The organism is Winogradskyella pulchriflava (assembly GCF_042434315.1).
GTDB lineage: Bacteria > Bacteroidota > Bacteroidia > Flavobacteriales > Flavobacteriaceae > Winogradskyella > Winogradskyella pulchriflava.
Genome location: NZ_JBHLTQ010000001.1, coordinates 979653 through 1037323, shown reverse-complemented (window position 1 = coordinate 1037323; position 57671 = coordinate 979653). Strand labels below are relative to the sequence as shown.

The 57671-nt window shown below is 34.4% G+C and carries 39 protein-coding genes and 1 tRNA gene (2 of these 40 cut by a window edge); 26 read left to right on the top strand and 14 right to left on the bottom strand.

The window, feature by feature from the left end; genetic code table 11:
- The 3 genes from infB to rimP all read right to left on the bottom strand — a co-directional run.
- On the bottom strand, positions 1–2584 hold the 5' portion of the coding sequence (gene infB / locus ACFFGA_RS04520) for a translation initiation factor IF-2 (protein WP_386060275.1). 158 nt of this gene lie to the left of the window's left edge; only the first 2584 of its 2742 coding nucleotides appear in the window; the start codon lies at positions 2582–2584; its stop codon lies off the left edge, out of view.
- 70 nt (positions 2585–2654) lie between these two features.
- Complete coding sequence (gene nusA, locus ACFFGA_RS04515; protein WP_386060273.1) at positions 2655–3887, bottom strand: transcription termination factor NusA; 1233 nt, start codon at positions 3885–3887, stop codon at positions 2655–2657.
- A 12-nt stretch (positions 3888–3899) separates the two neighbouring features.
- Positions 3900–4364: a ribosome assembly cofactor RimP gene (gene rimP / locus ACFFGA_RS04510; RefSeq protein WP_386060270.1), complete on the bottom strand. Its 465-nt coding sequence runs from the start codon at positions 4362–4364 to the stop codon at positions 3900–3902.
- A 155-nt stretch (positions 4365–4519) separates the two neighbouring features.
- Here rimP and ACFFGA_RS04505 point away from each other — a divergent pair, with 155 nt between their 5' ends.
- Positions 4520–5344, top strand: coding sequence for a universal stress protein (locus tag ACFFGA_RS04505; protein WP_386060267.1), 825 nt, complete (start codon positions 4520–4522; stop codon positions 5342–5344).
- A 173-nt stretch (positions 5345–5517) separates the two neighbouring features.
- Here ACFFGA_RS04505 and ACFFGA_RS04500 read toward each other — a convergent pair.
- A tRNA-Gln gene (locus ACFFGA_RS04500) sits at positions 5518–5590 on the bottom strand.
- A gap of 154 nt (positions 5591–5744) precedes the next feature.
- Here ACFFGA_RS04500 and ACFFGA_RS04495 point away from each other — a divergent pair.
- On the top strand, positions 5745–9152 hold the full coding sequence (locus ACFFGA_RS04495) for a glycosyltransferase family 117 protein (RefSeq protein ID WP_386060264.1): 3408 nt from the start codon (positions 5745–5747) through the stop codon (positions 9150–9152).
- 6 nt (positions 9153–9158) lie between these two features.
- The gene (locus tag ACFFGA_RS04490) at positions 9159–9794 is read left to right on the top strand and encodes a polysaccharide deacetylase family protein (protein WP_386060261.1); all 636 of its coding nucleotides are present in this window, start codon (positions 9159–9161) and stop codon (positions 9792–9794) included.
- 1 nt (position 9795) lies between these two features.
- Here the strand turns inward: ACFFGA_RS04490 and ACFFGA_RS04485 are convergent, their stop codons facing one another.
- The 5 genes from ACFFGA_RS04485 to ACFFGA_RS04465 all read right to left on the bottom strand — a co-directional run bounded on the left by ACFFGA_RS04485 (position 9796) and on the right by ACFFGA_RS04465 (position 17136).
- Positions 9796–10092: a thioredoxin family protein gene (locus ACFFGA_RS04485; RefSeq protein WP_386060258.1), complete on the bottom strand. Its 297-nt coding sequence runs from the start codon at positions 10090–10092 to the stop codon at positions 9796–9798.
- A 106-nt stretch (positions 10093–10198) separates the two neighbouring features.
- On the bottom strand, positions 10199–11488 hold the full coding sequence (locus ACFFGA_RS04480) for a metallophosphoesterase (RefSeq protein WP_386060255.1): 1290 nt from the start codon (positions 11486–11488) through the stop codon (positions 10199–10201).
- A 41-nt stretch (positions 11489–11529) separates the two neighbouring features.
- Entirely contained in the window at positions 11530–14010 is a 2481-nt protein-coding gene (locus tag ACFFGA_RS04475) for a beta-mannosidase (RefSeq protein ID WP_386060252.1), read from the bottom strand.
- Positions 14011–14054: 44 nt separating this feature from the next.
- A complete protein-coding gene (locus tag ACFFGA_RS04470) occupies positions 14055–14747 on the bottom strand; it encodes a copper homeostasis protein CutC (protein WP_386060636.1) in 693 nt (230 codons plus the stop codon).
- Between the two features lie 121 nt (positions 14748–14868).
- Entirely contained in the window at positions 14869–17136 is a 2268-nt protein-coding gene (locus ACFFGA_RS04465) for a beta-N-acetylhexosaminidase (protein ID WP_386060250.1), read from the bottom strand.
- A gap of 35 nt (positions 17137–17171) precedes the next feature.
- Between ACFFGA_RS04465 and ACFFGA_RS04460 the strand changes: the two genes are divergently transcribed.
- The 7 genes from ACFFGA_RS04460 to ACFFGA_RS04430 all read left to right on the top strand — a co-directional run bounded on the left by ACFFGA_RS04460 (position 17172) and on the right by ACFFGA_RS04430 (position 28995).
- Positions 17172–20105 carry a GH92 family glycosyl hydrolase gene (locus tag ACFFGA_RS04460; protein WP_386060247.1) on the top strand — a complete coding sequence of 978 codons (2934 nt, stop codon included), beginning with the start codon at positions 17172–17174 and terminating at the stop codon, positions 20103–20105.
- A 1-nt stretch (position 20106) separates the two neighbouring features.
- Positions 20107–20472 carry a VOC family protein gene (locus ACFFGA_RS04455; protein WP_386060244.1) on the top strand — a complete coding sequence of 122 codons (366 nt, stop codon included), beginning with the start codon at positions 20107–20109 and terminating at the stop codon, positions 20470–20472.
- Positions 20473–20485: 13 nt separating this feature from the next.
- On the top strand, positions 20486–22156 hold the full coding sequence (locus ACFFGA_RS04450; protein WP_386060241.1) for an MFS transporter: 1671 nt from the start codon (positions 20486–20488) through the stop codon (positions 22154–22156).
- 19 nt (positions 22157–22175) lie between these two features.
- Positions 22176–23195 (top strand): isoaspartyl peptidase/L-asparaginase family protein, encoded by a 1020-nt coding sequence (locus ACFFGA_RS04445; protein WP_386060238.1) that lies wholly within the window; start codon positions 22176–22178, stop codon positions 23193–23195.
- A gap of 33 nt (positions 23196–23228) precedes the next feature.
- The gene (locus tag ACFFGA_RS04440) at positions 23229–25181 is read left to right on the top strand and encodes a tetratricopeptide repeat-containing sensor histidine kinase (protein ID WP_386060235.1); all 1953 of its coding nucleotides are present in this window, start codon (positions 23229–23231) and stop codon (positions 25179–25181) included.
- Between the two features lie 98 nt (positions 25182–25279).
- Positions 25280–25969, top strand: a complete 690-nt coding sequence (locus ACFFGA_RS04435) for a LytR/AlgR family response regulator transcription factor (protein WP_386060232.1) — start codon at positions 25280–25282, stop codon at positions 25967–25969.
- Positions 25970–26148: 179 nt separating this feature from the next.
- Positions 26149–28995, top strand: a complete 2847-nt coding sequence (locus ACFFGA_RS04430; protein ID WP_386060229.1) for a tail fiber domain-containing protein — start codon at positions 26149–26151, stop codon at positions 28993–28995.
- A gap of 258 nt (positions 28996–29253) precedes the next feature.
- Here ACFFGA_RS04430 and ACFFGA_RS04425 read toward each other — a convergent pair whose 3' ends face one another.
- A complete protein-coding gene (locus ACFFGA_RS04425; RefSeq protein ID WP_386060226.1) occupies positions 29254–30666 on the bottom strand; it encodes an aldehyde dehydrogenase family protein in 1413 nt (470 codons plus the stop codon).
- Positions 30667–30943: 277 nt separating this feature from the next.
- Here ACFFGA_RS04425 and ACFFGA_RS04420 point away from each other — a divergent pair, with 277 nt between their 5' ends.
- Positions 30944–31204, top strand: coding sequence for a hypothetical protein (locus ACFFGA_RS04420; RefSeq protein ID WP_386060223.1), 261 nt, complete (start codon positions 30944–30946; stop codon positions 31202–31204).
- A 67-nt stretch (positions 31205–31271) separates the two neighbouring features.
- On the opposite strand, the gene cphA is transcribed toward ACFFGA_RS04420, so the two are convergent.
- Positions 31272–33914, bottom strand: coding sequence for a cyanophycin synthetase (cphA, locus tag ACFFGA_RS04415; protein WP_386060220.1), 2643 nt, complete (start codon positions 33912–33914; stop codon positions 31272–31274).
- A 99-nt stretch (positions 33915–34013) separates the two neighbouring features.
- Here cphA and ACFFGA_RS04410 point away from each other — a divergent pair, with 99 nt between their 5' ends.
- Positions 34014–34874 (top strand): cyanophycinase, encoded by an 861-nt coding sequence (locus ACFFGA_RS04410; RefSeq protein WP_386060217.1) that lies wholly within the window; start codon positions 34014–34016, stop codon positions 34872–34874.
- An 11-nt stretch (positions 34875–34885) separates the two neighbouring features.
- On the opposite strand, the gene ACFFGA_RS04405 is transcribed toward ACFFGA_RS04410, so the two are convergent.
- Together ACFFGA_RS04405 and ACFFGA_RS04400 are read right to left on the bottom strand one after the other, a co-directional pair.
- Entirely contained in the window at positions 34886–35713 is an 828-nt protein-coding gene (locus ACFFGA_RS04405) for a GNAT family N-acetyltransferase (protein WP_386060214.1), read from the bottom strand.
- Positions 35713–36642: an isoaspartyl peptidase/L-asparaginase family protein gene (locus ACFFGA_RS04400; protein WP_386060211.1), complete on the bottom strand. Its 930-nt coding sequence runs from the start codon at positions 36640–36642 to the stop codon at positions 35713–35715. Before ACFFGA_RS04400 ends, ACFFGA_RS04405 begins: the two co-directional genes overlap by 1 nt.
- Positions 36643–36747: 105 nt before the next feature.
- Between ACFFGA_RS04400 and ACFFGA_RS04395 the strand changes: the two genes are divergently transcribed.
- The 10 genes from ACFFGA_RS04395 to tsf all read left to right on the top strand — a co-directional run bounded on the left by ACFFGA_RS04395 (position 36748) and on the right by tsf (position 52852).
- Positions 36748–40737 carry an ATP-binding protein gene (locus ACFFGA_RS04395; RefSeq protein ID WP_386060208.1) on the top strand — a complete coding sequence of 1330 codons (3990 nt, stop codon included), beginning with the start codon at positions 36748–36750 and terminating at the stop codon, positions 40735–40737.
- A 156-nt stretch (positions 40738–40893) separates the two neighbouring features.
- Positions 40894–41091, top strand: a complete 198-nt coding sequence (locus ACFFGA_RS04390) for a hypothetical protein (protein WP_386060205.1) — start codon at positions 40894–40896, stop codon at positions 41089–41091.
- Positions 41092–41119: 28 nt separating this feature from the next.
- Positions 41120–45064, top strand: coding sequence for a beta strand repeat-containing protein (locus ACFFGA_RS04385; RefSeq protein WP_386060202.1), 3945 nt, complete (start codon positions 41120–41122; stop codon positions 45062–45064).
- A 62-nt stretch (positions 45065–45126) separates the two neighbouring features.
- Complete coding sequence (locus ACFFGA_RS04380; RefSeq protein WP_386060199.1) at positions 45127–45666, top strand: cupin domain-containing protein; 540 nt, start codon at positions 45127–45129, stop codon at positions 45664–45666.
- 303 nt (positions 45667–45969) lie between these two features.
- Positions 45970–48813: a DNA polymerase I gene (polA, locus tag ACFFGA_RS04375; protein ID WP_386060196.1), complete on the top strand. Its 2844-nt coding sequence runs from the start codon at positions 45970–45972 to the stop codon at positions 48811–48813.
- 43 nt (positions 48814–48856) lie between these two features.
- On the top strand, positions 48857–49813 hold the full coding sequence (locus tag ACFFGA_RS04370) for an L-threonylcarbamoyladenylate synthase (protein ID WP_386060193.1): 957 nt from the start codon (positions 48857–48859) through the stop codon (positions 49811–49813).
- Between the two features lie 159 nt (positions 49814–49972).
- On the top strand, positions 49973–50428 hold the full coding sequence (rplM, locus tag ACFFGA_RS04365; protein ID WP_386060190.1) for a 50S ribosomal protein L13: 456 nt from the start codon (positions 49973–49975) through the stop codon (positions 50426–50428).
- The gene (gene rpsI, locus ACFFGA_RS04360; RefSeq protein WP_386060187.1) at positions 50428–50814 is read left to right on the top strand and encodes a 30S ribosomal protein S9; all 387 of its coding nucleotides are present in this window, start codon (positions 50428–50430) and stop codon (positions 50812–50814) included. Before rplM ends, rpsI begins: the two co-directional genes overlap by 1 nt.
- Before the next feature lie 214 nt (positions 50815–51028).
- Complete coding sequence (gene rpsB / locus ACFFGA_RS04355) at positions 51029–51796, top strand: 30S ribosomal protein S2 (protein WP_386060181.1); 768 nt, start codon at positions 51029–51031, stop codon at positions 51794–51796.
- An 81-nt stretch (positions 51797–51877) separates the two neighbouring features.
- Positions 51878–52852: a translation elongation factor Ts gene (tsf, locus tag ACFFGA_RS04350; RefSeq protein WP_386060171.1), complete on the top strand. Its 975-nt coding sequence runs from the start codon at positions 51878–51880 to the stop codon at positions 52850–52852.
- Between the two features lie 80 nt (positions 52853–52932).
- Here the strand turns inward: tsf and ACFFGA_RS04345 are convergent, their stop codons facing one another.
- The gene (locus ACFFGA_RS04345) at positions 52933–53841 is read right to left on the bottom strand and encodes a DUF2135 domain-containing protein (RefSeq protein WP_386060168.1); all 909 of its coding nucleotides are present in this window, start codon (positions 53839–53841) and stop codon (positions 52933–52935) included.
- 151 nt (positions 53842–53992) lie between these two features.
- On the opposite strand from ACFFGA_RS04345, the gene pyrH reads away from it, so the two are divergent.
- The 4 genes from pyrH to ACFFGA_RS04325 all read left to right on the top strand — a co-directional run.
- A complete protein-coding gene (pyrH, locus tag ACFFGA_RS04340) occupies positions 53993–54700 on the top strand; it encodes a UMP kinase (RefSeq protein ID WP_386060165.1) in 708 nt (235 codons plus the stop codon).
- A gap of 45 nt (positions 54701–54745) precedes the next feature.
- Positions 54746–55300 (top strand): ribosome recycling factor, encoded by a 555-nt coding sequence (gene frr, locus ACFFGA_RS04335; protein ID WP_386060162.1) that lies wholly within the window; start codon positions 54746–54748, stop codon positions 55298–55300.
- A 152-nt stretch (positions 55301–55452) separates the two neighbouring features.
- Positions 55453–56733, top strand: coding sequence for a DUF5686 family C-terminal domain-containing protein (locus tag ACFFGA_RS04330; protein ID WP_386060159.1), 1281 nt, complete (start codon positions 55453–55455; stop codon positions 56731–56733).
- 135 nt (positions 56734–56868) lie between these two features.
- A protein-coding gene (locus ACFFGA_RS04325; protein WP_386060156.1) for an efflux RND transporter permease subunit crosses the window boundary here: on the top strand, positions 56869–57671 show its beginning. The gene runs 1618 nt beyond the window's last position; the window shows 803 of its 2421 coding nt (coding positions 1–803); the start codon lies at positions 56869–56871; its stop codon lies beyond the right edge, outside the window.

Sequence of the window (57671 nt, the reverse complement as noted above, 5' to 3'; positions counted from 1 at the left end):
TATGTACTACAACACCATCTCTAATTAATCTAATACCAGAGTTTCTATAGATTTTACCGTTAGTAACCATACAACCGGCAATACTTCCGATTTTAGAAACTTTAAATATTTCTCTAATCTCAGCAGTACCTGTAACTTCTTCCTTAACCTCAGGAGATAACATACCTTCCATCGCATCTTTAAGGTCATTGATAGCAGCATAGATAATTGAATATGTTCTGATATCTATTTCTTCCTTATCTGCAATTGACCTAGCATTTCCTACTGGACGCACATTAAATCCAACAATAATAGCATCTGATGCTGTTGCCAATAACACATCACTTTCTGTAATGGCACCTACACCTTTGTGTATGATGTTTACCTGAATTTCTTCAGTTGAAAGTTTTTGGAAAGAATCCGTAAGTGCTTCAACAGAACCATCCACATCACCTTTAAGGATAATATTTAATTCTTGGAAATCACCAAGTGCAATACGTCTTCCGATTTCATCAAGTGTAATATGTCGTTGTGTTCTAACCGATTGCTCACGTTGTAATTGTGTACGCTTAGCTGCAATTTGCTTTGCTTCACGCTCATCTTCAAAAACATTGAACTTATCACCTGCTTGTGGCGCACCATCTAATCCTAAGATAGATACTGGTGTTGATGGACCAGCTTCAGAAACATCGTTTCCACGTTCATCGTGCATTGCTTTTACTTTACCACTATTTTTTCCTGCTAAAACATAGTCTCCTACTTTTAAGGTACCAGCCTGAACTAAAATAGTAGAAACATAACCTCTACCTTTATCTAAATAAGCTTCTACAACTGTACCTTGAGCCGGTTTATTAGGATTTGCTTTTAACTCTAATAGTTCAGCTTCTAGCAATACTTTTTCAAGTAATTCTTTAACACCAGTTCCTACTTTTGCAGAAATGTCGTGCGATTGAATTTTTCCTCCCCAATCTTCTACTAAAAGATTCATGTTTGCTAAACCTTCTTTTACTTTATCCGGATTAGCATCTGGCTTATCAATTTTATTAATTGCAAAAACAATAGGTACTCCAGCTGCTTGCGCATGCGAAATAGCTTCTTTTGTTTGTGGCATGATTGAATCATCTGCAGCTACAACAATAATTGCAATATCTGTAACTTGAGCACCTCGAGCACGCATTGCAGTAAAGGCCTCGTGACCTGGTGTATCTAAGAATGCAATTTTTTGACCACCTTCTAACTGAACACCATAAGCACCAATGTGCTGGGTAATTCCACCAGACTCACCTGCAATTACGTTTTCTTCACGGATATAATCTAATAACGATGTTTTACCATGATCTACGTGACCCATAACCGTAACGATTGGAGCACGAGGTTTTAAATCTTTAGGATCATCTTCAGCGACATCGATTGATTCTTCGATATCTGCAGTTACAAATTCTACATCGTAACCAAACTCTTCTGCTACAATAGTAAGTGTTTCAGCATCTAATCGCTGATTCATCGTTACCATCATTCCTAAAGACATACATGCTGAAATAACCTCAGTTACACCAACATTCATCATTGTAGCAACTTCACTAACGGTTACAAATTCCGTAACTTTTAGTGTTTTACTTTCTGCTGCTGCAATTTCTTGATCTATTTCTGTCTGCTGACGATGTTGATCTCTTTTTTCTCTACGGTATTTTGCTCCTTTTCCTTTATTAGACTTTCCTTGAAGTTTCTCTAAAGTTTCACGGATTTGCTTTTGAACATCCTCTTCGCTAGGCTCCTCCTTAACCACTTTTGGTCTGGAATTACCTCTTCCTTTTTGTCCGCCTCTTCGGTTGTCAAAGTTAGGCTTATCACCTCCATCATTTCCACCTTTACTGATTCGGCGCCTTTTACGTTTATTTGTATCTCCAGATGATGCTGGCTTTTCTTCTTTTTTCTTTTTTGGCTTGTTAAATTGCGAAAGATCAATTTTCTTTCCTGTAGTCGTTGGGCCAGAAAGCTTTTGGTATTGTGTTTTTAATTTTTCGTCTTTTCTTTCTTCAACAACGCCTGAAGTTTTCTCTTTCTTAGCTTCTACCTTCTCTACCTTCTCTATTTTCTCAACCTTTTCTTCTTTCTTAACTTTTTCCTGCTTTTTAGGACTTTCAGTTTTATCAACAACTTCTTTAGGCTTTTCTTCCTTTTCTTTTGGTTTTTCGGCTTTAGCTACTGGTTTTTCCTTAGGCTTTTCTTCTTCTTTCTTCTCAACTTTAGCTTTTGGCTTGTCTAAATCTATTTTACCTATTTGCTTAGGACCACTTAGATCTGCCTTAGCTTTAACTACAGTTTCTTTTGTGGCTACTTTCTTTTCTTTTTCTTCAATTTCGCGTTCGCGTTTTTCACGAAGTTCCTCTTTCTCCTTGAGTTTTGCTTCACTAACTTCTTGGGCTTTTTCACGCTTTGTTGCATCTGTCTGAAATTCATCAGATAGCGTATCATAAACCTCTTGCGAAATTTTGGTATTAGGGCTTTTCTCAATCTCGATACCTTTGGACTCTAAATAGTCCACAGCACGATCTAATGAGATGTTTAATTCCCTTAATACTTTATTAATTCTAATTTGAGCCATAAATTGCTGTAATATACTTAAATCTGTTTTATATCAATCTAACTTCTAAAATTTTAAAGTTAAACTGCTATTAGTCTTCAAATTCCTCTTTCAGAATTCTAATAACTTCCAATATTGTTTCTTCTTCTAAATCCGTACGTTTCACTAAATCGTCAACGTCTTGCTCTAGAATACTTTTTGCCGTGTCTAAGCCTGCTTTGCTAAACTCGTCGATAATCCATCCATCAATTTCATCAGAGAATTCTTTTAATTCTACATCTTCTTCTGCTCCTTCTCTAAATACATCTATTTCATAACCTGTTAGCTGACCTGCCAAACGAATGTTGTGACCACCTCTACCAATAGCTTTTGATACTTCTTCTGGTTTTAACAACACTTCTGCTCTCATGTTTTCTTCGTCAAGCTTTAATGATGTTACACGTGCTGGACTCAAAGCTCTGGTTACAAAAAGTTGAATGTTATTGGTATAGTTGATAACATCAATGTTTTCGTTTCCTAGTTCACGTACAATACCATGAATTCTAGAACCTTTCATACCAACACAAGCTCCTACTGGGTCAATTCTATCATCATAAGAATCTACTGCCACTTTTGCTTTTTCACCAGGAATACGCACTACTTTTTTAACAGTGATTAAACCGTCAAAAACTTCTGGTATTTCCTGCTCAAATAATTTTTCTAAGAACAGTGGTGACGTTCTAGACATTATAATTGCCGGCTTGCTTCCTTTTAGTTCTACACTTTCAATGATTCCTCTTACATTTTCACCTTTTCTAAAGAAGTCAGAAGGGATTTGTCTATCCTTTGGAAGTATAATCTCATTACCTTCGTCATCTAAAAGAATAATTGCTCTGTGACGAATATGATGTACTTCAGCAGTATAAATTTCGCCTTCTAATTCTTTAAATTGCTTATAGATGTTTGTATTATCGTGCTCGTGAATCTTAGAAATTAAGTTTTGTCTTAATGCTAAGATTGATCGTCTTCCAAGGTCAATTAACTTTACTTCTTCAGCAACATCTTCACCAACTTCAAAATCTGGTTCAATTTTTTGCGCTTCGGATAATGCTATTTCTTGGTTAGGCTCTTCAACTTCACCATCTGCAACAACAATACGATTTCTCCATATTTCTAAATCTCCTTTATCAGGATTTATAATTATATCAAAATTATCATCATCACCATATTTTTTCTTCAATGCATTACGCAATACATCCTCGAGAATCGCCATCAGCGTAACTCTGTCTATTAACTTGTCGTCCTTAAATTCTGAAAATGATTCAATTAACGCTACATTTTCCATAATTGATGTGAATTAAAATTTTATTTTAACTTTTGCTTCTTTAATATTATTAAAAGCAACATTAGCTTCTTTAGTTACTGTTACTTTTCCTTTTCCTACGGGTTTAGGCTCTCTAGATTTCCATTTAATGACAATTCCTTCTTCATTAGTATCAGTGAGCTCTCCTTCAAGATTTTTACCATCTTCAGTTTTTATTTCTAAATTTCTGCCTACATGCTTTTTATACTGTCTTGGCAAAACCAAAGGTGTCGTAGCACCAGATGATAAAACTTCTAAAGAAAAGTCGTTCTCATCTCTATCAATGTTATGTTCTATGGCTCTGCTGATAAACATACAATCTTCTACCAACACACCATTATCACCATCTATTACAACTTTAATTGCATTATCGTTAGACATCTTGAAATCTATTAAAAATAGATCTTGTCTTTCGTTTAGTGCATTTTGCAATAAGTCTTCTACTATTTTCTTGAACATTTAATAATATAAAAAGAGAGGACTTTTCGTCCTCTCGTATATCCATTTCTTTAATAACGATGCAAATATACAATATTTATATTGATTTTTCAAAGCTTCGTAATATGGAATTATTTTCTTAAATTGTATGGTACTAACACAAATCAAAAATTATAATGAACAAAATACTAGTCCCTACGGATTTTTCAGAGCAAGCAGATAACGCATTGCAAGTAGCAGCTATGCTGGCCAGAAAGTATAATGCAGAGATTTATTTGTTACATATGATGGAAATTCCTATGCAGCACATAGATCCTGGAGCTGTAAAAAGTGATATCCCTGAAGCTTTGTTTTTTATGAAACTAGCACATAAAAAGTTTGAAGATCTCATGGAAAGTGATTTTTTAGAAGGCATAACGGTTCATGAAACTGTTAAAGCAGATATTACTTTTAACGAAATAAAAGAAGCTTGTAAGGAGTTTGATATAGATTTGATTGTAATGGGTTCTCATGGCGCGTCTGGACTTAAAGAAATGTTTATTGGGTCTAATGCCGAAAAGGTTGTACGCTCCTCTGACGTACCTGTTTTGGTGATTAAAAATCATCATGCCAGTTTTACAATCAGAGATTTTGTATTTGCTTCAGATTTTAAAAACGATAATAAAAAAACCTATGAACAAGCTGTGAAATTTGCAAAATTGTTTGATGCTAAAATACACTTGTTGATGGTGAATACAGCCAATAATTTTATTACCACTTATGATTCTAGAACGAGAATTAACGATTTTATTTCTGGTCAAACTTTTGAAAACTACACTATTAATGTACATAACGACACAAGTGTAGAAGAAGGAATTTTAAATTTTTCTCAAGAAATAGATGCAGATCTTATTGGTATTAGCACACATGGAAGACAAGGTATTGCTCATTTCTTTAATAGTAGCATTAGTGAAGATTTAGTTAACCATGCCAAACGACCTGTAATAACTTTTAAAATATAATTCTCTGAAAAAATTCCCTTTCACAAAAAATCCTAATCATAATTGATTAGGATTTTTATTTGTTGGTCTACTAGGCTCACTTCGACAAGCTCAGCATAATCTTCTAGCCCTTTAGACATATTTCACAAAACAAAAAACCCTCATTCAAAACAGAATAAGGGTTTAAACTTAAGTTGGCCTACTAGGGCTCGAACCTAGACTCTTCTGGACCAAAACCAGACGTGTTGCCAGTTACACCATAGGCCAATCTCTCAAAATGAGGGTGCAAATTTAAAACAAAGTTTTTCTTAGGCAAAAAAAAATGATGAAAAATAATCGAAAATACTTAACGTTAACTTAAAAATGTAGGCATTACTATAATAATTAGTAAATTCGCCTGCATTAATAAGCAAGGTTTTTCATGACAGATTTTAACTTTAAAAAGTGGAACAACATATTAGCATGGTTTGTATTTGCTGTAGCATTTACAGTATATGCACTAACTATAGAACCTACAGTAAGTTTTTGGGATGCAGGTGAATATATTTTAACCTCGTCTAAGTTACAAGTTGGACATCCGCCAGGAGCGCCTTTATTTCAGATGATGGGAGCTTTTTTCTCAATGTTTGCATTAGAGCCTTCGCAAATTGGAATGATTATGAACATGATGAGTGGTGTAGCAAGTGCTTTTACTATTCTATTTATGTTCTGGACGATTAGTATGTTATTAGTTAAGCTCGTTAAATACGATAAGGAATCTTCTAGTCCTAGCAAAGGCATCGCTATTTTGGGCAGTGCCTTGGTTGGTAGTTTGGCTTTTACATTTACAGATTCATTTTGGTTTAATGCCGTAGAAACTGAAGTATATGCCATGGCAACTCTAATTATGGCAATTATGTTTTATCTCGCCTTGCGATGGGAACAAGATATGGATAAACCTAGAGGCAATCGTTGGCTAGTTTTAATAGCTTTTGTTATTGGGTTATCGTTTGGTGTTCATTTTATGGGCTTATTGACAATTCCTGCCATTGGTCTTATTTATTATTTTAAAAATTACAAAACCATAACAGTTAAGAATTTTATCATTGCTAATGTGGCTTCTGCAGCAATTTTATTATTTATATTTAAGTTACTTCTACCTTCTACACTAAAACTTTTTGGATACTTAGAGGTTTTCTTTGTTAATTCAATTGGACTACCTTTTAATTCAGGTACTATTATTACTGGATTAATGGTTATTGCTTTATTTTATTTTGGGTTGAATTACACCAGAAAAAAAGGCATGATGCATGCCAATACTTTGGTATTATGCCTTATGTTTATTTTTATTGGATTCTCATCTTGGATGATGCTACCAATCAGAGCGAATGCCAATGTTATTATTAACGAAAATGATCCTTCTGATGCTAGGGAACTTTTAGCATATTACAACTTAGAGCAATATCCTGAAACCCATTTGTTTTATGGCCCTCAGTTTACTGAAATTTATTCTGGTGCAGATGAAAATGAGCCTTTTGTAGATGGTAAAAAGAACTATGAACGTGATGAAAAACTCGGAAAATATGTTGTAATTAATGATTGGGAAAAAAGCAAGCAAAATTACAACCATAAGCACGCTTCTGTTTTACCACGAATGTGGAGTAGCGAACATGCCGAAAACTACATGATGTTTACTGGGTTAATAGAGTTTAAATTAGATCCTAGTTTACAAACACGTGCTTATAACGAAGCTCTAAGCTATGGGCTTTCTGAGGAAGAAGCTGGTATGTATTCTGTACAAGAAAAAAAGCGTTTTGAAAGCGTGATAAACGATTTTAGAATGCGAATAAAAAATCATGAAATTGATTACGAGGATTACGATCAATTCTTAAGAAGTTATGGACAGCAATATCTCATCGTTGAAAAACCATCATTTATAGACAACCTCGTTTATATGTTTCAATACCAGTTTGGATATATGTATTGGCGTTATTTTATGTGGAATTTCACAGGAAGACAAAATGATATACAGGGCAAATATGATGATTTTAATGGCAATTGGATTTCTGGTATTAAATTTATTGATGAAATACATCTTGGTGTATCTCAGGATAATTTACCAACCGAAGTTCTTGAAAATAAAGCTAGAAACACTTATTACTTTTTACCGCTTTTACTTGGTTTGGTAGGCTTCTTCTTTTTGTTATATTCAGATGCCAAACGTTTTTGGGTACTATTAGTATTCTTTTTACTCACTGGTATTGCTATTCAGTTTTATACCAATGTAAGACCTTTTGAGCCTCGTGAACGCGACTACTCTGTTGTTGGTTCATTTTATGTGTTTGCCATTTGGATTGGATTTGGAGTTTACGCAATTTACGACCTGTTAAAGTCTAATATTAAATCAAAATTACTAGCACCTGCAATAACTTTAGCATGTATAGTTATTGTACCAGGAGTTTTAGCTGCAAACAATTGGGATGACCATGATCGTTCAGGTAAATATACTGCCAATGCCATGGCGCGTAAATATCTAGAATCTTGTGCTCCTAATGCCATACTGTTTACAATTGGAGATAATGACTCTTTTCCACTATGGTATCTTCAAGAAATTGAAGGAGTCCGCACAGATGTTAGAGTTGTCAACACCAGTTTATTTCAAACAGATTGGTACATAGACCAAATGAAACGCAAGGCTTACGAAAGTGATCCTATTCCATCTCAATTAACCCATAACCAATACCGTGGTGAAAATAGAGATGTCATTGTTTACAGAGAAATTAGCAAGGAAATTGCCAATGATACTTTAGATATTAAGCGATTTATGGATTTTGTTTCTAGTGAAGAACCTAGTACAAAATTAAAATATATTGTAGAAAGACGAGATGAAGACCCAAGACAATATCCTAAGCATCTATTAAATTCTAATTATTTCCCGACGAAACATATTAGTATACCAGTTAATAAGGATATGGTACTTAAAAACGGTATTGTACAACCCAAAGACGCTGACAAAATTGAAGATAGTCTATATACCACAATTGATGGTAGCTACATCTACAAAAACAGATTATTGATGTTAGATATTTTGGCCAATAATAATTGGGAACGACCTATTTATTTTACAGGTGGTGCTTTTGGAGCAGATGACTATATATGGCTAAAAGACTATTTACAACTAGATGGTATGTGTTATAAATTAGTCCCTATCAAAACTCCAGTCGATAGAGCTAATCCTTATGACATGGGACGCGTAGATCCTGATTTAATGTACGAGATGGTTAAGAAATGGAATTGGGGAGGAAGTGGTGAAGATATTTACCATGATATTGAAACCAGAAGAAATGGTATTACTTATAGAGGTAATTTAGCACGTTTAATAGAAACACTCATTAACGAAAACAAACTGGATAAGGCTGAAGAAATTGCTGATTTGGCTATGGAAAAAATGCCAGTCGATAAGTTTGGTTTTTATTCCTTATTGGAGCCTTACATTAGCGCTTATTATGAAATAGGAAATATTGAAAAGGGTCGTGCACTATATAAAGATGTAGCTAAAAAATACCAAGAAAACCTCTTGTATTACAGTGGCATGGATATAGATGACCAAGAACGACTCATTGAAGATATTTTTACAGACGTGCAACGTTATAGAGCTCTTGTAGATGTTCTGGTAATATATAATGACAAAGAATTTGCGTTAGAAGAAACGAAAAAATTCAACAGTTATTTAAGTTTGTTAGATAAGTTGATGGGACCAGAAGACACCTCTGATGAACCTCTAGAGGACTTAGATATTAATGCTATTTTAAACGATAGCATTAAAGATTCCATTACACCAGAAGAGTAAATATAGATGCAAATTATTCCAGCCAAAACTCCTGGATTTGTGAAGACATTATTTCCAAATTTTGTCTGGAATATCGATACCGCTAATAAACAGCTCTATCTTACTTTTGATGATGGTCCAACACCAGAGGTTACGGATTGGGTGCTTCAATCTTTAGCTACATATAATGCCAAAGCTACTTTCTTTTGTATTGGTAATAATATTGAAAAACATCCTCATATATTTCAAAATATAATTTCCGAAGGTCATACTATTGGCAATCACACTTTCAATCATTTAAAAGGCTGGAAGCACAAAACCAAGCACTACGTAGAAGATGTTATTAAAACTGATGAACTCATAAAATCTCAAACTCAAAATTTCACCAACCTATTTCGTCCTCCATACGGGAAATTTAAAAACAACCAAAGCAAAAAATTATTGGAATTAGGCTATCGAATTATATTATGGGATGTACTGTCTTATGATTGGGATAAATCTGTTAGTGAGGAAACTTGTTTTAAAAATGTAACATCAGCAGCAAAAGAAGGCAGTATTATTGTTTTTCATGATAGTATAAAGGCATCACGAAATTTAAAATACACATTACCTAAAGTGTTGGAATACTACTCGACCAAGGGTTATACATTTAAAACTTTGTAAACTAAACGTATTCTTGAATAATTTCAATTAAAGTGTTGGCATCTTGCTCACCACTATGGCGCCATTTCATCTCTCCATTTTTATAGATAATTAACGTCGGCAAGCCTTTAACCCTAAGTGCTTCGGCTAACTCCTTATTTTTATCTACATCTATTTTAATGACTTTAGCTTTATTGCCAAGAGCAGCTGCTACATCTCTTAGTACAGGATGCATAGCAACAGATTGGTCATTCCATTCTGTATAGAAGTCTAATAGTACCGGAATATCGACATCTATTAATTCCCCAAATTTTGACATACATTATAGTTTTAGTCAAACGTGTTTTACAAACCTACATAAAATTTTTATAGTAACCTTTAGTAGGTTCAGTACTAGTTATATAAAAATAAGCATTTCTAAACAATTATGTGGCTTTTGCACCCTTTTTAAGCTCTATTACTGTAATTTCTGGCCAGATTCCTACTCTGCCAGGGAAAGCAAGATACCCAAAACCTCTATTAACGTTTAAATATTTACCTTTCTCTTTGTACATTCCTGCCCATTTTGGATAACGGTATTTTACAGGACTCCATTTTATACCTAAAAACGGTAATTCAATACCAAATTGCATACCATGTGTATGTCCTGCAAGGGTTAATTGAATCTCTTTTTCAAAATTAATGACATTAGTTTCATCTATAACTATGTCGTGGTTATTAATATCATCAGTGTTGAGTTCCATCTCTTTGTAATCAAAGTGCGAAGGATCATGACTCAGTAGAATATTAAATTCATCAGTACCAATATTTTTAGTAGCGTCAATTAAACTTCCTCGCTTTGGAAAATGGCGAGAGGCTCCCCAATTTTCTACACCCACGATGTTAATATGTTGACCATTTTTTTCAATGCGTCGGCTTTCATTCAACAATAAATCAAAACCTATTCGCTCATGAACCGCTTCCATTTCCATCTGGTTGCTCTTATTCAATTCAATATCTCCACCATAAGCGTAATACCCATAATCATGATTTCCTAACACAGAAAACTTACCATCTTTAGCTTTAAACTTATCAAAAACTGAAAGCCAGCCAATCATCTCCTCTGCTTTGCTATTCACAATATCACCTGTAAATAAAATAAGATCACTTTCTTGTTTATTTACCAACTCAACACCTTCTGCAATAGCTTCTTTACTTTCCAAACTTCCAGAGTGAATATCACTGATATGCGTAATTTTATAACCATCAAAAGCCTCAGGTAAATCTTCAAAAAACAACTGATGATTTATAACTTGGAAGTTATATTTTCCTCTAGTAATTCCATACAAAAACGATGCAAACGGAATGGCAGCAATACCTAAAGCAAGTTTAGAAACAAACTCTCTTCTTCCATTAAAATGAGCCGAATCCTTAGTTAATTTCTGAATTAAGTACGAAATGGATCGCACCAAATCTTCACCAAACATAAATAATACTAAAAATAGTTTTGGAAGAAACAGCGTAAATAAAAATGCTACTGCATAACCATGACCATGTGTAAAGCTTTCTCCTCTTACAAAATTGTAATAGTAGTAAGTGAAATTCACAATCACCACTACAGAAAGCATCCAATAAATCAGATAAACCCAAAAGCTTTTGGTTAAGGTTCTTACCACCTGAAAGGCATAGAAATCAAGTAAAAAGATTAGGATAATTAATACAATCCAACGCAGCATAAATAATTTTTATTTACAAATTTAGAGAACGAAACTTCAAACTATCTTATAAAATTGTTAATGCATTTAATATTAAAGTTAACTGATTCCTTGTTTTGGGTAAGAAATTCAATGGTTTTTGGTTCATTTGGCAATAAATCGAAGAAATTATCAGAAAAATGTCCTTTTGCTTTTGCAAACAAAAACACATCTTTTTGAAGGGTTTTACTTGATAATTCAATAGAAAAACCATTTTCAGTTTTTAATGTTTTTTGCTGAATTTCTGCTTGTCTCAACTTTAAATCCTTTGGTTTTACAAAGAAGAAGTAGGATTTTTCATTGTTAAATTTTGAAACCAAAACAGTTTCATTTTTTTTAAATTGTATCCTGTTTAAATCTAATGAATGCTTAATACCACTAGAATTAGAATCCACTTTTATTGCTTTTGAATTTTCCCAAATTATGTTTCCATCGAAATCTATCAACTGCAAAATCAAAGTTCCTTTGCGTGAAACCAAATCATCATTAACAATCCAAGTTTCCAAAATACCATTTTCAACTTTTGAAGAGATTAATAAGTTCTCAAAACTTCGTTTCGCTTTATAATGTAAGGCTTTCCAATTTCCAAAATAGTCGATACTGCTCCAAGACACAGCAGGCCAACAATCATTGAGTTGCCAATATAAAGTTCCCATATTATAGGGCTTTGCTCGTCGTTGCGCTTCGATGCCTTTTGTGATTCCATAAGCTTGTAAAACCTGACTCATATACACATAGTCCTCTGGACTTTCTGGCACAGGAAAATCACGCTTCATATAATCTTCAATAATTTGAAACCCTCTGGAATGTTTTTGATGATTTTTAAAGCCTTCGGAAGTTATTTCTAAACTATCATTCTGATTAATAAACCGAATCGTTTCATAACTCGGAAAGGATTGAAATCCGAACTCACTCATAAAACGTGGTACGTTTTCTTCTAAATGTTCAAACTGATAGCCGTCGTGCCAAATCCACCAATCATGTGCATCTCCTTCGGTTTTGTATTTGGGATTTCCTCTGCCGTATTTTGGAGAGCTTTCCCAATAATCTATGTCAGTTAATTGCTCAACTGTATTTGGTAAAATAGAATCAAATACTTTTAAATAGCTGTTCCAAATTTCTTCTTTTTCTTCTTCACTTCTACCATCTTGCCAACCCCAACGATGCCAGCCTTCTGAATTTTCATTGTTACCGCACCACAACGCAATTGAAGCGTGATTCCTAAGACGTTTTACATTGTCGATAGCTTCTAGTTTTACATTCTCCAAAAAATTTGTATCGCCAGGATACATAGCACAAGCAAACATAAAATCTTGCCATACCAAAATGCCTTTTTCATCACATAAGTCATAGAAAATATCATTTTCATAAATACCTCCTCCCCAAACTCTAAGCATATTCATATTGGCATCGACCACATCATTTAAGAGTTTTTCATAATGGGTATCTGTGACGTTATTCTGAAAGCTGTTTTGCGGAATGTAATTCGCTCCTTTGGCGTAAACTGGCACGTCATTGACTTTAAAATAAAAGGACTCGCCAATACTATCTTTTTCAGTGACTAACTCTATAGTTCTTAATCCTTTTTTAATTGAAATACTGTCTAGAATTTTATTTTCTTCTTTTACAACCACCTTTATATCATACAAATAAGGTTCTCCCAAATTGTGTGGCCACCAGCGTTTCGGATTTTTTAATTGAAAACGAGTAGCCCAAGTATAACCTTTTAAAACTTCACTGGAAGTCTTCATTAGCTTATCATTAATGTAGATTTTATAAGTTAAATTTTTATCTAGTTCTACATTCGAAAGTTTTTTAACATCAAGTAAAATATCCGCGATAGAATCATTTAATTTAATTTGTTTTATGTCTATTTCTCTTATTTTATAATCATTCCAAGCCACCAACTTAATCGGCCGCCAAATCCCACTAGTATTTAACTTCGGTCCCCAATCCCAACCATATTGAAATTGCGCTTTTCTTGTAAAAATGCGTTCACCTTCTGGTAAATTATATTTAAGCTTAATAATTTCATCTAGTTCGTATTTAGATGTTCTATCAAAAATAATATGCAAGTTGTTTTCTTTTTTTAATAGAGGTTTAACATCAACTTTAAATTCCCTAAAAGCATTATTTGTTTTCAGAATTAAACTGTCATTCAAATAAACCGAAGCATAGGTGTCTAAACCTTCAAAATTGAGTTCTATATTTTTCTTTTGTAGTGTTTCTTCAACTAAAGAAAATGTAGTTTTATATTCCCAATCGGTTTCAGAAACCCATTGTACGTCTTCTTCATTATTGCCAATAAATGGATCTTCTATTAAGCCCAGTTCTAACAAATCGGAATGTACATTACCAGGAACTGTTGTAGGTTTCCATTCTAAGTGATGTGTATTTTTAAATTGCCAGTTTTCATCTAATTCAATAATTACAGGCACATCATGTTTTGGTTGACAGCTAAAACAAATCAAACATAAAGTGAAGAAAAAAAATAGGTGTTTCATATAAGGCCTTTTGAGACTTTTCTGGTGTTAAAAACCTGAAAGGTCTAATTTATTACATTTAAAATGGCTTTAATTTTTTGAGGATCCGAAGCTGTTAATGGCACCGAGAATAATGAGTCTTTTTCCTCTAGTTGTGATGACGCTGATGCGTGGATTTCCTTTAATCCAATTTCTTTAAATTTTGATGCATTTTCTGAGTTAATGCCTCCTCCAGCTAAAATCATGATTCTTCCTTTTGATAATTCATGAAGTTCTTTCAGTAAATCTATGCCTAATTCAGCTGATTGTTTTTGACCAGACGTCAATACACGTTCAACTCCCAAATTAATTAATTGTTCCAAAGCTTCTTTCGGATTTACGACTTCATCGAACGCACGATGGAATGTGAATTTCAATGGTCTTGATAAATCTACTAGTTCTTTTGTTCGTCTTAAATCTATAGTTTTATCAGCATTTAAAACTCCCGAAACAATCCCTTGACAACCCAATTCTTTGCAGAGTTGAATATCGTGTTTCATAATTTCAAATTCATCTTCTGAATACACAAAATTGCCTCCTCTTGGTCTGATTAATACAAACACAGAAATCCTTAAATTGTCAATTACTTGTTTTAATAAGCCATAGGATGGTGTAACGCCACCAACAGATAGTTCTTGACATAATTCTATGCGATGCGCGCCTGCATCGCAGGCATTTTTTGCAGATTGATATGAGTTGGCGCAGATTTCTAAAAGCATAATTCTAACTGTCATTGCGAGACCTTTTGGTCGTGGCAATCTGTTTGTTTTTTTATTCTTATCTCGATATGGTGAGATTCCCAAGTCCTTCGTCCTCGGAATGACGTTTTTATTTATATTATTAATTCACAATTATCTCATCAATAAACGTCCAAGCTTTATTACCAGCACCTTGTTTTCCTTCTGGGATTGTTCCGAAATTTGGAACTTTTAATTTTATAATTCTAGCCTTTTTCCCTTCTGTTTCAAATTTGAAGTTCATGAGAAAATCATCAAAATTAAAAACAGAAATATGGCTAAAATTATCATTATCAAATGCAAGCTCAACTACTTTTGGCGCATAAATCCACTGCCCATTCCCATTATAAAACCTTGTTTCAATGGTATTGATTTCCTTTTCCTCACCCAAATCAATAGTTATCTCAATATCCTCTCCCAAAAATCCTAACCATTCTTTATCTCCATATCTTGAATCGCTTCCACTAATACCATTTATAAGACCTTCAGCTCCACTTCCTGAATACGATTTATGTGGTTTTTTATCAATGGTGATTTTTGCTCCAACAGCTTTATGAAAATTAATTTCTTGGGTAAAGGTTTTACCGAGTTGTTTTTCAGAATTAAAAACAGCAGCATTTAGTTTTGTGCTTTTTGTAATTGGGATTCTTGCCGCATAAATTTCTGATTCTAAATTTGGCTCCGTTCCGTCTAAAGTATATCGAATGGTTTTGCCTTCCGTTAGAGTTTTAAACTCAAAAAAAGCTTTTCCATCTTCTGAAACTAAGTCTCCTTCAATTTCATATAAATGATTAGCATAATTCATACCTAAAGCATCCAAACGCTTATGAAAATGCTCTAATCTTGCTACAAAATCTTTATAATTTTTGTTTTCAGGGTTGGACCAAACCACTTCACTCATGGCCAACATTCTCGGAAAAGCCATATACTCAAGATGATCTTCTGTTTGTATGTATTCTGTCCAGATATTGCCTTGCGCACCTAGTACATATTTTGATTCTTCTTTGGTTAACTCGTCAGGAATTGGATTAAAACCATACACTTTTTCTAAAGGTAAAAAGCCACCAATAGCCAATGGTTCGTCTTCGCCATCGGACTGATAATAGTCAAAATAGCAATGCGATGTAGGTGTCATTACTACATTATGCCCAGATTTTGCTGCTTCAACTGCTCCACTCGTTCCTCTCCATGACATTACGGTTGCATTTGGTGCTAAACCACCTTCTAAAATTTCGTCACAACCAATAATTTGTCTGCCTTTTGAATTGAGATACTTTTCCATCTTTGTGATAAAATAGCTCTGTAATTCGTGCTCATCTTTTAACCCTTCGCTTTTAATTAAAGCTTGGCAGTGCGCACAATTTTTCCATCGTGTTTTTGGAGCTTCATCACCTCCTATATGAATAAAATCGCTTGGAAATAACTCTAATACCTCATCCAAAACATCTTCTAAAAACGCAAATGTCTTTTGGTTTGGACAAAAAATATCTTCAAAAACTCCCCATTTTTGAGCAACCTTAACTTGCTCTCCTGTGCAACCCAATTCTGGATAAGCTGCAATGGCAGCTTGTGCATGTCCAGGCATTTCAATTTCAGGAATCACAGTCACAAAACGTTCTTTAGCATAAGCAACAAGCTCCTTCACCTCTTCTTGCGTGTAATAACCACCATATCTTTTACCATCGAACTGATGTGGTTGGTCGCTGTAGTGCCCAACTAAAGTTTCATCTCTATATGCAGAAACCTCTTGTAATTTTGGATATTTTTTAATCTCTATTCGCCAACCTTGATCGTCGGTTAAATGCCAATGAAAAGTGTTCATCTTAAGCATGGCAAGTGCATCAATATATTTTTTGATGAACTCTACAGAAAACATATGTCGTGATACATCTAAGTGCATACCTCTATAAGTAAATTGAGGAGCATCTTCAATAACTAAAGCAGGAATATTGACTTGATTTCCTTCAAAGCTTCCACTTTCAAATTCAACTGGTAATAATTGTCTTAATGTTTGTACTGCATAAAATGCGCCTTGGTCTGTACTGGCTTTTATTTCAATAATATCTTCTGAAATATTAAGACTGTAAGCTTCTTTACCAAGATTTTTATCTACAATAAAAGTTATATCATTTCCAGAGTTGACTTTAATACCTCCACTTTCTAAATAGCTCTTTAAAAAATCGGAACTAATTTTAAAAGTATCTTCAGAATTAATACTTATTGTACGATTTAAAACAAAAGCCGACTTAGAAATGTCTATTGAATTAGGCTGTGGAATTATAGCAACTTCTTGTGCTTCAATAGGCTTATGTTGGCAACTTAAAACCGTTAACAACAAAATGATAAAACCAAACGATGTCTTGAAATGCATTTTAGTATATTAGATGCATTAAAATTAACATTCTTTTGAAGAATCCTAAACTTATTTCTGCTTTCATTGCGCTTATTGTACTTTTTGGGTGCGAGAAAAAGACTGACATTCAACCTGCTAAAAAAGATCAGCCACTCATTAACTACGTTAACACCTTTATTGGAACTGGTGGTCATGGCCATACCTATCCTGGCGCAACTCTGCCTTATGGTATGATGCAATTGAGTCCAGATACACGATTAGAAGGTTGGGATGGTTGCTCTGGCTATCATTATTCCGACAGTTATATTTATGGATTTTCGCATACACATCTCAGCGGAACAGGCATAAGCGATTATGGAGATGTGCTTTTAATGCCAACCAATGAGCATAATTTTCATAATGGAGCTGATGGTAAAAAAGGCTATAGAGCTCATTTTTCTCATGATAATGAAGTTGCCGAACCAGGTTACTATAAAGTACATTTAGACTCAACGAATATTGTTGTGGAATTGACAGTTTCGAAACGAAGTGGAATCCATAAATATCAATTTCCTTCTAGTGAAAATCAATTTGTGATTTTAGATTTAGTACATCGCGATAAAGTTTTAGATGCAAAAATTGATAAGATTTCTAATACAGAAATTGTTGGGTATCGTCATTCTGAAGCTTGGGCAAAAGATCAACGTTTATTCTTTGCCATTAAAACATCGCATCCTTTTAATGATATGTTACAATCGCCTCCAGAAACTGGAATGCCAGGCGCAAGACGTTCCTCACTAACATTTATTAATCCAAATAATGAACCAATTATAATAAAGATCGGAATTTCTGCCGTTGATATTGAAGGTGCGCGTAAAAATTTAGAAGCCGAAATCGGAAACAAAGATTTTGAAACGGTAAAAAAAGAAGCTCAAGATTATTGGGAAAAACAGCTAGAAAAAATCGTCATTGAGAGTGATGATTTGAATAAAAAAACAAACTTCTATTCAGCACTTTACCATACCATGATTGCACCAAACCGCTATCAAGATGTGGATGGTCGTTATAGAGGTATGGATTTAGAAATTCATAATGCCGATTTTGATTATTACACCGTGTTTTCACTTTGGGATACGTACAGAGCTGCGCATCCATTATACACTATTATCGAGCAAGAAAAAACCAATGATTTTATCAATACTTTTTTAGCGAAGTATGATGAAGGTGGCATTATGCCAATGTGGGATTTAGCAGGCAATTACACCGATTGTATGATTGGTTACCACGCAGTACCAGTAATTGCAGATGCCTATTTAAAAGGCATTAGAGGTTATGATACTGAAAAGGCTTTTGAAGCTATGAAGCATTCGGCAACCCGAGATAAATTTGGCTTAGAAGCATATAAAAAATATGGCTTTATTCCTGTGGATGAGGAAAGCGAATCAGTTTCTAAAACCTTAGAATATGCTTATGATGATTGGACGATTGCGCAAATGGCAAAGGACATGGGTAAGACTGAAGATTACAAAACCTACATTCAACGTGCACAGTTTTATAAAAATGTGTTTGATCCTGAAACTAAATTTATGCGTGGTCGTTTTAGAAATACGTGGTTTGCACCTTTCGATCCGTATGAAGTGAATTTTAATTACACCGAAGCCAATTCTTGGCAATACAGTTTTTATGTGCCTCAGGATATTTCAGGGTTTATAAATCTGCTTGGAGGAAAAGATAAACTAGAAGCACAACTCGATGAATTATTTAGCGCAAAGACGGAAACATCAGGTAGAGAACAATCTGATATTACTGGGTTGATTGGACAATATGCGCATGGTAACGAACCGAGTCATCACATGGCTTACCTCTATAATTTCGTCAATAAGCCTCATAAAACGCAAGAAAAAGTGCATCAGATTTTAACTGAGCTTTACAAGAATGAGCCTGATGGAGTTTCTGGAAACGAAGATTGCGGACAAATGAGTGCTTGGTATGTGTTGAGTTCTATGGGATTTTATTCGGTAACGCCAGGAAGTAATGAATACATTATAGGAACACCACTTTTTGATAAGGCAACTATCAATCTTGAAAATGGGAAGCAATTTAAAATGATGGCTAATAATTTAAGTGATACCAACATTTATATTGAGAGCGTAAAACTGAATGGTAAATCCTTAGAACATACTTTTATTAAACATTCTGATATCATTGTAGAGGGTACTCTTGAATTTAACATGACGAATCAACCTTCAACTTGGGGAACAAAAGAAGGAACAGAACCAAAAACTGAAATTACAGATCATCGTATTTTACCTTCGCCGTTTATTGCCAAAGGAGACATTACATTCAGAGATTCTACTGAAGTTGTTTTAGGAACTTCTGAAAAAGAGGCTAAAATCTATTATGCTATAGATTCTGATGACTTTAAATTATATGAAGCACCGTTTACCATCTCAAAAGATTGTAAAGTGAAGTTGTATTCCGAAAAAGGAGACTTAAAAAGTCCTGTTTTAACGACACCCTTTTTCAAAATAGATCCTAATCTTAGTATTACTTTAGAAAGTGAATTTGCTAATCAATATTCCGCAGGAGGAAACGATGCCCTTATCGATGGTATAAGAAGTACTAAAAATTACAGAACAGGAAGTTGGCAAGGGTATCATGACCAAGATTTGGTTGCTATTGTGGATTTAGGACAACAAAAACCTATCAACACTATTTCTATCAATTTTTTACAAGACCAAGGCGCTTGGATATTTTATCCTACCGAAGTGCAGTGTTTGGTTTCAAAAGACAATAAAAATTTTAAAGCCTTACCATCTCAAAAAATTGATGCATCCAATAGAAATAGTGAGCTTGAAATAAAAACCGTAGAATTTAAAATTCCAAAAACTGAATACAAATACGTAAAAATCATCGCCAAGAAAATGGGAGAACTTCCAGAGTGGCATTTAGGCTACCCATTGGATGGGAGAAGCTGGATTTTTGTGGATGAAATTTCGATAAAATAATATGGCATTTAACGCATTAATACCAACACTAGAAGTTGAAAACATGGATGAAACCATTGCGTTTTATGAAACTAATTTAGACTTCGTTTGTGTTAATAGAGATGATAATCATTGGGCTTTGATGACTAAAGACGATGTTGACATTATGTTATCATCACGTTTTAATAAAGATGAATTTCCTAAAACAACTTTTACAGGGAGTTTGTATATTCACACGGATGATGTCGATGTACTTTGGCAAATTCTAAAAGATAAAGTTGCAATTTGCTATCCTTTAGAAAACTTCGATTACGGCATGAGAGAATTTGCCATTTACGATAATAATGGCTACAGAATACAATTTGGACAAGAACTTGAAACTAACTAACAACTAATAAAAAATGAGCAACCAAAACAACAAATCTGCATTAGCTACGCTATGTACAGTCTTCTTTTTCTGGGGATTTATAGCAGCTTCAAATAGTGTATTTATACCCTTTTGTAAAACCTATTTTAACATCGATCAATTTCAGTCGCAATTGGTTGATTTTGCTTTTTATGGCGCTTATTACATCGGAGCATTAGCTCTTTTCGTTTTATCGAGTATTATAAAACGAGACATCCTTAATAATTGGGGTTACAAAAACGGTATTGTTTATGGTTTGTTATTATCTGCAATAGGAGCTTTTATCATGTACCCTGTAACCGCTGGAGCAGAACAAGGCCAGACAGGAGTATTCTATTTGGTACTCATCGCCTTTTTTATTGTAGCTCTTGGTTTTTCGTTACAACAAACGGCAGCCAACCCATTTACTGTGGCACTCGGTGATCCAAAAACAGGATCGCATCGTTTGAATTTAACAGGTGGAATTAATTCCTTCGGAACAACTATAGGTCCTGTTGTAGTAAGCCTAGTTATTTTTGGTTCGGCATCATGGAGTACAGATGAATTAGCTCAAATGATTACCAATAATGAAATCACCTTAATCACAGTTCAAAAATTATATTTAGGAGTTGGAGTTTTATTCTTAATTGCTGCTGCACTCTTTCATTTTTCAAAAAAATTACCAGCACTTAAATCTGAAACTGCTTTTGAACCAGCCAATAAGGCACGAAACTTATTAATCGTTTTAACCTTAGTTATTGTTGGTTGCTTCGGTTATATTTTTAGCACTTATGCTGGTAACGAAACTGCTACAGAGGAGATAGAAAACATTAGACTCATTTTGCTTTTTGTGGCTCTTGTTGCTGTTGTTGCTTCTGTATTTTATGCTAATACAAGCGCTAGTAAGAATGCTAGTGGTTGGGGAGCGATGAAATATCCACAGCTCGTTTTGGGCATGTTGGCAATCTTTACTTATGTTGGTGTAGAAGTTACTATTGGTAGTAATCTTGGCGAACTCTTAAAACAACCTTTTGAAGGCACATATCTAAATGCACTTGGACTACCTGTACTTAATGACTCTCAATTAGGGTCCTATATTTCTTTGTATTGGGGAGGATTAATGATTGGACGTTGGGTTGGTGCTGTAACTGTTTTTAATCCGAGTAAAGGCCTTAAAAAAGCGTTGCTAATTATTGTTCCTTATGTAGCATTTGGAGTTATTATTTTGGCAAACTCTATTAAATATAGTTTCACTACAGACGAAATATTATTCTTTGCTATTTGTATTGCAGTACAAATTGGAGGTTTCTTTTTAGCTAAAGATAATCCTGTGCAAACTCTGAAAATATTCAGTCTTTTAGGAATTTTAGGAATGCTAATTGGTCTTTTCTCTTCAGGAAATGTTGCTTTATTCGCGTTCTTATCTGGTGGTTTATTTTGCTCAATTATGTGGCCTTGTATTTTTACGTTGAGTATCGCTGGTTTAGGGAAATATACTTCACAAGGGTCGGCATTTTTAATAATGATGATTTTAGGTGGTGCTATTATTCCACCTGTTCAAGGGAAATTAGCTGATGTGTTCTCAATTCAAGGTTCGTATTGGATGGCAGTCGCCTGTTTTGCATATTTATTGTTTTATGCGTTTAGAACTAAGACGGTTTTAGACAAACAAGGTGTGACGTATTAATGGTTAAAAATTTAAACAGATGAAAAGACGCCATTTTATAAAAAACGCTTCCTTAACTGGAGTTGGTTTAGCTGTTGGAGCAAATCTCACCTCTTGTGATGACAAAAATTCAAAAGACAAAATCAAAGATAACAAAGCCGCTATCGCTGATTTGCAAGGTTTACCATTAGTCATCGCAACTTGGCATGTTATTGATGCTACTGCAAAAGCTATGGAAGTTCTCGAAGCTGGCGGAAATGCTCTTGATGCTGTTGAGCAAGGATGCCGAGTTGAAGAAGCCAATGAAAAAGGCCAATCCGTTGGAAAAGGTGGATTACCAGATAGAGATGGCAATGTAACACTCGATGCGTGTATAATGGACAAGCATGGAAATTGTGGTGCTGTAGTTTATCTTCAAGATATCACTCATGCGGTTTCTGTGGCCAGAAAAGTTATGGAAGACACACCTCACGTAATGTTAGCTGGTGAAGGAGCCAAACAATTCGCTATTTCAAAAGGTTTTGAACCTGAAGATTTATTAACCGAAGCTTCAAAAGAGGCATGGAATAAATGGAAAGTTGAAGCCAAATACAAACCCATTATAAACATTGAAAATCACGATACCATTGGCATGTTAGCCATTGATAAAAATGGTGATATTTCTGGCGCTTGTACTACAAGTGGCTTGGCCTATAAAATGAGTGGACGTGTTGGTGATTCACCAATCATAGGTTCTGGATTGTTTGTAGATAACGAAATTGGAGGCTGCGTTGCCACAGGTTTAGGTGAAGAAGTTGTAAAAACTGTTGGGAGTTTTTTAGTTGTAGAATTAATGCGACAAGGCAAATCACCACAAGAGGCATGTGAGGAAGCTATAAGCAGAATTGTGAACAAGCCTAACAGTGATTATAAAAATTTTCAAGTTGGGTATATTGCTGTAAACAAACGTGGAGAAATAGGGAGTTACTCAATCCATCAATGGTTTAGCATGACTAAATTCCAAAATGGAATTAATGAACAAATTCAGTCAGACTATTTTAATAAGGAAGAAAATTCTTAACTTGGAGGTTATTAACCCTTAACCACCAACACCTTGAAATATTATTACTTTGTTATTTTACTTTGTTTTTCCTGTGCTATAACTTCACAAAATAACGTAGATAAAAGCCAAAAGTTAATTGATTCATTACTCAATTCAGTTGATACGGTTGAGGATTATTACGAAAAAATTAAAGTGTTGACAAGCAATGCTGGTCGTATGCGCTACACGCCAATTACTAGACCTCTAATTGATAAGGCTGTTCAAATTTCCCAATTACAAAACAATGATAAACTGCTTGCCAATTCTTACTATTCATTAGGTAATTATTTCTTTTTTAATTCTAAAATTGATTCTGCTGAAATCTATATTGATAAATCTTTAAGCTATGTAAATGATGAGACGATGCCATTTCTTAGAGCAACAAATCTTATGACCAAAAGTGGTATTACAAGAAAAAAAGGAAATATTCCTCAAGCTTTAGCCATTATGCTCCGCGCAAAAGAAGCTATGGATAAAATAGATACCCTAACATTAGAAGCAGAGCAAATACGAAAGTATAAGGGTGAAAGTTTGGTTCTTAACAATGCTCTCGCCAATTATTATAATCAAATGGAAGAGGTAGATAAGGCCATAGAATATTACGATGGCGCCTATAAATCTGCTTTAAGCTTGGACTCAAAAGTTAATGCAGGTATTATTTTATCCAACAAAGGTGAGCTACTACTAGATCAAGGAAAAAATACAGAAGCGTTAGAATTATTTAAAGAAGGTAAAAAACTTAAGGAAGAAGGTAAAGCGCCTTCTCGTTTCATTATGAGTTCTTATTTAAATATTGGTAATGCACAGACCAAACTACAGCAATATGATGCAGCTGCCATTAACCTAAACAAAGCGCATCAACATTATATTGAAAATGGTCCTGAAGAAAATATTATTATTTCAAAAAACTACTTAGGTAGTTTGTTTATCGCTACAGAACAATTTAATGATGCCGTAACCGAATGTGAAGCTGCCAAAACTCTGGCACTAAAAAGCGGTAACCTTGAGCTTATTGCAGATGCCAGCAATTGCTTATCTGAAGCCTACAAAGCGGTTGGCAAATATGACAAAGCTCTTGAAAATTACAAGCTTCTGACCAAAACCAACGATTCTATTTTTAATGAAAACAACATCAAGAAGCAGACCCAACAAGAAATGCAATATGAGTTCAACAAAACGCAAGAACTTAACGCTTTAGAACTCGAAGCAAAGGAAAAGCAAAGCAAGTTATACTCTTATTTAGCAGGTTTAGGATTACTTTTAGCTATGGTTTTGGGCTTTTTCTTTTACAGAAACAGAAAACAAAACATAAAGTTAGCTAAGCAACAAAAATTGCTCAAAGCCACCATAGATGAAAAAAATGTGCTGCTAAAAGAAACACATCATCGTGTTAAAAACAGTTTTCAAATTGTATCTAGTTTATTGTATTTACAATCTGAAAGTGTTGTCGATAAAGAAGCGAAAATTGCCATAAAAGAAGCCGAAAACAGAGTGCGTTCTATGGTATTGATTCACCAAAAATTGTACAATAAAGATGAATTGGTGGGTATAAATGCCAAGGAATATTTTAGTGATTTGGTACGAGATATTTTTGAAAGTCATCAATTTAAATCCGAACCAATCCCTTATTCAATTGAGGCTGAATCGCTTGTATTAGATATTGAAACCATTACGCCTGTTGGCCTTATTCTTAACGAACTTATTGTAAACACTTTAAAACATGCTTTTGATAAAGTCACCTCAAAAAGTAAAATTGATATAAAATTCAATAAAGTAGGCGAAAACCTAGAACTCAAAGTGATTGACAATGGAAAAGGGTTTGAAGGCGAGATTAAAAGCACGTCTTTTGGCATTACTTTGATGAAAGCTTTATCTAAAAAACTCAATGCTTCTTTAAATTACACATCAGAACTTCATGAAGGAACTGAAGCTAAATTGGTAATGCGTAAATTTAACGTATTGTAATTAAGGTCGTCATTCACTAAATAAAACAGGGCATTCACTAAAAAAAGATAATTGTAACTTAGTGTTTAATTAGTTTAATGTTCTAAATTAAAAAAATCTTGAAATCCCTAAACATCTACATTGTTGAAGATGAGCCGCTTATAGTTTCTACTATAGAGGTAGCCTTACGTAAACAAGGTTTTTATGCTATTGGTGATGCTGAAGATTACGATACCGCTCTACGAGATATAGAACTGTTGAAACCAGATTTAACTTTAGTTGATATTCAATTGAGTGGTGATAAAGATGGTGTGGATTTAGCGGAAGCATTAGACAAGAAAAGATTACCCTATTTATTTTTATCTTCTCAAACCGACCCAAATACAATTGAACGTGTAAAACACACCAATCCTTTAGGTTACATAGTTAAACCATTTACCGAAACAGGTCTAAGAACCAATATTGAATTGGCTTGGCATAATTATCAGGATTCTAAACAGCATTTTTTAACTATTAAACATGAAGGAAGGTTACATCGCATAAACCAGAATACCATAAGTTATCTCAAGGCCTATGATAACTATTGTTATATTGTTACCAACGCCGAAACTTACTTAGTGCCACATACCTTAAAACATATTTCAGAACAATTAGAAGGTAACGATTTCATTAAGGCTCACCGCTCTTATGTGGTAAATCTTAAGCATATTTCTAGCATAGATAAAAACACCATTTTCCTAGGAGATGACAGCATTCCTGTAAGTGCTTCGCAGAAGAGTTTGGTAGTAAGTAAGTTAAAAAGCATATAATTTATGCTTAATTGTATTCACTAAATAAAAAAAGGCATTCGCTAAAAAGAAAATTTTAAAGCACTGGTTTTGAGCTAGCTTTATATAGCTATTAATCTGTTATTTCGCCTTTATACGACTTCTCTACAAAGATTTCCCTCAAGTTGTATAAGGGTTAAAGAACTCAAAAACATGTTATTATGAAGACAAAACTACTAGGCTTCGCGTTAACGACTTTACTATTTATTTTTACAACAAACGCACAAGTTGGAGTGGGCACAACCAACCCACAAGCGGCATTAGACATTGAAGCAAGCAACTCTTCAAGTCCTGCAATCGATGATGGTCTTTTAATTCCTCGTATGAGTGCATTTCCCGCAGCACCTGGAGCAACGAGAGATGGAATGCTTATCTTTTATACTGGCACAGGAGCATCTGGCAAAGGATTTTATTATTGGAATCAAGGTACCGGTTGGGTATTTTTAGCTGGTGCAAAAGAATTAAACGATCTTTCGGATGCAATTACCCATGGTGCTTCTAGCAGTCTATATATTGGAGATTTTTCTGGCACTAATGACGATGGCACAAATAACATTAATATAGGTATTGGAAGAAGAGCATTAAATTCCTTAGTGGATAACGATTTCAACTTAGCTATTGGTTCTACTTCTATGGAAGATTATCTAGGAAATTCCGTGCCTGGTAATAATGTATCCATAGGCCATAATGTTATGAAGAATATGACCACTGGTGCTTTAAATACTGCTATAGGCCAAGGTGCGATGGAGAATATTAACTTCAATTCCAATAGCAACGTTGCCGTGGGTACGTATGCACTTAGAAACCTTGGAGGAGGTGGAAACAATACTGTATTAGGCTATAGTGCCGGAAATAGCTCAGACGGATCAAACAATGTACTTTTGGGATTTAGTTCTGGAAACAACGTTGATGGGTCTGGCAATGTTTTTATAGGATATAATTCTGCATCTACATTATCCTCTGGAAGCAACTTGCTTTATATTGAAAATTCTTCATCTCTGTCACCATTAATTTATGGTGAATTTAATAATGATATTTTGAGAATCAATGGTACGTTCCAAGTTAATAATCCGAATAGCAATGGATATGCACTACCAACTACAGATGGAAGTGCTAATCAAATTCTACGAACCAACGGATCAGGTTACCTAAGTTTTGTGGATGTGACCACTTTGTTTACTGATACAGATGACCAGAACTTATCTTTTTCCGGTACCACATTAAGCATCCAAGATGGTAATAGTATAAATTTATCCTCATTGCAAGACGGAACAGGAACCGATGACCAAAACCTTACAGCCGCCTCACTAACTGGTACTACACTCAACTTAGGCATTGAAAACGGGACAGGAACTTCCATAAATTTAGCAGCATTACAAGACGGAACAGGTACTGATGACCAAAATATTCAAAATTTAGCGTTTAATTCTTCTACAAACATACTAACTGTGGGTATAGAAAACGGAACAGCACAAAATGTCAACTTATCGGCTCTAGATAGTGGAGGAGATATCAACCAAGTTAATGCAGGTAATGGACTTATTGGCGGAGGTGCAAGTGGTAGTGTTACAGTACATGCTGTAGGTACAAATGGCATAACTACTAATGCTAACGATTTTAGACTTGGAGGCAACTTAATACAAAACACAACCATTACTAATGGCACTAATGATTTCATTGTTAATGTAAATAGCTCAGGAACTTATAAAGTCCAAGATGGCGGTATTGACAAATTTGAGATGAACACTTTTGGTGATGCTGTATTCGGTGGCGACCTATATTGGAGGCAAGATAATACAAATGCGGCCTCAACGATTTTAGGTAGATTTATTAACGAGGCTGATGATGGAAGATTACAGATTTATGAAAATGGTACGGTTTCAATAGATTTAGATGCTAATACGGCATCTGTTTTCAACCAACAAGGTTTAGATAGAGACTTTAGAGTAGAGTCTGCATCAAATCAAAATATGCTTCTAGTTGATGCAGGAAGCAATAGAGTTTCTGTTGGTTCTGCTAATAATGCCGGCACATTTAACGTTACTGGAAATTCTTTTTTTTCAGACGATATATACCTAAGAGAAGGTGCTGTAAATAGCGGTGATATTTTAGCGAGATTATATGACAGTGGTGATGATGGTGTTCTAGAATTATATCAAAATAATAGTATGAACCATAGAATACACGGTAATGGTTTTACCATATTCAATTCTCAAAATTTAGATATCGATTTTAGAATAGAATCCGATAATTCTACTTATGCTTTTATGGTAGATGCTGGAGATGATTTGGTTAGAATTGGGAATGGTTCTGGCGGATTAGCACAACAAGGTTCTGTACGAACGGTTACATCAACAACAGGAACTGTAAATGTGACTGTAGATTATATAGCAAACATGCAAGGTGGCACTGGATCTACGGTTGGTTTAGGAACTGCTGAATTTGTAACAGATGGCGGTAATCAAGTGCTAATGATGGATGCAAATTTTATTCCATTTAATGACGACGATGACGGATTAGGGTTTTCTAACTTCCGCTGGACTGCGCTTTGGGCAACAGACGGTACAATAAACACTAGTGACCTTACATTAAAAAAAGACATAAAACCTCTAAATTACGGATTAGAGCAAATAATGAACGTTGAAACTATTACTTATAAATGGAAAAATGGAAAAACAGATGATACAAAAATTGGGTTTTCAGCTCAAAACTTGCAACAAATTCTTCCAGAAGTCGTAAGAGATTATGACCTTGTAAAACCAGATGAAAAAGGATCTAAGCCTGTAAAAGTTCCCTCTAGTGTTTTGGGAGTTTATTATTCAGATATCATTCCTGTAACGGTAAAAGCCATTCAAGAACTAAACACTAAAATTGAAAAACTTGAAGCAGAAAACTTAACCCTAAAACAACAATTAAGTAAACTACAACAACTAGAAGAACGCTTACTTGCATTAGAAAACAGAAGCACTAACAACTCAACTGAAACAGCTAGTGCTATTGAAGATTAAATAATTAATATAAATAGTAATTGTTTGAAGAAACGATTATGTTTTTGAGGAAAAAGTCGCAGTAGGGAGCGACTTTTTCAATTTTCAATAGTTAATATAGAACCCTAAAATCATTTACTAAAGAAATGTCGTCATTCACTAAAAAAATCTTGAATAAAGCCTCATTTGATTTAAATTTACTAAGCTATTAATCTAGTTACTTATAGATTAAAACTTTAGAGATAAAAGTCGCTGTAGGGAGCGGCTTTTTTCCTTTTATTAAAACCATTTTATGGTAAGTCTAGCCAATTTTTCTTTCAAATTTGTATAAGGCGGAAATAACAACTCAGTAATTCCAAAAGTATGTTGTTTAACTACAGCACGCTTATTACTAAAAGCTTCAAACCCATAAAACCCATGGCTTTTACCGATACCACTATTATTGGTGCCACCAAATGGTAAATTATGATTGGCGTAGTGTATAATATTATTATTTATACAAGTACCTCCCGCTCTTGTATTTTGTATCACCTTTTTAATGTTAGTTTTACTTTTACTGTAAACATATAATGCTAGTGGTCGCTCTTTAGAATTGATATAGCTTATAGCTTCATCTAAAGTATTATAGGTGACTATAGGTAAAATGGGTCCAAATATTTCTTCGTGCAGTAGTGTTGCTTCTTCTTTTATGTTAGAAATAATAGTTGGATCTATATATTTGGTATCTGCTTCAGTCTTACCACCTACCTCTACAGTTGCTCCCAAAGTTTTGGCGTTTTCAATATGAGAATTTAAACGTTCAAAATGCTTATCGGTTACAATTCTAGCATAAGATTCAGAATTTTGAGGTTGCTCTGTGTAGTAATGGATTAGCCATTTTTTACAGTATTTTAAAAACTTTTCTTTTAGGCTTTCGTCTATTAGCACGTAATCTGGCGACACACATATTTGACCAGCATTCATATATTTTCCCCAGATAATTTTCTTTGCAGCCGTATCTAAATTTGCTGTTTTGTCTAATACTGTAGGTGACTTTCCGCCAAGCTCTAAAGTAACCGATGCTAAATGTTTTGCTGCAGCCGTCATAACTATCTTACCAACGTTAGGAGAGCCTGTAAAAAAGATATGGTTAAATGGTAGTTTTAATAATTGAGTAGAGACCTCAACCTTGCCTTCAAGCAAAGCAACTTCATCTTCTGGAAATATATCTGCCACAATTTTAGCCATTAAGCCTGAAGAATTAGGCGTCATCTCTGACGGTTTAATTATAGCTGTATTACCTGCAGCAATTGCTGAGACTAATGGCCCAAACGTAAGATTGAAAGGAAAATTCCAAGGAGAAATTATTAGGCATACACCTTTGGGTTCGTATACATAATATGAACCAGAACCCAACATAGATAGTGGTGTCTCAACACTTTGCTTTCGCATCCATTGTCTTAGATGCTTTTTTGCATATTTAATCTCACCAATTATTTGATAGATTTCAGTGAGCTCTGCTTCTACTTTAGGTTTATTTAAATCCTTATGTAGTGCTTCTATAATTTGCTTTCTATAGGTAAATTCTATCGCTCGTTGAAGTGCATTTAGTTTTTTAACTCTCTGATTATAAGTGCTTTTACCTACTTTAAATTGATTATCCTTTTGTTTTGAAAACAACTGGTAATATGGATTTTCTTTAATATCATTCATTTTTCACTTCAATATTTACTTTTATTTACGCCATTTTTAAGTATTTCATCGATATTTTACACTTACCATTACAGATAATCTATAACTTTTATTAATTCACCTATAAAATCATTGATTTTAAAGGGCTAAAAGCTCATTTTATGCATTTCATCGATGTTTTTTACTAACAGATGTCAGTTATCTAATTATCGCCTTGTTTTATCTAAAATTTTCACCAAGATGATAAATGTGATGTTTCTTTGACTCGAAGTTAAAACAAATATAGCTTCTTACAATTATGAAAAAAGTTTTAGTCATATTATTATTCTTAACAATGTCTCTAGCAGGATTTGCACAGCAAGATATTGTAAGTAATGTTGAGACTAAACTTATTGAAACCATTGAAGCTGAAAAGCCTGAAGCAACAAAAGCAAGTATATCAGCTAAAACAAAAGCAAAGGTTTTAAAAATGAATCATAAAAAGAGTAACGAAATTATAAGTATAAAAGCTTACAGAAAGAGTCTTCAAATTAAGATTAAGACTGTAAAGCTTTGCTAAGAGCAAAATAAATAGTTAAAAAAAGCCGAAACTTATGTTTCGGCTTTTTTATTTTATATAACTCTACTTAATCTGCATAATTCAACTCTCCGTTAGCTTCTTTTTCTTTGAACTCTTTTACAAGATCGAGAGCATCTGGAATAACATCACTACACAATATAATTAAAGAACCTTTTACGGCATTTTTAACCGCAAATTTTATAGCTTCTTTTTCAGAAGGAATAATGGTCGTTTTCTTATTTGGGTCTTTCATTTTAATACCATCATCTAGCATTTTAATGAGCTCTTCTTCTGTTTTTCCACGTAAGCGCTTGTCTTGTCTAATTATAATTTCATCAAACATTTCAGCTGCAATGCTTCCCATTTCATTGTTATCCTCTACACGTCTATCACCTATACCTGCAATAATTCCGACCTTAACCGTAGCTTCTAACTCATCTGTAAACTTTTGTAACGCTCGCATTCCTGCTGGATTATGAGCATAATCTAAAAGTATTGTAAAGTCATTAAACTTAAAAAGATTTAAACGTCCTGGAGTCTGAGATGCTGATGGAATAAAAGTCTCTAAGGCAGCCTTCATATCTTCAATACTAATGCCTTGAACATGTGCTGCAAGAATAGCACCAAGTACATTCTGAATCATAAATTTCGCCTTTCCACCATAAGTTAACGGAATATCTTCAGCTTTCATAATTCTCATTTTCCATTCGCCTCTGCAAATTGTTACATATCCGTTTTCATAAACAGCTGTAATACCATGAAGACGTTGTAAAGCTTTTATTCTAGGATTATTTTCGTCCATAGAGAATAAGGCTACATTACAATTAACATTACGTCTCATATCGTAGACTAAATCATCATCAGCATTTAAAATGGCATATCCATCTGGTAACACAGTCTCTGGAATAACAGCTTTTACTTTTGCTAATTGCTCAATGGTATGTATCCCTTTTAAGCCCAAATGATCTGCAGCCACATTAGTGACCACTGCAACATCGCATTGTTTAAATCCAAGACCTGCTCTCAACAAACCTCCTCTTGCACATTCTAAAACAGCAAAATTCACTGTTGGATCTTTTAGCACAAACTCTGCACTTGCAGGACCTGTACAATCTCCTGTCATAAGTAATCTGTTTTGAATATAAACACCATCACTTGTGGTATAACCAACACGATGACCTTTCATTTTTGCAATATGAGCTATTAATCTTGTGGTTGTGGTTTTTCCGTTTGTACCAGATGTAGCTATAATAGGAATGCGACCTGTATCTCCTTTTATTGGAAATAGTTTATCAATTACTGGTGCCGCAACATTACGAGGCAAGCCAGATGTTGGAGCCAAATGCATTCTGAAACCAGGTCCAGCATTGACTTCTAGTACAGCACCACCAGTTTCGGATAAGGGTTTAGATATATCTGTAGTCATAATATCAATACCACAGATATCAAGGTCTATTATTTTAGATATTCGTTCAGCCATACTTACATTAGCTGGGTGAATTATATCTGTAATATCTTCCGCAGTACCTCCTGTACTTAAATTCGCCGTATCTTTTAAAATGAGACGTTCACCTTCATCAATTACAGATTCTAAAGTGTAGCCTGCATCCTTAATAATGGTTTTAGTTAACTCATTCACTGTAATTTGTGTCAATACATTCTCATGTCCAAAACCACGACGTGGATCGCTGTTAACTTTATCAATTAATTCTTGAATTGTAGATTTCCCATCTCCTACCACATGCGCTGGAGTTCTTAAAGCTCCTGCCACCAACTTGTTATTTATGACTAACAACCTATAGTCCTCACCTACAATAAACTTTTCTACTATAATAGCACCACTCTTGGAACTTTCTTTTGCATGCCTAAAGGCTACCAAAGCATCATCATAGTTTTTTATATCTACAGTAATTCCACGGCCATGATTACCATCTATTGGTTTAATTACCAAAGGGTAACCAACATAACGGCATGCCTCCTCCAAGCTTCGTTCTCGACGAATAATATCACCTCTCGGCACCTCAACCTCAGCTTGTTCTAACAGGTATTTTGTGTCTTCTTTATCACAAGCCAACTCTACTCCTATACTGCTAGTTTCGCTAGTTACCGTAGCCTGAATACGTTTCTGATTAGCACCGTAACCCAATTGACAAAGCGAATATTTATTCAATCTTATCCAAGGAATCCCTCTAGATTCCGCCTCTTCTACAATAGAACCAGTACTAGGGCCTAGACGATCTGCTTCTCTTAATTCTCGCATTTCCTGAATGTCTTCAGACAAATCATAATCTTCACCAGCAATTAAGGCTTCACAGATTCGTACTGCGGCTTTTGCAGCATAACGTCCTACAGACTCTTCCATATACGAAAAGACGACACTATAAACACCATGTTCGCCATATCCACGTGTTCTTCCAAATCCAGTATCCATACCAGCTAAGGTTTGAATTTCTAGAGCAATGTGCTCTATAATATGACCCATCCAAGTACCTTCATCGACACGCATAAAAAACCCACCTTCGCAACCTTCTGAACAGCGATGAGAATACATACTTGGGAACATTGTTTTTAAACGTTCTGGAAAACCTTCAATTTTATTAGATGGCAATTCCTCCATTTCCTCAAGATCTAGAACCATAACAATTAATTTATGGCGTCTAATAGACCAATAGTTAGGCCCTCTCATGGCATTTATTTCGCGTATCTTCATATAGGTTGGTTTTAAATTTTAGTAGTGAAAGATTATAAATATAGACATTTTCAATAAAAAAATTACCTTATTTTTGGGCAATATTTTTAGACTATAATTATGCAGAAGATAAAGGGAACATTAATACCAATTGGCGGAAATGAAGATAAAGGTATTGAGGCTGATGAAATGTACACTCTAGAATTTATTGATGAAGGTATTCTATATCATGTTGTAAAAGAAGCTGGAGGAACCGATGCAAATATTGTGGTAATACCAACGGCTTCAAGTATTCCTGTTGAAGTAGGCGAAAATTATTTAACTGCATTTAACACCTTAGGTTGTAAAAATGTTGAAGTACTTGATATTAGATCTATAGAAGATTCTGAAACTGATCGTGCCAAAACGCTTATAAAGAATGCCAATTGCGTCATGTTTTCTGGAGGTGACCAATCTAAAATAGCTGATAAAATTGGAGGTACAACTATTCATAAAATCTTACTAAAACGCTACAAAAATGAGTCTGGCTTTGTTATAGCTGGCACAAGTGCTGGTGCTATGGCAATGGCAAAACAAATGATAGCTGGTGGAAGTGCGTCTGAATCTTTTATTAAAGGTGCTGTAAAAATGTATAAAGGTTTGAGCCTGATTCCTGAACTAATTATTGATACACATTTTGTAAAACGAGGACGTTTTGGTAGAATTTCTGAAGCTATTGCACAATACCCTAAACTTATTGGGTTAGGATTGGCTGAGGACACTGGTTTAATTATTAAAGACAATTGTTTTGAAGTTATTGGCTCTGGAATGGTGATTGTTTTTGATGGCAGAAAAATAAAACATAACAACCATAGTGTTTTGAAAGTTGGTACACCAATGTCGTTAACGAATATGAAAACTCATATTTTATCTAATGGAGATCGCTTTAATATAAAAAACAAAAACATTGAAGTGCTTCCTATTGAAGCTCCTTTTATATAGCTTCTGCAAACTTAGTCCCCAAAAAATAATTCCATCTCAAATTGATCAACGGTATTTTCTAATCCAATAGTTTCAACCGCTTTAATTTTTTGAGTTAGTCTGTCATCAATATTATTGATTCTGATCTCTTGATTAACAGACCGTATTGCCGAAAACAGATTTTGCCATTGTGAAAGGGAATCCTCTAAAACTTCAAACTGAGCTACGTAACCACTATCAGGATTCATCACGAAATAAGATTGAATTTTATCATCTACAAATACTTGATAATATTCGTAATTTCCTTTAGCTAAACTTTCTTTTTGGTTATCCCAAGAATAAAACGCTTGGTTTGGCAATGTGTTCCAATCTACTAGCTGATATGATACCTTTTTTAAATCAAAATTGTTTTGCTTTTTCACTGTAAGTCGTCCTTTAAAACATTTATAATGCTTACAAATTTTAAAACCTATACCTTCATAAGACTTTATGGCTTTATCATTTGCTGTGATAACTTCGAGTTGGCATTTAGTAATTCCATTTTTAAGCAGTTCAGGTATTGCATAATCATAGATAGATTTTACAATTCGCTTGCCTCGATACTCCGGAATAACACCTGTTCCAGAATTATATGCTGTTAATTCACCTTGACGATTATCTATGGCATTAATAATAAAACCAACTAACTTACCGTCATCAAACATTCCATAAGATAAGTCGAATCGAACACCAGCTGCTTTCCAACGTTGTTTGTAAAAATCATTATCCGTCGGCATTTTTACATAGTAATTTTCAAATGCCGAATGGAAACATGCCATTATAACTTCAAAATCTGTATTACCAAGATGCTGAACTTTCATTATTTGTAGATTGATACTTCTTCTTTTCCGATTGAAGATTTAGAGGCTCTATACATACCTTCGGTATTAAACGGCATTGCAATATTCCCTTTAGTATCTACAGCAATAAGTCCTCCATCTCCATTAATTTCTAATATACGTTGATGTATAACCTCATCCGCAGCGTCTTGCAAACTCAAACCTTTGTGCTCCATTAAACAAGCCACATCATAAGCTACAACACCTCTTATAAAAAATTCACCACTACCAGTGCAGCTAATAGCACAGGTTTTATTATTAGCGTAATTACCAGCACCTATCATTGGAGAATCACCTACTCTTCCCCATTTTTTATTCGTCATACCACCTGTAGAAGTTGCAGCTGCAATATTTCCTTCTTTATCACAAGCTACAGCACCAACTGTTCCAAATTTAGAGTCTTTTTTTACGGAATGATCTAATTGAAAACTATCCGTGTCTTTTATTTCTAACCATTGATTATGTCTAAACTCGTCATAGAAGTAGCTTGTATCTTCGAGTTTATAATTTAATTCTTTAGCAAACGTCATTGCTCCTTCACCTGCTAAAAATACATGCTCACTTTTTTCCATAACATCTTTGGCTAAACTTACAGGATTTTTAATTCCAGTAATTAAACTCACAGCACCAGCATTTAAGGTATTTCCATCCATAATTGCAGCATCCATTTCGTGTGTGCCTTCAGCAGTAAAGACACTTCCCTTACCTGCATTAAACAGTGGAGAATCTTCTAATAATTTTACGGCAACTTCTACAGCTTCAATAGCGCTTTTCCCTTTTTCTAAACAACTATATCCAGCATCTAAAGCTTGTTTTAAAGCCGATTTATATTGAGATTCGAGCTCAGGAGTCATCATTCCTTTTACTAAAGTTCCTGCTCCACCATGTATGGCTATTGAAATTGTTTTCATATCTATAAAATTGAATGCGGAAAATTACAAATTGCTGTTCAATTTAAGATTAGTATATCTTAATAAAAATAGAATTAGTAATTTAGTGAAGACTATTAATCTTTAATGACGAATCCTATTAACATTTGTTCCCTTAGATTAAGCAACACTAACCTCTTTCTACTCTTCTGTTTAGTCAGCTTAGTTTCTAGTGCCCAAAAATTAACATTTTCGCACCTTGGCTTGGATGAAGGTTTACCACAAGAGACCATTCATTGTATAGATAAAGACGCTAATGGGTTTCTTTGGCTAGGTACTTCCGACGGTGTTGTGCGCTACGATGGGCACAATTTTTTTGTACCTCAACCAGATGCCTCAACGAATCTAGATATTGCAGGCTATAGAATTGGAGCTATTCTCGCCAATGACAATTATGTGTATGTAGGCACAGGTCAGAATGGGTTGTATCGCTATGATATTTTTAACGAAACCATTACCCAACATGGTGAAACCGATGCCAACTGTACACGACTCATTGCGTATAACGATCTTACTTTAGCGGCCTTTTATAACAATGGTGTTACTGTAATTGACCAATTTGGAAGTTTTCATAGCAACAATTTTGAAAAAGACTTTCCAAAGAAAATAACTGGAATTGCAGTACATAATGATATTGTTTATGTTGGTACAGATGAAGGTGTCATTCATTCAGCAACACTTAACACAAGTAATGACTCTGGTTATAATCTCTTTTTCAAACCCATTACAAAGCTTAATACACCTGTTAATAACATAAAAGTTTTGAACGACATAATTTGGGTAACAACTGATACAGGCTTATTCAATTTATCTAAAGCAACCAACAAATTTGAACCTATTAAAATCATTGAAAACAGACAACCTTCCAGCTACAATGTTAATACGTTGGCCTATCATAATGGTATTTATTATATCGGCACAACTTCTAATGGGCTTTTAGTTGCAGATTTTGCTAACAACATACTTACTGTTAAGCAACATTATGTAGCAGATAAAAAGTATGATACTTCGACCATTAATTCCGATGGTATTAACGAACTTTTTATTTCAGAAAATTTGATGTTCATTGGTAACATTAACCTCGATATTACAGCAATTGAGGCGCCTCATGTTTTTAGGCAACCCACAGATAGATTTAACTTAGACAACCCTTCAGTTTTTGCCGTTTATGATACTGAAGATTATTTATTCACTGGTTCATCAAGCGGTTTAATTATTTCGAGCCATAAGGACAGTTCAAAATTTAAAATTCTTACCAATCATAATCGTGTTAGAGGAATTACAAAAGATAACGACAACAACATTTGGTTTGTTACCAATAACGGTGTTTTTGTGATTCCGCTTGATAACTTGAATATTGAAAATCCAAAAATTTTAAAAGTCCCTATTGATGCCAACGATGCTTCAAAACTTCCTGCCGAAAATATGCGTAGCGTGTATAAAGACTTATCTGGAGCAATATGGATAACGACATTCAATGCAGGTTTTTCAAAATTTATAGGTAATGTTTCTGAAAATGATTTTAGGTTTAGAAATTACAACTCAGAACAACTGGCTTCAGTATTTACATTATCAATTGTTGAAGATGCTTCTAACAATTATTGGATGAGCACCCAAAAAGGATTAAGCAAACTCAATTTTGAAAACGATGAGTTGATCTCCGTTAAAAACTACGATGAAACCTCTGGACTGGCAACACGTGGCGTTCTGAGTGCTTTTGTAGATTCTGATAATACACTTTGGGTAGCAAGCCGAAAGGGATTGAATAAATATAATTCTGAAAACGATACATTTAAATACTACGCAAAGCGAAATGGACTAAGTAATACATTTGTTTACAACATTAATGAAGACAATTTTGGCAATTTATGGCTATCAACTAATGGAGGTTTGTTTAAGTTTAATAAAACAACTGAAGAATTCACTAACTATAGTCCAAAAGATGGTGTACAGAGTACTGAATTTAATTTAGGAGCTTCGTTTAAAGATGAGACTAATGGTCATCTATACTTTGGTGGTATTAATGGTTTAAACATCTTTGACCCAAACCGTATTGGGGAATTAGATAAAGAAGGCTTGTTAAAGTTTACAAGCTTAAAAATAAAAGATGAATATATACTGCCCAATACTTCTAAAATCCTTTCAACGTCTATTAGTCATTCTAAAGCTATCCATCTAAATTATGATGATTTCCCAGTAAATATAGATTTTTCAGCGTTAGATTTTAGACCAAATAGTAACATTAAATATGTTTACAAACTATTACCAGATGATACGGATTGGAACACTTTAGATAGCAAGAACAACATCCAACTTTTAAACTTATCCTCTAAATCCTACACATTACAAATTCAAGGTAAATCCAGAAACGATTTATGGCAAAAGCCACCTTTAGAATTAAAAATTAAAGTTTCGCCACCTTGGTACAAAAGCAACTTGGCTTACTTAAGCTATTTGTTGATGTTTTTAGGAATTGTTTTTGCATTTTACAGAATGAGTCTTCAAAGGCAAATTGCAGGTCAAGAATCTAAACGACTACAAGAATTAGACAGTTTAAAATCTCGATTTATTACTAATATTACTCATGAGTTTAGAACACCTCTAACCATAATTCTTGGTTATTTGGGCAATTTAAAAGAGCGATTTTCTGAAAAAGACGATATAAACACCTCACTAAACACCATAGAACAGAATAGCAATAATTTACTGAATTTAGTAAACCAAATGCTTGATTTAGCAAAGCTAGAAAAAGGTCAACTTAATCTTAATCTTATTCAGAATGATATTGTTTCATTTTCAAAACACATTGTAAATAGTTTTTTAAGTATTGCTTCAGATAAACAGATAAAACTAAATTTCAGTTCTAATCAAGAGAAAATCGTCATGGATTTTGATGCAGAAAAAATGCGTCAAATTCTCACTAATCTTATTTCTAATGCTTTAAAATTTTCACCTAAAGCATCCGAATTAAATGTCAATATAGATTTACTAAATAATTCCACATTACGAATTAAAATTAGTGATGAAGGTTATGGCATTCCGGAAGACAAATTGCAATTTATTTTCGATCGCTTTTATCAGGTGGAAAACAGTGAACATAAGATATCTCAAGGTACAGGTATTGGTTTGGCTCTAACCAAAGAGTTGGTAGAATTGTTTAATGGGTCTATAACCGTAAAATCTAAACTAGGAAACGGAACAACCTTCATCATAACATTACCAATAACAAATACTGCTCAAAAAGAAGACCTAAATCTCAATGACGACCAAATAACCTTAGGCACTTTTGTACCTCAATTAAATGAAGCTATTGCAGACGATGACTCTAACACAGTACTTATTGTTGAAGACAATACAGATATGGCACGTTACATTGCGTCTTGCTTGCAACCAGACTATAAAGTCAATTTTGCAAAAGATGGGAAAGAAGGATTAGAACTTGCTGAAACTATTATCCCAGACATTGTAGTAACAGATGTTATGATGCCTGTAATGGATGGTTATGAACTTACACAAAAACTACAAGCTAATACCAATACCAACCACATTCCAATTATTATGCTGACGTCAAAAGCTATGCAAGAGGATAAATTAGAAGGTATTACAAGTGGTGCGGATGCGTATTTAACCAAACCATTTCAAAAAGAAGAATTACGCTTACGTATGCAAATGCTTATTGCTAAACGAAAGCAACTACAAGAACGTTATACCGTAACAACAATTGTTGAACAAAAAGAGGAACAAGTAAAGCCTACAGATAAGAAACTTATCTTTTTGAATTTGGTAATCAATGCCATTCACCAACATGTGGACGATTCTAATTTTGGTGCAACTGAGCTCGCTAAATTTTTAGCAATGAGCGATTCTCAACTCTACCGAAAACTCAAAGCCATATCCAACACAAGTACTTCAGTCTTTATTAGAAAAGTACGATTAGAAAAAGGAAAAGAGATGCTAAAAAACAGTGACTTATCCATTTCTGAAATCGCATATTCCATAGGATTCAACGATCCAAACTGGTTTAGTAAGGCTTTTAAAGAAGAATTTAAGCAAAGTCCTAGTGAATTTCGTAACTGATTAACAATTAGTATTTTATATTTAATTTGAATAAATACTCCTTGCTATTTTTTATCATTTTGACAAAATACTCCTTGCTTTTGAAAAAATAATCAAGACCATTTTTAGGGTTAAATGATAGGTTTGTTATGCTATTAATCATAAACCATTATCCAGATGAAAACGTCAACGCTTCTCGTCTCCCTATTAATTATTAATTCTAGTTTTTTGGCAGGTCATGTATCCATTCAACTTATGGGAAACCTTAACCCATTTATTCTTGGCGGAAGTGAACTTTTTCTTGGAGTTACCTATTACATCCACACTATAATCAGAGAGGTTAGAAACGTTTTTGGTGTGGATGTAAAACTCTAATCTGTTAATGGCTCAAAATTATTTTACTATGAAGACAATTAAACTCTCCCTACTATTACTACTTTGCTCTCTAGCAAGTTTTGCACAAGTTGGCATTGGTAATACAGACCCAAAAGCAAGTTTAGATATCACAAGTTCCAATTTGGCAAGCCCAGCGAATACAGATGGTATCTTAATTCCTAGAATAGACAACTTTCCATCTACTAATCCAGCAGCAGACCAAGATGGTATGATGGTTTTTGTCACTGGTAACGGAACACCAACAAAAGGGTTTTATTACTGGGATAATGGAAATGGTACTTGGGTAAATGTTTTAGGAGTAAGAAAAATTAATGATTTAGAAGATGCAAAAAGTGATAACGATGGTAGTGACGATGGCTCATCAATTTATATAGGCGAAAATGCTGGCTCCAATGACGACCAGTCCAATAATAATAACGTAGGGTTAGGAAAAGCCGCAATGAATAGTAATACCTCTGGTAATTACAATATCGGCATTGGCTTTCAATCTTTGCTTTTTAATACTACTGGTGTTAATAATACAGCCGTTGGTACGCAATCGCTATTGGATAATAATGGTGATTTTAATACTGCAGTTGGCACATATGCTATCAATAACAATATTGGTGGAGATAGCAATACTGCAGTTGGTTGGTCAGCATTGAGTTCCATAGTGAATGGTAATGGTAATACAGCAATTGGCAATAATGCAGGTTTTGGAGTTAACGGAAATAGTAGTAATAACATTTTTATTGGTAATCATTCAGGATATAAAATGCCTGTAGGGAGTAGGTCAGGCTCAATATTCATTGGTTATTTTGCAGGAAGTGGTGAAACTAATAATAATCGGCTGTATATAGAGAACTCCAATGCAGATGAAAACAATGCACTCATCTATGGTGAATTTGACAGTAATTTACTTAGAACTAATGGAGAGTTTCAAATTGGTAATCCTTCTACTACTGGTTATGCCTTACCAACTACTGACGGCGCCAACGGTCAGATTTTAGGAACTGATGGTGCAGGTCAAATTAATTTCATCAATCCTTCCTCAATATTTACAGACAACACAAATACACTAGACCAAGCTTACGACCAAAGTGTCCCTTCTCCAAACCAAGGAGCAACAATTGTTGCAGACAATGGTCCTGTTTCTATAACAGGAGGAGATGGTTTTAATGTGCGAGGAGATTTCGGTGCTTCGGGCTCTGTAATTTTAGCACCTCCTAATGATAAATCATTAATGTTTTTCAATCCATTTAACGCAGTGTTTAGAGCTGGTTTTAATGAAGGTACAGATTGGATTTATTCAAATCAAGGTGATTATTCCATCGCATTAGGTTATTCACCTTTAGCTACAGGCGAGCGTACATTTGCCACAGGAAGCTTAACTCAAGCAACAGGAGACCGTTCAACCGCAATGGGTAATGGCACAATTGCAGCGTCATTTGCTGAAACTGCAATAGGCAATTTTAATACCGACTATACACCAGACAACACATCAGCTTTTGATCCTGATGACAGATTGTTAGTTGTAGGCAACGGCACATCAGATGTAGCAAGACAAAATGCCTTAACGATTTATAAAAGTGGTCTATTAAATATAAATGACGAATATAATATGCCATTAACAGATGGTACCAACGGCCAAGTCATGACCACAGATGGTGCTGGTAATATTAGTTTTCAAAACCAAACAAGTGATTCTGATTGGTATGAAGAAGGCACCTCAGCAAGTCCAAACGATATTAACGATAATATATTTACACATGGTAATGTTGGTATTGGTGATACTACACCAATTGCGGCATTAGACATTAATTATACTGGCTCACAAATAAGTGGGATGAGTTTAGATTACTCGCAAACCTCTGCTACTGGTGGATATGGACAGTATATTACTGCAGAGACAACAAGTTCTTCTGCCATAGTTGGCTCTTCTATAACTGTTCGAAATTCAAATTCATCTTCATTAACAACGGCATCTTCAATAGCAAATACTGCAAATGGCGACAATAACACAGGTATTTCAACTTTAGTTAATGGTAATGGAGATAATAATATTGGTATTTACACCAATGTTTCTGGTGCTAGTGATGAGAATATAGGTGGTTTATTTACTGCAACTTCAGGTGCTATAGTTAACACTGGTATATTAGCTTCTGCTACTGGAGGAACAATCAATTGGGCAGGTCATTTTGGTGTTGTAGGTAGTAACGGATCTGGTAATGTTTATGTAAATGATAAGTTAGAGGTCGCTTCTGCTTTTCAATACACAGATGGTAACGAAGCTTTGGGTTATGTATTAAGTACTGATGCCAATGGAAATGCCAATTGGGTTGATCCTAGTACAGTTTTTACAAACACAGACAATCAGAATTTAACAGCTGCTTCACTAACAGGCACAACTTTAAATTTAGGGATTCAAAATGGCACAGGAACCTCTATTGATTTAGGATCGTTGCAAGATGGAACAGGCACAGATAATCAAACGATAGAAACTTTTAATTTTAATTCTGGAACAAATATTCTAACCTTAGAAATTGAAGATGACGGAGTACCTGCTCAAACCGTTGATTTGTCCTCTATCTCTTCAGATCATGATTGGTATGTTCAACCTGGTACGAATCTGCCAAGTGACATTAATGATAATATCTATACACTTGGTTCTGTTGGTATCGGTAATACTAGTTCTAGTATATATAAATTATATGTGGACTCTGCAAGTGGTCATGGTACTTATTTTACAGGTACTGGGACTACTGACCATTATACTTTAAATGTTATAAACACTCAAGGGAGAGCTGCAAGATTTCAAACTGGAGGTAGCTTTTTTAGTGGATATTCAGTAAACAATGTCGCTCTTCAAGCTATTGCACATGGCAACAATGCTGTAGCAGGATTTTTCACTTCGTACGATTCTGGTGAAGCTATTATTGGGCAAAGTCTAGGTTCGGGCACAGCCATTGAAGGCTGGGCTAATGGCACTGGCTTATCGGGCTATTTTCATGGTGGACAATTATATGCAAATGATGGCTTCAGAGCTGAAGGTAATGTTGTAATTAACGATAATGGATACTCTACATCAGATTTTAGAGTAGAAAGTGATACAGAACCATACATGCTGTTTGTTGATGCTGGGAACAACTTTATCGGTATTGGCAATAACAACCCACAAACCGAATTGCATGTTGATGGTGATTTTAGGGTTGATAATGAATTGCAAATAGGAAATCCAGCTACAACTGGTTATGCCCTTCCTACTTTAGACGGTACAAACGGTCAAGTTTTAACAACCGACGGAGCTGGTAATATAACGTTTCAAGATGCAATCACAGACACTGACAATCAAACTATCGACAATATCGGATTAACTGGTACTGTTTTGGGCATATCATTAGAAGATGATGGGTTACCAATGGCTACAGTAGATCTTGCTCCACTACAAGATGGTGACAACCAGCAAATAGATAGCTTTAGTTTCAATTCAGTTACAAACGAATTAACTCTAGAGATAGAAGACGACGGTCAGGCAGCACAAACTGTTGATTTATCTTCTCTAAATCCCCAAAAAGCTGCAGCTCACATTACCTTAAGTACTGACCAAACCAATTCTGGATCTGGAACTACTAAAGTTCTTTTTGACACAGAAGGTTTTGATATTGGCAATAACTTTGATACCTCTTCAGATGTGTTCATAGCTCCAGCAGATGGAATTTATCGTGTTAGCGCACAAATAGCAATTAACTCGTCAACATCAACAGGCACTTTTGATATCCGTATTCGTGTGGATGGTTCTCAAGTAAGAATAGCATCTTTCAATCACTCAGGTAGTGGTAACATTATTAGGCAAATTAATAGTTTAATTGAACTCACGGCCGGACAAACTATTGATATAGCATATCAAAGGGCCATAGGAGTTACTATAAATTCTAATAATTCTATTACGTATTTTGATATAGAACAATTATAAAAGATATAATAAGTAAGCCTCAGTCTTTAAAAATAATTATTAACCATTAAAATTCCGATGCAATGAAAAGACAAAATTTTTTAAAGTCACTAAGTGGTTTAAGCCTTTTAACTTTAATTCCGCAAACTGCATTTTCTAAAACATGGTCTAAATTAACAGGTGACTCAAATCCAAAAATTGTTAGAAATAACAAAGGCAATCTCTTAAATGTAATTGGAGATATACAAACCCATAAGCTCGGCGGTAGTGATACCAATAACCAAATTGTAGAATGGGTAGATGATGTAGAACCTGGTGTTGGCATTCCACCTCACATACATACTAAAGAGGATGAAATTTTTAGAGTCATTAAGGGCCAAATAGAAATAACAATCGATGGTAAAACAACCATCTTAGAAACTGGAGATATTGCCTTTGCACCTAAAAACATTCCTCATTCATGGAAAGTAGTAGGTACAGAAAAAGCCAAAATGATAACTAGTGCATTTCCTTCCGGAATTGAACTAATGTTCAAAGAAATAGCTGATTTACCTTCAGGTCCTCCAGATTTCAAAAAAATTACAGAAATATGTGGTCAATACGGCATCACATTTACAACATAATTGGATTGTCTTCAATTATATTTTTGAGCAAAGAAAGTCGAAGTAGGGATCGGCTTTCTTTTTCTTTATTTTTTAGCGCAACAATCTTTCATTTCAAGTTTTAAGTTTTGTAGTTTTATAGACTTCAAAAAAACTGCAATATCATTTTTTGTTTAGGTCAGCTTATACGTAAAATGATGATTTTTTTAGATTATGCAAAAAAGAAAAATTAAGCATAGCCTTAGCTACGTTTCATTTTTATTTTAAAGCAGAAATGAAAAAAGGGCATTTTTCGAAGCTTACTTAAATTAAATATGATATAACATGTCAGACCAAAAACGTCTTTTTTTAGTTGATGCTTATGCACTTATTTTCCGCGGATATTATGCGTTCATAAAAAATCCAAGAATAAACTCTAAAGGCGAAGACACCTCAGCCATTATGGGCTTTATGAACTCTCTTTTAGATGTTATAAAACGTGAACGACCAGATCATTTAGCTGTTTGTTTTGATAAAGGAGGTAGCGTTGACCGCGTAGAAATGTTTGAAGCGTATAAAGCCAATAGAGATGAAACACCAGAAGGCATTAGAACTGCTATTCCACATATATGCAATATTCTCGAGGCTATGCATATTCCAATTATGGTCAAGGAAGGTTATGAAGCTGATGATGTTATAGGCACACTTTCGCGCCAGGCTGAAAAAGAAGGTTACAAAACCTATATGGTCACTCCAGATAAAGATTTTGCTCAATTGGTTACAGAAAATATCTTTATGTATAGACCTGTTTTTGGAGGTGGTTATGAAACTTGGGGAATTCCGGAAGTACAAAAGAAATTTGAAGTTAAAGACCCTTTACAAGTCATTGACTTTTTAGGTATGATGGGAGATTCTAGCGATAATATTCCTGGTCTTCCTGGTGTAGGCGAAAAAACAGCAAAGAAATTCATTAATCAATTTGGTAGTATGGAAAATCTTTTGGCAAATACGCATGAGCTAAAAGGTAAAATGAAGGAGAAGATTGAAGCTAATAAAGAGCTAGGCCTGTTGTCGAAACAACTTGCTACAATTATGCTAGATGTACCTGTGACCTTTAATGCCAAAGATTTTGAACTCGATCACCCAGATATAGAGAAGGTAAAACAAATTTTTCAAGAGTTAGAATTTAGACGACTAACTGATAATTTCCTTAAGACGTTTTCTACAGAAACTACTGAGACCACAACACAAACACCTGATAAACAAGAAGCCCCAAAAACCACTCCAACCGAAAAAAAATCTGCAGGAGCTGGTCAATTTTCTCTTTTTGGTGGAGATACTTCTAACACTACCGAAACCGTTTCAGAATATACACGTAAAACTGCCGAAACAACTTCACATTTTTACCAAAGCGTAGCTTCTGGCATGGCCACAAAACTATTTGTTAAAAACTTAATGAACCAAACTTCAGTGTGTTTTGATACTGAAACTACTGGCTTAAATCCATTAACTGCAGAATTGGTTGGCATTGCGTTTTCTTGGGAAGTTGGTAAGGGTTTCTACATCCCTTTTCCGGAAGACAGAAATGAAGCTCAAACACTTATTGAAGAGCTAAGACCTTTTTTTGAAAATGAAAACATCGAAAAAATTGGTCAGAATTTAAAATACGATATTAAAGTTTTAGCCAAGTACAACATCGAGGTAAAAGGAAAACTCTTTGACACCATGCTAGCGCATTATCTTATCAATCCCGATATGCGACACAATATGGATGTATTGGCAGAAACTTACCTCAATTACACACCAATTTCAATTGAAACCTTAATTGGCAAAAAAGGAAAAAATCAGCTTTCAATGCGCGATGTTCCTTTAGAAAAACAAACCGAGTATGCCGTAGAAGATGCTGATATTACACTTCAGCTTAAAGAACATTTTCAAAATGAACTAGGAGAAGCCAATACTCAAAAACTTTTTGATGAGATTGAAGTGCCATTGCTACGCGTTTTAGCGGATATGGAATTGGAAGGAATTAATCTTGACAAAGGCTTTTTAGAATCGCTTTCCGAGCAATTGAATAACGATATTGCCAACCTAGAAAAAAGCATATACGAAGCTGCTGGTGAAGAATTCAATATTGCTTCACCAAAACAATTAGGCATCATTCTTTTCGAAAAAATGAAACTGGTTGATAAACCTAAAAAGACAAAAACAGGTCAGTATGCAACTGGTGAAGACATCTTGTCTTATTTAGCCAAGGACCATGAAATCATTCAGCAAATTTTAGATTATCGTGGACTGAGTAAATTAAAAAGTACCTATGTTGACGCGTTACCATTACAAGTTGAAGAAAGCACAGGCAGAGTTCATACAGATTATATGCAAACTGTTGCCGCTACTGGTCGATTAAGCAGTAACAATCCTAATTTACAGAACATTCCAATACGTACAGAACGTGGTCGCCAAGTGCGAAAAGCATTTATCCCAAGAAACGTAGATTATACCCTTTTAGCAGCGGATTACTCTCAAATAGAATTGCGAATCATTGCAGCATTAAGCGAAGAAGAAACCATGATTGAAGCCTTTAAAAATGGTGAAGATATTCATGCCTCTACAGCATCTCGAGTATTTAATGTACCTATTACCGAAGTGACTCGCGAGCAACGTAGCAATGCTAAAACGGTTAACTTTGGTATTATATATGGAGTTTCGGCATTTGGATTAAGTAATCAAACGGATTTATCTCGAAGTGAGTCCAAAGAACTCATAGAAACCTATTATGCTACGTATCCAAAATTACGTGCCTATATGAGCGAACAAGTAGATTTTGCCAGAGATAATGGTTATGTGCAAACGGTTTTAGGTCGTCGTCGTTATCTAAAGGATATCAACTCGCGTAATGCTGTTGTACGTGGTGCAGCAGAACGAAATGCCGTAAATGCTCCAATACAAGGAAGTGCTGCAGACATTATAAAAATTGCGATGATTAATATTCATCAAAAACTATCAGAAGGTAATTACAAATCCAAAATGCTATTACAAGTACATGATGAATTGGTGTTTGACATTTACAAACCAGAACTTGAGGCCATGAAAACCCTCATCAAAACCGAAATGGAAAATGCTTACCAACTTTCTGTTCCGTTGGATGTAGATTTAGATATTGGTGATAATTGGTTGGAAGCGCATTAAATCTTTCACTTTTTTGAAGTAATATTGTAGTCTCTAAGTAAGTATGAGTATTATTTCAAAAGACATATCAAAAGCTGTCGCATTATTAAATGCTGAAGAAGTTGTGGCTATACCAACCGAAACGGTGTATGGTTTAGCCGGAAACATCTATAGCGAAAAAGCAATAAAGTCAATTTTTGAAACTAAAAAAAGACCGTTTTTTAACCCTCTAATCGTTCATATTCCTTCGGTTGATTATCTTGATATCATTGTAGATTATGTTCCTGAAAAAGCAAAACTCTTAGCTGAAGCCTTTTGGCCAGGACCAATAACTTTGGTCTTAAAAAAGAAAAATACCATTCCAGATTTAATTACTGCTGGTAAAGATACCGTTGCAGTGCGTGTACCTAATCATTCTGTAAGCTTAGCATTATTGAGACAATTAGATTTCCCTTTAGCCGCACCAAGTGCCAATCCGTTTAGTAGTATTAGTCCAACAACTGCACAGCACGTTGAAACCTATTTTAAAGATGCTATTAAAATGGTATTAGACGGAGGATCATGTAAGAGTGGTATAGAATCTACAATAATAGGATTTGAAAATGACGAACCTATTATTTATCGTTTAGGCTCTACGGCAATTGAAGATATAGAAGCTGTAGTCGGAAAAATTGAGATAAAAAATAAAGAGGAAATTGCGCCAGATGCACCTGGTATGTTAGAGCGTCATTATGCTCCAAAGACAAAGACCGTTTTAACCAATACTATTTTAGAGACACTCCGTCTTTATAAGAATAAACGTGTAGGATTAATAACCTTTCAATCTGAAATTGACAACACTAATATAGAAGTCCAAATAGCGCTTTCAAAATCTGGTGACTTAGCAGAATCGGCTTCAAATCTTTATGATGTATTACACCAATTAGATCTTATGCATCTCGATGTTATTATTGCTGAAAAATTCCCAGATTATGGCCTAGGAAAATCTATAAATGACCGTTTGGAGCGTGCAACAAAATAGGTAAATTCACATTATCTTAGAATACCTTGATTTTCAATTAAAAAAAACCTTAACTAAGGTTTGCCAATCCAATAAGTTGTCGTAAATTTGCAAACTCTTTTTCGGAAGAGGAATGTTTAATCTTTTGCGCTGTAACGCGCAATAATAAATCAAATTAGTGTGGATACATTAAGCTACAAAACAGTTTCTGCTAACAAAGCTACCGTTAATAAGGAGTGGGTTTTAGTTGATGCTGAAGGACAAACTTTAGGTCGCTTAGCTTCAAGAGTAGCAATACTTTTGAGAGGAAAGCACAAACCTAATTTTACGCCACACGTTGATTGCGGTGACAACGTTATTGTTGTTAATGCAGAGAAAATCAACTTAACTGGTAACAAATGGACGGAAAAAAGTTATATCCGTCACACAGGTTATCCAGGTGGTCAAAGAAGCTTGACTGCTACTGAAATGTTTGAGAAAGACCCAACCAGATTAGTAGAGAAGTCAGTAAAAGGAATGTTACCTAAAAACAAATTAGGTGCAGCTCTTTTTAGAAATTTAACTGTTGTTTCTGGTATTGAGCACGCTCACGAAGCTCAAAAACCAAAAGCAATTAATTTAAACGAAATTAACTAATGGAAGTAATTCACAAAATTGGCCGTAGAAAGACGGCTGTTGCTCGTGTGTACGTTGCCAAAGGAAAAGGTAACATCACGGTGAACAAAAAAGACATGGCGGAATACTTTACTACTGCACCATTGCAGTACAAAGTAAACCAACCTTTAACCATGACTAACAATGATGGCAACTTTGATATTACTGTTAACGTATATGGAGGTGGTATCACCGGCCAGGCAGAAGCAATACGTTTAGCTTTATCTCGTGCAATGTGCGAGCTAGATGCTGAAAACAGACTAGTATTAAAGCCAGAAGGTCTATTAACAAGAGATCCAAGAATGGTAGAGCGTAAGAAATTCGGACAGAAGAAAGCGCGTAAGAAATTCCAGTTCTCTAAACGTTAATATCCAACAATTTTTTATTCAGAGTCTGCTTCGGCAGATTCTGGATTATTATTTTTTATTAAAAGAAGCTGAAACGAGTTCAGCTTTAAAAAACCAGTTATTGTTGTCCATCACGTTAAAGCGTGAGGATTTAGTTTAGCATCTAAATGGTTAAGGCGAGCGAAAGCAACCACTTAATCATTGCTAATTCAACAGAACGTAAACTATCACAAAAATGGAAAAAGTAGAAGTAAAAGAACTACTAGAAGCAGGTGTACACTTTGGTCACCTTACACGTAAGTGGAATCCAAACATGGCCCCTTACATTTATATGGAGCGTAACGGTATCCATATTATCAATCTTTACAAAACTGCAGCAAAAATTAAAGAAACTTCTGATGCATTAGCTAAAATTGCTGCGTCAGGTAAGAAAATCTTATTCGTTGCTACAAAAAAACAAGCTAAAGACATCGTAGCTGAAAAAGCAGGTGCTGTAAACCAACCTTACATTACTGAGCGTTGGCCAGGTGGAATGTTAACTAACTTCGTTACTATTAGAAAAGCCGTTAAGAAAATGGCTTCTATTGATAGAATGAAAAAAGACGGAACATTCAACTCTTTATCTAAAAAAGAGCGTTTACAAGTTGACCGTTTACGTGCAAAATTAGAAAAGAACTTAGGTTCTATCTCTGATATGACACGTTTACCAGGTGCTTTATTTGTTGTTGATATTATGCGTGAGCATATTGCTATTAAAGAAGCACAGAAATTAAATATTCCAATCTTTGCAATGGTAGATACTAACTCTGATCCACGTCAGGTAGATTATGTTATACCAGCAAATGATGATGCTTCAAAATCTATCAATAAGATTTTATCTATTGTAACCTCTGCTGTAGCTGATGGTTTAAGTGAAAGAAAATCTGAGAAAGAAAACAAAGACAAAGAGAAACCTGCAGCTAAGGCTAAAAAAGCTCCTGTAGCAGCTCAAGAAGAAGAATAAATAACATTTATACAATATTAAAAGTCATTTAATTCTTTTCAAATTGAAAACTAATTGAATGACTTTTTAAATTTAAAAACTATGGAAAACACTGTAAAAATTACAGCAGCAGAAGTAAACAAGCTAAGACAAGCAACTGGTGCTGGTATGATGGATTGTAAAAAAGCTTTAGTTGAAGCTGGTGGTGATTTTGATAAAGCCATTGAAGTTTTACGTAAAAAAGGACAAAAAGTAGCAGAAAAAAGAGCCGACAGAGATTCTTCTGAAGGTGCTGCTATCGCAAAAATTAATGCAGATAACACTTCTGGTGTTGCTATTGTATTAGGTTGTGAAACTGATTTCGTTGGTAAAAACGAAAACTTTGTTGCATTAGCTAATGAATTAGCAGAAGTTGCATTAAACTATGACACAAAAGAAGCGTTTTTAGCTGCTGATTTTGGTGGTATGACTGTTGCTGAGAAGTTAACAGAGCAAACTGGTGTTATTGGTGAAAAATTAGACATCACTGCTTTTGAAAAATTAGAAGCACCTTATGTTGGACAATATGTTCACATTAATAAAATTGCTGCTTTAGTAGGTTTATCTGCAAAAGTAGATAACGTTGAAACATTAGTTAAAGACGTAGCAATGCAAGTTGCATCTATGGGTGCAACTACATTATCTTATAAAGATTTTGATCCAGCATATATTGCTTCAGAAACCGAAGCTCGTATTGCAGTTATCGAAAAAGACAATATTGAATTAGGTCGTTTAGGTAAAACATTAAAAAATGTTCCTAAATACATCTCAATGGCACAATTAACTCCAGAAGTGATTGCTGAAGCTGAAGAAGCTGCAAAAGCAGAATTAAAAGCTGAAGGTAAGCCAGAGCAAATTTGGGATAGAATTTTACCAGGTAAAATGGAGCGTTTTATTTCAGATAACACCACTCTAGACCAAGAGCAATGTTTATTAGATCAAAAATTCATCAAAGATGAAAAGCAAACTGTTGCTGATTATGTAAAATCTTATGGTGATGTTGAAGTTGTAGGTTTTAAAAGAGCTACAGTAGGATAATTAATTCCTGTAAAACACAAGAGTCTTTATATATAAGCCACTGTTCAATAATTGAACAGTGGCTTATTTTATTTTTTTACTTACTGTTTTGTATAAGTATAAGTTTGCGAATTGTCGTTAGACATGTTTGTAGACCCACTAAAGGCACTTACATCCTGACCATTATCTCTTATTTGAATATTAAAAGGTGCGTTTCCTCCATCAAAATTATTTACATAAAAGGTATATTGACCACTTGGTCCACCATCAGGCCATGTAATATTTTCAGAATTACCACCAGTACATCCACCTGTGCAATCTATGTCTAGCATTCCTCCAGACGACGATGATGGATTAATATAAGAAATTGTATTACCATTAGGATCTGTAACATATAAATCTAAATCTATATTACCAGACCAAGTTAGATTAAACCTAGGACTTCCATCTAGACCCGCAAGACCACATTCAGCGCTATCTAAAAGGCCTTGACAAGATGGCTCGTCACAGTTACCACAAAGCATAGCTACATCTTGAATATTAGCCGCAGAAATTGCGCCACTTGTAGTCTGTGCAAATTCATAGCATCTAATATCATGGCAAATCCTTGACAAGTCATCACATATACCTTCTGTAATTAAAAAGGAAAATGTTGCAGTAGCGTCAGTTACACCATTAGCGTCAACAGGCACAAAATAAATTGGTCCAGATGTACCAAATCTCATACCTACTGCATTTACATTTCCATTTGGTGCATTAAATGTAATTTGATTATCCATTGGAGAGCCACTTTCTAAACCTACAACTCCAGATCCATTATTAATAATTTGAATAGAATTATCAATTGTAACCTCGTCTGGATTTATTGTAAAAACACCTGGAGTTAAAATTTCCAAATTAGCATTCATTAGTTCTGCTACACGATCTGGATCAGATATTCTTTCATTTTCATCCTTATTACACCCTAGAAAAAGTGTAAAAAAGATTAACATTCTAACTGCATTTTTCATAATAAAATAATTTTTATAGATTAATAGTCCTTAAAACTATTCCTTCTAATCCAACAGAACAATACCTTATAATGGGTATATTTATTAACCTAATTTTTCACTTTTACACCTGCTAATAATTATGTAGCTTTGCTCAACTTTAAATTCTGTTATGAAGTATAAAAGAATCCTCTTAAAACTATCTGGTGAAGCCCTAATGGGAAACCGCCAATACGGTATAGATCCTGAACGCTTAGGTGAATATGCTAAAGACATTAAGGAAATTACCGATTTAGGTGTAGAAGTTGCAATAGTTATTGGAGGCGGAAATATTTTTAGAGGTGTTGCAGGCGCAATGAACGGTATGGACCGTGTGCAAGGTGACCACATGGGAATGTTAGCAACCGTAATTAACGGTTTGGCACTTCAAAATGCATTAGAAGATGCTGGTGTAAAAACACGTTTACAAACTGCAATTAAAATAAATGAAGTAGCTGAGCCTTTCATTAGACGAAAAGCAATGAGCCATCTAAATAAAGGGAGAGTTGTTATCTTTGGAGGCGGAACAGGTAATCCGTATTTTACTACAGATTCAGCTGCCGTTTTACGTGCTATCGAAATAGAGGCTGATGTTATTTTAAAAGGAACTCGAGTTGATGGAATTTACACTGCTGACCCTGAAAAAGACAGTACAGCTGTAAAGTTTGACCACATTACATTTGACGATGTACTGCGTAAAGGATTAAAAGTAATGGACACTACTGCTTTTACTTTGAGCCAAGAAAATGAGCTCCCAATTATAGTTTTTGATATGAATAAAAAAGGGAATTTACTTAAAGTAGTTTCTGGCGAAAACGTGGGTACAGAAGTAAACCTATAAGTTTTGGCTTAACTTTTGATATTTGTCAATTAAAATTTAAAAATTATGAACGAAGACATTAAATTTATAATAGATACCGCAAAAGAAGCAATGGATGCGGCAATAAAGCATCTAGAAAAACAATTGGTTAATATTAGAGCTGGTAAGGCTAGTCCTGCTATGCTTGGAAGCGTAATGGTAGATTATTACGGTTCTCAAACTCCTTTAAATCAAGTAGCGAATGTCAACACGCCAGATGGTAGAACTATTTCAGTACAGCCTTGGGAAAAAAGTATGTTGCAAGAAATAGAGCGTGGCATTATGCTTGCCAATTTAGGTTTTAATCCTATGAATAATGGGGAAATGATTATCATTAATGTTCCACCTTTAACTGAAGAACGTCGTAAAGACTTGGCGAAACAAGCTAAAGCAGAAGCAGAAGATGCTAAAATAGGTATAAGAAATGCACGTAGAGACGCTATGCACGACATCAAAAAAACAGATGCCTCTGAAGATCTGCAAGCTAATGCTGAAATTGATGTACAAGAACTTACCGATTCTTACGTTAAGAAAATAGATACGATTCTAGACAATAAGGAAAAAGAAATTATGACGGTGTAATACCATTATTTTTGAAATTTTGTCATTAAGAACTTCTATCTACTATAGATAGCGTTTTCGGAATTAAATTTATGTATGCCTTAAGAGTCTAAAACTAGTGTTGATTTATAGTTTAAGGTATTGTTTTCTGTTTTTAATCTTAATCCATATACATGCTAAAGCATTTATTTGTTGTTTTTCTTCTTAGCCTTGCAACAAATAGTTTTGCGCAAAACCCTATTAAAAAAGAAAAAGACTCTATCCAAAAAAAGCAAGACTCTATTAAAAAAATAGAGTTTATAAAACAAATTGGAAATGGCTTTTTACCCTTTAATTATTTTAGTGCGGATTTACGTTATTTAGTAAAGTTTAACCAGTACGAAGGTTTTAGAACAGGCTTAGGAGGTGTAACTAACAATAGGTTTTCTAACCGCTATCGCTTAAATGGTTATATCGTTTACGGTTTTAAAGACAAACGTGTTAAATTTAGTGCTGGTGGTGGTTTTAGAGTTAATGAAGCTCACAACACTTGGGTTAATTTTAGGTATACGGATGACCTTATGGAAACCGGAAGTTCAACCTTCTTAACTGATAAGCGATTTTTTACTTTTTTTGAACCACGACTTTTAAACATTAACTTATTCCATAGACATATTACAAAATCTATTGCGGTAGAACATCGCTTTTCTAATAAGCTATTATCAGAGACTCAGTTTGGTATTAGTAACATAAGTCCAACATACTTCTATAATTTTTTATTAGACGACGAAAGTTACAATAGCTTTAATATAAGTACAGCAAAATTTGGTTTGCAATGGAGTCCATTTAATAAAATTGAAGTTTCAAAAGACAATGTAAAAACAGTTAAAGAAGGATTTCCAAAGTTCACACTACAATTAACGCAAAGTTTCAAATCTATTTTTAATAGCGATTTTAATTTCTCGAAATTAGATTTTAGAACCATTCAACAGTTTACCCACAAAAATAATGCAGTAACAAATATTACTTTGGTCGCTGGCATTGCAGGAGGAGAAGCTCCGCTAACACATTTGTACCATGCCTACCCTAATAATATCACTAAAGAAACTATACTTCAACGGTTTTCTGTGGCTGGTCTTAATAGTTTTGAAACCATGTATTTTAATGAGTTTTTTAGCGATAAGTTTTCGACCTTACAATTAAAACACTACTTCAGTCCATTTAAAATTTCAGAATGGTTCAAACCACAATTGGTCATCATTTCACGCTATGCCATTGGAGATATGAATAGTATTGACAGACACCAAGGTATCGGTTTTGGAACATTAAATAAACTTTACTCAGAGTCTGGTTTTGAAATCAACAAACTGCTCTTTGGGTTTGGCTTTAGCTTTGCTTATCGTTATGGCGCATACCACTTACCAGAATTAGAAGATAATATTGCTTTTAAGTTTACCTTTAATATTTCGCTATAAAACGGTATTATATTACTGTTAAATCCCTAGCAAATCCTTAGGTTTTTTCTACCTTTGCGGCTCGTTTTTACTTGCCTATGGAAATTATAATATTCCTTTAGAAAAGTAAGTAAAAAAAAGAACACGAAAATTAGCATGTTTAAACTTTTAACCACAGGATTTTGGGAAGCCATTGCGAGAATTATTCTTCGTAATAAAATCTTTATTCTTATTACTGTTATCGCGGCAACTGTATTTTTTAGCATGCAATGGAAACATATGCGCTTTACTTATACAGAAGCTAATATGCTACCCGATGACCACGAGGTTAATTTAATTTATAACGATTTTCTAAAAATCTTTGGAGAAGAAGGCAACCTTATTGTACTTGGCGTTAAAGACTCGAGTTTGTTTTCAGTAAAACAACTCAATGCATGGAACAAACTTGCCGAATCCTTTAAACCTTATGACGAAGTTGAAACGGTACTTTCCATAAAAGATCTTCAAAAATTAGTAAAAAACACCAATAAAGAACAGTTTGATTTAGAGCCATTTATAAAAGATTCTATATCTAGTATTGAGCAGATAAACACGCTTCAAAACGACTTATTTAAGAAATACCCCTTTTACGATAACTTCCTGTTTAATGCAGAAACTAAAACAATTCGTACGGCTATTTACTTAAAGAAAGATATTGTAAACACTTCTGCACGTAAAGATTTTATAATTAAGGTGTTACAACCTAAAATTGATGCGTTTTATAACGACACAAAGTTAAATGTTCGTGTTTCTGGTATGCCATATATCAGAACGTTTAATGCCCAAAATATTGTTGATGAAATTCCTATTTTTATTGGCGCTGCGCTTTTAATTACCTCTCTAATTTTCTTTTTATTCTTTAGGTCGTTTAGAGCCACCTTTATTTCACTAATTGTGGTGTGCATTGGTGTAATGTGGAC

What these genes read in the sequence shown, in the direction of transcription:
- nusA (WP_386060273.1), bottom strand. Translation starts at nt 3,887, where the DNA reads ATGGAAAATGTAGCGTTAATTGAATCATTTTCAGAATTTAAGGACGAC.
- rimP (WP_386060270.1), bottom strand. Translation starts at nt 4,364, where the DNA reads ATGTTCAAGAAAATAGTAGAAGACTTATTGCAAAATGCACTAAACGAA.
- ACFFGA_RS04505 (WP_386060267.1), top strand. Translation starts at nt 4,520, where the DNA reads ATGAACAAAATACTAGTCCCTACGGATTTTTCAGAGCAAGCAGATAAC.
- ACFFGA_RS04495 (WP_386060264.1), top strand. Translation starts at nt 5,745, where the DNA reads ATGACAGATTTTAACTTTAAAAAGTGGAACAACATATTAGCATGGTTT.
- ACFFGA_RS04490 (WP_386060261.1), top strand. Translation starts at nt 9,159, where the DNA reads ATGCAAATTATTCCAGCCAAAACTCCTGGATTTGTGAAGACATTATTT.
- ACFFGA_RS04485 (WP_386060258.1), bottom strand. Translation starts at nt 10,092, where the DNA reads ATGTCAAAATTTGGGGAATTAATAGATGTCGATATTCCGGTACTATTA.
- ACFFGA_RS04480 (WP_386060255.1), bottom strand. Translation starts at nt 11,488, where the DNA reads ATGCTGCGTTGGATTGTATTAATTATCCTAATCTTTTTACTTGATTTC.
- ACFFGA_RS04475 (WP_386060252.1), bottom strand. Translation starts at nt 14,010, where the DNA reads ATGAAACACCTATTTTTTTTCTTCACTTTATGTTTGATTTGTTTTAGC.
- ACFFGA_RS04470 (WP_386060636.1), bottom strand. Translation starts at nt 14,747, where the DNA reads ATGCTTTTAGAAATCTGCGCCAACTCATATCAATCTGCAAAAAATGCC.
- ACFFGA_RS04465 (WP_386060250.1), bottom strand. Translation starts at nt 17,136, where the DNA reads ATGCATTTCAAGACATCGTTTGGTTTTATCATTTTGTTGTTAACGGTT.
- ACFFGA_RS04455 (WP_386060244.1), top strand. Translation starts at nt 20,107, where the DNA reads ATGGCATTTAACGCATTAATACCAACACTAGAAGTTGAAAACATGGAT.
- ACFFGA_RS04450 (WP_386060241.1), top strand. Translation starts at nt 20,486, where the DNA reads ATGAGCAACCAAAACAACAAATCTGCATTAGCTACGCTATGTACAGTC.
- ACFFGA_RS04445 (WP_386060238.1), top strand. Translation starts at nt 22,176, where the DNA reads ATGAAAAGACGCCATTTTATAAAAAACGCTTCCTTAACTGGAGTTGGT.
- ACFFGA_RS04430 (WP_386060229.1), top strand. Translation starts at nt 26,149, where the DNA reads ATGAAGACAAAACTACTAGGCTTCGCGTTAACGACTTTACTATTTATT.
- ACFFGA_RS04425 (WP_386060226.1), bottom strand. Translation starts at nt 30,666, where the DNA reads ATGAATGATATTAAAGAAAATCCATATTACCAGTTGTTTTCAAAACAA.
- ACFFGA_RS04420 (WP_386060223.1), top strand. Translation starts at nt 30,944, where the DNA reads ATGAAAAAAGTTTTAGTCATATTATTATTCTTAACAATGTCTCTAGCA.
- cphA (WP_386060220.1), bottom strand. Translation starts at nt 33,914, where the DNA reads ATGAAGATACGCGAAATAAATGCCATGAGAGGGCCTAACTATTGGTCT.
- ACFFGA_RS04410 (WP_386060217.1), top strand. Translation starts at nt 34,014, where the DNA reads ATGCAGAAGATAAAGGGAACATTAATACCAATTGGCGGAAATGAAGAT.
- ACFFGA_RS04405 (WP_386060214.1), bottom strand. Translation starts at nt 35,713, where the DNA reads ATGAAAGTTCAGCATCTTGGTAATACAGATTTTGAAGTTATAATGGCA.
- ACFFGA_RS04400 (WP_386060211.1), bottom strand. Translation starts at nt 36,642, where the DNA reads ATGAAAACAATTTCAATAGCCATACATGGTGGAGCAGGAACTTTAGTA.
- ACFFGA_RS04395 (WP_386060208.1), top strand. Translation starts at nt 36,748, where the DNA reads ATGACGAATCCTATTAACATTTGTTCCCTTAGATTAAGCAACACTAAC.
- ACFFGA_RS04390 (WP_386060205.1), top strand. Translation starts at nt 40,894, where the DNA reads ATGAAAACGTCAACGCTTCTCGTCTCCCTATTAATTATTAATTCTAGT.
- ACFFGA_RS04385 (WP_386060202.1), top strand. Translation starts at nt 41,120, where the DNA reads ATGAAGACAATTAAACTCTCCCTACTATTACTACTTTGCTCTCTAGCA.
- ACFFGA_RS04380 (WP_386060199.1), top strand. Translation starts at nt 45,127, where the DNA reads ATGAAAAGACAAAATTTTTTAAAGTCACTAAGTGGTTTAAGCCTTTTA.
- polA (WP_386060196.1), top strand. Translation starts at nt 45,970, where the DNA reads ATGTCAGACCAAAAACGTCTTTTTTTAGTTGATGCTTATGCACTTATT.
- ACFFGA_RS04370 (WP_386060193.1), top strand. Translation starts at nt 48,857, where the DNA reads ATGAGTATTATTTCAAAAGACATATCAAAAGCTGTCGCATTATTAAAT.
- rpsI (WP_386060187.1), top strand. Translation starts at nt 50,428, where the DNA reads ATGGAAGTAATTCACAAAATTGGCCGTAGAAAGACGGCTGTTGCTCGT.
- rpsB (WP_386060181.1), top strand. Translation starts at nt 51,029, where the DNA reads ATGGAAAAAGTAGAAGTAAAAGAACTACTAGAAGCAGGTGTACACTTT.
- tsf (WP_386060171.1), top strand. Translation starts at nt 51,878, where the DNA reads ATGGAAAACACTGTAAAAATTACAGCAGCAGAAGTAAACAAGCTAAGA.
- ACFFGA_RS04345 (WP_386060168.1), bottom strand. Translation starts at nt 53,841, where the DNA reads ATGAAAAATGCAGTTAGAATGTTAATCTTTTTTACACTTTTTCTAGGG.
- pyrH (WP_386060165.1), top strand. Translation starts at nt 53,993, where the DNA reads ATGAAGTATAAAAGAATCCTCTTAAAACTATCTGGTGAAGCCCTAATG.
- frr (WP_386060162.1), top strand. Translation starts at nt 54,746, where the DNA reads ATGAACGAAGACATTAAATTTATAATAGATACCGCAAAAGAAGCAATG.
- ACFFGA_RS04330 (WP_386060159.1), top strand. Translation starts at nt 55,453, where the DNA reads ATGCTAAAGCATTTATTTGTTGTTTTTCTTCTTAGCCTTGCAACAAAT.